The 57,421-nt window shown below is 63.0% G+C and carries 50 protein-coding genes and 4 tRNA genes; 17 read left to right on the forward strand and 37 right to left on the reverse strand.

Translation table 11 applies throughout. The features are described 5' to 3' along the window. From serS to V6M52_RS06595, 10 genes are all read right to left on the reverse strand, one after another. Positions 1–1,332 (reverse strand): serine--tRNA ligase, encoded by a 1,332-nt coding sequence (gene serS, locus V6M52_RS06550; RefSeq protein ID WP_332700475.1) that lies wholly within the window; start codon positions 1,330–1,332, stop codon positions 1–3. A gap of 205 nt (positions 1,333–1,537) precedes the next feature. Further along, positions 1,538–2,356, reverse strand: coding sequence for a twin-arginine translocase subunit TatC (gene tatC, locus V6M52_RS06555; RefSeq protein WP_332700476.1), 819 nt, complete (start codon positions 2,354–2,356; stop codon positions 1,538–1,540). A 3-nt stretch (positions 2,357–2,359) separates the two neighbouring features. Continuing rightward, positions 2,360–3,076 (reverse strand): Sec-independent protein translocase protein TatB, encoded by a 717-nt coding sequence (gene tatB, locus V6M52_RS06560; protein ID WP_332700477.1) that lies wholly within the window; start codon positions 3,074–3,076, stop codon positions 2,360–2,362. 44 nt (positions 3,077–3,120) lie between these two features. Beyond that, positions 3,121–3,330 carry a twin-arginine translocase TatA/TatE family subunit gene (tatA, locus tag V6M52_RS06565; RefSeq protein WP_332685943.1) on the reverse strand — a complete coding sequence of 70 codons (210 nt, stop codon included), beginning with the start codon at positions 3,328–3,330 and terminating at the stop codon, positions 3,121–3,123. A gap of 60 nt (positions 3,331–3,390) precedes the next feature. Beyond that, on the reverse strand, positions 3,391–4,488 hold the full coding sequence (locus V6M52_RS06570; protein ID WP_332700478.1) for an ABC transporter ATP-binding protein: 1,098 nt from the start codon (positions 4,486–4,488) through the stop codon (positions 3,391–3,393). Then, positions 4,488–5,141: an SMC-Scp complex subunit ScpB gene (gene scpB, locus V6M52_RS06575; protein WP_332685939.1), complete on the reverse strand. Its 654-nt coding sequence runs from the start codon at positions 5,139–5,141 to the stop codon at positions 4,488–4,490. Before scpB ends, V6M52_RS06570 begins: the two co-directional genes overlap by 1 nt. Beyond that, positions 5,138–5,926, reverse strand: coding sequence for a segregation and condensation protein A (locus tag V6M52_RS06580; RefSeq protein ID WP_332685945.1), 789 nt, complete (start codon positions 5,924–5,926; stop codon positions 5,138–5,140). The genes scpB and V6M52_RS06580 overlap by 4 nt, the downstream gene beginning before the upstream one ends. A gap of 119 nt (positions 5,927–6,045) precedes the next feature. After that, a complete protein-coding gene (locus V6M52_RS06585) occupies positions 6,046–8,286 on the reverse strand; it encodes an SPOR domain-containing protein (RefSeq protein WP_332700479.1) in 2,241 nt (746 codons plus the stop codon). 80 nt (positions 8,287–8,366) lie between these two features. Then, on the reverse strand, positions 8,367–10,112 hold the full coding sequence (argS, locus tag V6M52_RS06590; protein ID WP_332700480.1) for an arginine--tRNA ligase: 1,746 nt from the start codon (positions 10,110–10,112) through the stop codon (positions 8,367–8,369). Positions 10,113–10,142: 30 nt separating this feature from the next. Continuing rightward, positions 10,143–11,360 (reverse strand): deoxyguanosinetriphosphate triphosphohydrolase, encoded by a 1,218-nt coding sequence (locus tag V6M52_RS06595; RefSeq protein WP_332700481.1) that lies wholly within the window; start codon positions 11,358–11,360, stop codon positions 10,143–10,145. 63 nt (positions 11,361–11,423) lie between these two features. On the opposite strand from V6M52_RS06595, the gene erpA reads away from it, so the two are divergent. The 3 genes from erpA to xth are packed head-to-tail and all read left to right on the forward strand — an operon-like array spanning position 11,424 to position 13,749. After that, positions 11,424–11,774: an iron-sulfur cluster insertion protein ErpA gene (gene erpA / locus V6M52_RS06600; protein WP_332692987.1), complete on the forward strand. Its 351-nt coding sequence runs from the start codon at positions 11,424–11,426 to the stop codon at positions 11,772–11,774. 58 nt (positions 11,775–11,832) lie between these two features. Next, positions 11,833–12,945, forward strand: a complete 1,113-nt coding sequence (locus V6M52_RS06605; RefSeq protein WP_332700482.1) for a serine hydrolase domain-containing protein — start codon at positions 11,833–11,835, stop codon at positions 12,943–12,945. Positions 12,946–12,969: 24 nt separating this feature from the next. Continuing rightward, positions 12,970–13,749, forward strand: coding sequence for an exodeoxyribonuclease III (gene xth, locus V6M52_RS06610; RefSeq protein WP_332692993.1), 780 nt, complete (start codon positions 12,970–12,972; stop codon positions 13,747–13,749). Here xth and V6M52_RS06615 read toward each other — a convergent pair. Next, a complete protein-coding gene (locus tag V6M52_RS06615; protein WP_332692996.1) occupies positions 13,746–14,555 on the reverse strand; it encodes a tetratricopeptide repeat protein in 810 nt (269 codons plus the stop codon). The genes xth and V6M52_RS06615 overlap by 4 nt on opposite strands. A gap of 675 nt (positions 14,556–15,230) precedes the next feature. Between V6M52_RS06615 and V6M52_RS06620 the strand changes: the two genes are divergently transcribed. Continuing rightward, positions 15,231–17,081 (forward strand): ABC transporter ATP-binding protein, encoded by a 1,851-nt coding sequence (locus tag V6M52_RS06620; RefSeq protein WP_332700483.1) that lies wholly within the window; start codon positions 15,231–15,233, stop codon positions 17,079–17,081. A gap of 16 nt (positions 17,082–17,097) precedes the next feature. Here the strand turns inward: V6M52_RS06620 and V6M52_RS06625 are convergent, their stop codons facing one another. The 9 genes from V6M52_RS06625 to V6M52_RS06665 form a co-directional block, all read right to left on the reverse strand. Further along, positions 17,098–18,105 (reverse strand): CorA family divalent cation transporter, encoded by a 1,008-nt coding sequence (locus V6M52_RS06625; RefSeq protein WP_332693002.1) that lies wholly within the window; start codon positions 18,103–18,105, stop codon positions 17,098–17,100. Positions 18,106–18,130: 25 nt separating this feature from the next. Next, on the reverse strand, positions 18,131–20,890 hold the full coding sequence (locus V6M52_RS06630) for a valine--tRNA ligase (protein ID WP_332700484.1): 2,760 nt from the start codon (positions 20,888–20,890) through the stop codon (positions 18,131–18,133). A 555-nt stretch (positions 20,891–21,445) separates the two neighbouring features. Further along, positions 21,446–22,171, reverse strand: a complete 726-nt coding sequence (locus V6M52_RS06635; protein WP_332686073.1) for a PopZ family protein — start codon at positions 22,169–22,171, stop codon at positions 21,446–21,448. 194 nt (positions 22,172–22,365) lie between these two features. Further along, on the reverse strand, positions 22,366–23,745 hold the full coding sequence (locus V6M52_RS06640) for a TolC family outer membrane protein (RefSeq protein WP_332686071.1): 1,380 nt from the start codon (positions 23,743–23,745) through the stop codon (positions 22,366–22,368). 134 nt (positions 23,746–23,879) lie between these two features. Further along, positions 23,880–24,536 (reverse strand): protein-L-isoaspartate O-methyltransferase family protein, encoded by a 657-nt coding sequence (locus V6M52_RS06645; RefSeq protein ID WP_332700485.1) that lies wholly within the window; start codon positions 24,534–24,536, stop codon positions 23,880–23,882. A gap of 326 nt (positions 24,537–24,862) precedes the next feature. Then, positions 24,863–24,936, reverse strand: a tRNA-Cys gene (locus tag V6M52_RS06650). Positions 24,937–25,080: 144 nt separating this feature from the next. Beyond that, a complete protein-coding gene (locus V6M52_RS06655; RefSeq protein ID WP_332700486.1) occupies positions 25,081–27,150 on the reverse strand; it encodes an ATP-dependent helicase in 2,070 nt (689 codons plus the stop codon). An 85-nt stretch (positions 27,151–27,235) separates the two neighbouring features. Then, complete coding sequence (locus V6M52_RS06660; protein WP_332700487.1) at positions 27,236–27,853, reverse strand: hypothetical protein; 618 nt, start codon at positions 27,851–27,853, stop codon at positions 27,236–27,238. Between the two features lie 223 nt (positions 27,854–28,076). Further along, positions 28,077–28,532: a hypothetical protein gene (locus tag V6M52_RS06665; RefSeq protein WP_332700488.1), complete on the reverse strand. Its 456-nt coding sequence runs from the start codon at positions 28,530–28,532 to the stop codon at positions 28,077–28,079. A 227-nt stretch (positions 28,533–28,759) separates the two neighbouring features. Between V6M52_RS06665 and V6M52_RS06670 the strand changes: the two genes are divergently transcribed. The 6 genes from V6M52_RS06670 (at position 28,760) to V6M52_RS06695 (ending at position 33,947) form a co-directional block, all read left to right on the forward strand. After that, a complete protein-coding gene (locus tag V6M52_RS06670; RefSeq protein WP_332686061.1) occupies positions 28,760–29,971 on the forward strand; it encodes a benzoate/H(+) symporter BenE family transporter in 1,212 nt (403 codons plus the stop codon). Further along, complete coding sequence (mobA, locus tag V6M52_RS06675; protein WP_332700489.1) at positions 29,968–30,579, forward strand: molybdenum cofactor guanylyltransferase; 612 nt, start codon at positions 29,968–29,970, stop codon at positions 30,577–30,579. Before V6M52_RS06670 ends, mobA begins: the two co-directional genes overlap by 4 nt. A gap of 106 nt (positions 30,580–30,685) precedes the next feature. Next, a tRNA-Asn gene (locus V6M52_RS06680) sits at positions 30,686–30,761 on the forward strand. A 96-nt stretch (positions 30,762–30,857) separates the two neighbouring features. Continuing rightward, positions 30,858–32,072 carry an MFS transporter gene (locus V6M52_RS06685; protein ID WP_332700490.1) on the forward strand — a complete coding sequence of 405 codons (1,215 nt, stop codon included), beginning with the start codon at positions 30,858–30,860 and terminating at the stop codon, positions 32,070–32,072. Beyond that, positions 32,069–32,527 (forward strand): SRPBCC family protein, encoded by a 459-nt coding sequence (locus V6M52_RS06690; protein ID WP_332700491.1) that lies wholly within the window; start codon positions 32,069–32,071, stop codon positions 32,525–32,527. Before V6M52_RS06685 ends, V6M52_RS06690 begins: the two co-directional genes overlap by 4 nt. Before the next feature lie 370 nt (positions 32,528–32,897). Next, a complete protein-coding gene (locus tag V6M52_RS06695) occupies positions 32,898–33,947 on the forward strand; it encodes a cysteine synthase A (protein ID WP_332686053.1) in 1,050 nt (349 codons plus the stop codon). Between the two features lie 15 nt (positions 33,948–33,962). Here V6M52_RS06695 and V6M52_RS19955 read toward each other — a convergent pair whose 3' ends face one another. Then, complete coding sequence (locus tag V6M52_RS19955) at positions 33,963–34,664, reverse strand: glyoxalase superfamily protein (protein ID WP_442881823.1); 702 nt, start codon at positions 34,662–34,664, stop codon at positions 33,963–33,965. A 273-nt stretch (positions 34,665–34,937) separates the two neighbouring features. On the opposite strand from V6M52_RS19955, the gene cls reads away from it, so the two are divergent. Then, entirely contained in the window at positions 34,938–36,389 is a 1,452-nt protein-coding gene (cls, locus tag V6M52_RS06705; protein ID WP_332700492.1) for a cardiolipin synthase, read from the forward strand. Positions 36,390–36,408: 19 nt separating this feature from the next. Here cls and V6M52_RS06710 read toward each other — a convergent pair whose 3' ends face one another. The 5 genes from V6M52_RS06710 to V6M52_RS06730 all read right to left on the reverse strand — a co-directional run bounded on the left by V6M52_RS06710 (position 36,409) and on the right by V6M52_RS06730 (position 42,252). Continuing rightward, entirely contained in the window at positions 36,409–37,440 is a 1,032-nt protein-coding gene (locus tag V6M52_RS06710; RefSeq protein ID WP_332686049.1) for an amino acid ABC transporter substrate-binding protein, read from the reverse strand. A 126-nt stretch (positions 37,441–37,566) separates the two neighbouring features. After that, a complete protein-coding gene (locus tag V6M52_RS06715; RefSeq protein WP_332686047.1) occupies positions 37,567–38,367 on the reverse strand; it encodes an amino acid ABC transporter ATP-binding protein in 801 nt (266 codons plus the stop codon). A 4-nt stretch (positions 38,368–38,371) separates the two neighbouring features. Beyond that, on the reverse strand, positions 38,372–39,508 hold the full coding sequence (locus V6M52_RS06720; protein WP_442881824.1) for an amino acid ABC transporter permease: 1,137 nt from the start codon (positions 39,506–39,508) through the stop codon (positions 38,372–38,374). A 10-nt stretch (positions 39,509–39,518) separates the two neighbouring features. Beyond that, on the reverse strand, positions 39,519–41,051 hold the full coding sequence (locus V6M52_RS06725) for an amino acid ABC transporter permease (protein ID WP_332700493.1): 1,533 nt from the start codon (positions 41,049–41,051) through the stop codon (positions 39,519–39,521). A 184-nt stretch (positions 41,052–41,235) separates the two neighbouring features. Beyond that, entirely contained in the window at positions 41,236–42,252 is a 1,017-nt protein-coding gene (locus V6M52_RS06730) for an amino acid ABC transporter substrate-binding protein (protein ID WP_332686043.1), read from the reverse strand. A 224-nt stretch (positions 42,253–42,476) separates the two neighbouring features. Here V6M52_RS06730 and metC point away from each other — a divergent pair, with 224 nt between their 5' ends. Further along, complete coding sequence (metC, locus tag V6M52_RS06735; RefSeq protein WP_332686041.1) at positions 42,477–43,664, forward strand: cystathionine beta-lyase; 1,188 nt, start codon at positions 42,477–42,479, stop codon at positions 43,662–43,664. On the opposite strand, the gene V6M52_RS06740 is transcribed toward metC, so the two are convergent. Then, positions 43,646–44,383, reverse strand: coding sequence for a phosphatase PAP2 family protein (locus V6M52_RS06740; RefSeq protein WP_332700494.1), 738 nt, complete (start codon positions 44,381–44,383; stop codon positions 43,646–43,648). The two genes, metC and V6M52_RS06740, sit on opposite strands and share 19 nt — an antisense overlap. Before the next feature lie 103 nt (positions 44,384–44,486). Here V6M52_RS06740 and V6M52_RS06745 point away from each other — a divergent pair. The 3 genes from V6M52_RS06745 (at position 44,487) to V6M52_RS06755 (ending at position 45,901) form a co-directional block, all read left to right on the forward strand. Next, a tRNA-Pro gene (locus V6M52_RS06745) sits at positions 44,487–44,563 on the forward strand. Between the two features lie 37 nt (positions 44,564–44,600). After that, on the forward strand, positions 44,601–44,906 hold the full coding sequence (locus tag V6M52_RS06750; protein WP_332686037.1) for an ETC complex I subunit: 306 nt from the start codon (positions 44,601–44,603) through the stop codon (positions 44,904–44,906). Between the two features lie 128 nt (positions 44,907–45,034). Further along, positions 45,035–45,901, forward strand: coding sequence for a TraB/GumN family protein (locus tag V6M52_RS06755; protein ID WP_332700495.1), 867 nt, complete (start codon positions 45,035–45,037; stop codon positions 45,899–45,901). A gap of 31 nt (positions 45,902–45,932) precedes the next feature. Here V6M52_RS06755 and V6M52_RS06760 read toward each other — a convergent pair whose 3' ends face one another. From V6M52_RS06760 to V6M52_RS06800, 9 genes are all read right to left on the reverse strand, one after another. Further along, positions 45,933–47,084, reverse strand: a complete 1,152-nt coding sequence (locus V6M52_RS06760) for a Gfo/Idh/MocA family protein (protein ID WP_332700496.1) — start codon at positions 47,082–47,084, stop codon at positions 45,933–45,935. 17 nt (positions 47,085–47,101) lie between these two features. Next, positions 47,102–47,581 carry a GyrI-like domain-containing protein gene (locus V6M52_RS06765; RefSeq protein WP_332700497.1) on the reverse strand — a complete coding sequence of 160 codons (480 nt, stop codon included), beginning with the start codon at positions 47,579–47,581 and terminating at the stop codon, positions 47,102–47,104. Next, on the reverse strand, positions 47,581–48,636 hold the full coding sequence (locus V6M52_RS06770; RefSeq protein WP_332700498.1) for a sugar phosphate isomerase/epimerase family protein: 1,056 nt from the start codon (positions 48,634–48,636) through the stop codon (positions 47,581–47,583). The genes V6M52_RS06765 and V6M52_RS06770 overlap by 1 nt, the downstream gene beginning before the upstream one ends. Before the next feature lie 139 nt (positions 48,637–48,775). Then, positions 48,776–49,915, reverse strand: coding sequence for a Gfo/Idh/MocA family protein (locus V6M52_RS06775; protein WP_332686027.1), 1,140 nt, complete (start codon positions 49,913–49,915; stop codon positions 48,776–48,778). 1 nt (position 49,916) lies between these two features. Beyond that, positions 49,917–50,666 carry a sugar phosphate isomerase/epimerase family protein gene (locus V6M52_RS06780; protein ID WP_332700499.1) on the reverse strand — a complete coding sequence of 250 codons (750 nt, stop codon included), beginning with the start codon at positions 50,664–50,666 and terminating at the stop codon, positions 49,917–49,919. A 190-nt stretch (positions 50,667–50,856) separates the two neighbouring features. Then, on the reverse strand, positions 50,857–51,939 hold the full coding sequence (locus tag V6M52_RS06785) for an ABC transporter ATP-binding protein (RefSeq protein ID WP_332686023.1): 1,083 nt from the start codon (positions 51,937–51,939) through the stop codon (positions 50,857–50,859). 5 nt (positions 51,940–51,944) lie between these two features. After that, positions 51,945–52,877 carry a carbohydrate ABC transporter permease gene (locus V6M52_RS06790; protein WP_442881825.1) on the reverse strand — a complete coding sequence of 311 codons (933 nt, stop codon included), beginning with the start codon at positions 52,875–52,877 and terminating at the stop codon, positions 51,945–51,947. Further along, positions 52,874–53,812, reverse strand: a complete 939-nt coding sequence (locus V6M52_RS06795; RefSeq protein ID WP_442881826.1) for a carbohydrate ABC transporter permease — start codon at positions 53,810–53,812, stop codon at positions 52,874–52,876. The genes V6M52_RS06790 and V6M52_RS06795 overlap by 4 nt, the downstream gene beginning before the upstream one ends. Before the next feature lie 97 nt (positions 53,813–53,909). Continuing rightward, entirely contained in the window at positions 53,910–55,151 is a 1,242-nt protein-coding gene (locus V6M52_RS06800; RefSeq protein ID WP_332686021.1) for an ABC transporter substrate-binding protein, read from the reverse strand. 229 nt (positions 55,152–55,380) lie between these two features. Between V6M52_RS06800 and V6M52_RS06805 the strand changes: the two genes are divergently transcribed. Both V6M52_RS06805 and V6M52_RS06810 read left to right on the forward strand, forming a co-directional pair. Continuing rightward, complete coding sequence (locus tag V6M52_RS06805; protein ID WP_332700500.1) at positions 55,381–56,454, forward strand: LacI family DNA-binding transcriptional regulator; 1,074 nt, start codon at positions 55,381–55,383, stop codon at positions 56,452–56,454. A gap of 56 nt (positions 56,455–56,510) precedes the next feature. Next, positions 56,511–56,587: transfer RNA gene (locus V6M52_RS06810), tRNA-Arg, on the forward strand. Positions 56,588–56,662: 75 nt separating this feature from the next. Here V6M52_RS06810 and V6M52_RS06815 read toward each other — a convergent pair. Then, positions 56,663–57,409 carry a hypothetical protein gene (locus V6M52_RS06815; protein WP_332700501.1) on the reverse strand — a complete coding sequence of 249 codons (747 nt, stop codon included), beginning with the start codon at positions 57,407–57,409 and terminating at the stop codon, positions 56,663–56,665. Positions 57,410–57,421: the final 12 nt, after the last annotated feature.

The raw sequence follows: 57,421 nt of genomic DNA on the forward strand, positions 1-57,421 counted from the left end.
TCAACGGCCGCCGATGGACTTGAGGCCGCCCATATAGGGCTGGAGCACGTCGGGCACGAGGACGGAGCCGTCTTCCTGCTGGTAGTTTTCCATCACGGCGATCAGGCACCGGCCGACGGCCGTGCCGGAGCCATTGAGCGTGTGGACGAAACGCGGCGCCTGTTTCTCGCCGGATGGCCTATACCGCGCATCCATCCGTCGGGCCTGGAAATCGCCGCAGACCGAGACCGAGGAGATTTCGCGATAGGTGTCCTGGCCGGGCAGCCAGACTTCGAGGTCATAGGTCTTCTTGGCGCCGAAGCCGATATCGCCAGTGCAGAGGTTCATGACCCGGTAGTGGAGGCCAAGGCGCTGCAGCACGGTCTCGGCACAGGTCAGCATGCGCTCGTGTTCGTCCACCGAGGTCTCAGGCGTGTTGATCGACACCATCTCGACCTTGTTGAACTGGTGCTGGCGCAGCATGCCGCGGGTGTCGCGACCGGCAGAGCCAGCCTCGGAACGGAAGCAGGGCGTGAGAGCGGTGAGGCGGAGGGGGAGTTCTTCCTCCGCGAGGATGGATTCGCGGACAAAGTTGGTCAGCGGCACCTCGGCCGTCGGGATGAGAGCCAGCCGGCTCTCGCCGTGCGGGGTGAAGAACAGATCTTCCTCGAACTTCGGCAATTGGTTGGTGCCGAATAAGGCATCGTCCTTCACCAGCAGCGGGGGCTGGACTTCGGTGTAGCTATGCTCGGTCGTGTGCAGATCCAGCATGAACTGGCCAAGCGCACGTTCGAGCCGGGCCACCTGCCCTTTCAGCACGACGAAGCGGCTGCCGGAGAGTTTGGCGGCAATCTCGAAATCCATGTCGCCGCGCGCCGCAACGTCGATCTCGTAGTGCTCTTTTGGAGCAAACGAAAAGCTGGGCTTGGGGGCGCGGGCCTTGGCGGCGATGGCGGGCGAGCCGTTGGGGCCGAAATATTCGACATTGCCGCTTTCGTCGGTGCCGTCGGGCACGTCTTCGAAGACGAGGTTGGGAATGACCGAGAGGGCGTTGCGCAGTTCGAGCTCGATTGCGCGCTCGTCGGCTTCGCCCTGCGGAATGGATTCCTTTAGACGGGCAACTTCGGCCATCAGCTCAGCGGCCTTGGCATCGTCCTTCTGCGCCTTGGCCTGGCCGATCTGCTTGGACAGCGCGTTGCGCTTTTCCTGGGCGTCGTTCAGCCGGGCAATAATGTCGCGGCGCCGGTCATCGATAGCGAGCAGATCGGACGAGCGGACGGAGACGCCCTTGCGCCGCGAAACGGCAGCATCGAAGGCTTCGGCGTTGGCTCTGATCCACTTGATATCGAACATCGGTGCTACGGGTTGCTGCCCGCCTCTCTGGTTGGTTGTGCACGCTTGTCTAAGGTCGATGGCGGAACGCCGCAATCCCAAACCCACCGGGTCATTCCGGCGAAGGCCGGAATCCATCCTGAGGTATTCCCACGCCAACGGCACGCTGATCCATCTCAGGATGGACCTCGGCCTTCGCCGGGGTGACACCGTGGGCGGGGAAAACCTAGTCGGATGATGAGCGGGAGAGTTCGGCTTCCTGCGCCGCCAGGGCGGCTGCACGACGGCGCTCAACCATCCGTACGGACATGATCGAGAGTTCGTAGAGCAGGTACATGGGCACAGCAAGGCCGATCTGGGAGATCGGATCGGGCGGCGTGATGAAGGCCGCAAAGATCAGGATGCCGACAATGGCGTAGCGGCGGCCCTTCTTGAGCAGGTCGACATGCACGAGATCGATCTGGGCCAGCAGGGTCAGGATGACGGGCAGCTGGAAGCAGATGCCGAAGGCCAGGATCAGCAGCATGGCGAGGCCAAGATATTCGCTGACGCTGGTCAGCATCTCGATGTCTTCGGTCTGCATCCCGGCAAAAAAGCTCAGCGCCATGGGCAGAACGACGAAATAGACCAGGGCTGCGCCGGCAACAAAGAAAACCGGCGTCGCCACGAGATAGGGGATGAAGGCCTTGCGCTCGTGCTTGTAGAGGCCGGGCGCCACAAACATGTAGATCTGGCTGGCGATCATCGGGAAGCCGAGGAAGATGGCGCCGAACAGCGCCACGTTCAGATAGGTGAAGAACAGTTCCTGCGGCGCGGTGAAGATCAGGTTCGCGCCCGGCACCGAGTTCTTGTAGGGGATCAGCAGCCAATCATAGATCGTGCTGGCGAAGATGAAGCAGAAGGCCATGAGCACGACGATAGTGACCGCCGAATAGATCAGGCGCTTGCGCAGCTCGACCAGATGCTCGAGCAATGGCGCTTCGCTGCCGGCGAGTTCATCCTCGGGCGCTTTGCTCTTGTCTTCGATCTGCTTGGCGTCGGCCATGGTCTATGCGTTCCCGGCTTTCGCGGTGGTGGTCTTGCGCGGCTGGCGCGCACGCGGCGTCTTGGTTGCCGGCGAATCCGCCGGCTCGGTCGGCAGCGCGGGCACCGGCTTCTCGCTGACAACCTTGGGCGTACTTGGCTTGCGGGCGGGCCTGGCGACCGTCTGTGCCTCGGCGGGTGCCGGCACGGCCTCAATCGGCGCAAGCTCGGTCGTGACGACTGGACGGGTCGGAGCGGCCTTGGCCTTTACCGGCGCCTTCTTGACCGTAACCTTCGAGGCGGGCGCCGGCTTGGCGGCTTTCGATGCCGTGGGCGCTGGGCCCGCCGGCTTGAAGCCGGATTCGGCGGCGATCTGGTCGGCCGTCTTGGGCGGGATCATGCCGGCCTTCGCCTTGATCTCGTCGACCACGCTCTCTGCATTGGGATCGGTCGGCTTGATGACGCCACTCGGCTTGGGGCCGGTGGGCGTCATGGCGTTGAATTCCTTGCGGATCTCGTCGGTGGTCTTCTTGAGCGGCGCGGTGATCGAGCTGCGCAGGTTGCGCACCTCGTCCAGCCCGGTCGACTTGTTGATCTCGCGCTGGAAATCATTGCCCATGCGCCTGATCTGCCCGGCCACCTTGCCGATGCGGTTCATCACCACCGGCAAGTCCTTCGGCCCGATGACGATCAGCGCGACAACGCCGATCACCAGCATCTCTGTCCAGCCCAAGCCGAGCATAGTCCTATTCCTTCAAAGCAGCAGCACGGCCGGAAAAGGCGTCCTTAGACGTCCTTCTTCTCTGGCTCGCGGACTTCGGCATCAGCAGTGGTCGTGACGCGGTCCACCGGCTTGTCGTCGTCCTTCATGCCCTTCTGGAAGGCTTTGATACCCGAGGCGACTTCACCCATCATGCCGGAAATCTTGCCGCGACCAAACAGCAGGATCACGACGACGGCGACAACGAGAATGCCCCAAATTCCTGGCGCGTGCATTTTGATCTCCCTAATATTCTTCAGAACGCGTTACACGCGAAAGATAGGCCAGAAATAGGTTCAATCGCGTGCAAACACAAGAACGTGTTCCCGATTGAGCGTCACGAAGACATCTTGCCCCACGCTCAGACCCGCGTCGGACGGCTGACGCAGGCCGAGAGGCAGATCGAGCCCTTCGACGCTCACCTCGCAGATGTCGATGCCGATGGCGTCACGCTTGCCAACGATGCGGCCGGGCGTCCCTGGCCCCAGGATGGCCATGCGCGCGCCGCCCGCCGGGCGGATGGCAATTGTCACCGCCGTGCCGTCGGCAAGGCCGGGGGTGGCAACCAGGCCCAGTGGCGTTGGCGCGTGTCCGTTCGTGACCACGCTCTCGATTTCGCTCAGGGGCGAAAAGAAGCGCGCAGCGCTTAGATCGATCGGCTGACGGTAGATTTCCGCCGCCGTGCCGATCTGGGCGATGCGGCCATGCCGGAGCAAAGCCACGCGATCGCCGAGCACCATCGCCTCTTCAGGGTCGTGGGTGACGATGAGGCTGGTGACGTGGGTTTCGCGCAGCACGGCCAGCGTTTCTTCGCGTACGGTTTCGCGCAGGCGGGCATCAAGGCTGGAGAATGGCTCATCGAGGAGCAGCACGCCGGGACGCGGCGCGACGCTGCGGGCCAGGGCCAGGCGCTGCTGCTGCCCGCCCGAAAGCATATGCGGGTAATCTTCCTCGCGGTCGCCCAGGCCAACGCGGCGCAAGGCGGCGCGCGCCTGCCCAAGGGCAGCCTCGCGACCGAGCCTGCGCAGACCGAACAGCACATTTTGCAGCACGGTAAGGTGCGGAAACAGAGCAAAATCCTGGAACATCAAGCCGATGCCCCGACGGTCCGGCGGCGTATTGAGGCCGGGCGCGGAGACGGCGGTGCCGTTGATGCGTACGGCGCCGCCATGCACCGGCTGGATACCAGCGGCGACCCGAAGGGCAGTGGATTTGCCCGAGCCCGATTCCCCGAGCAGGCAGACGATCTCGCCGGGCTTGAGGGTCAGGCTGAAATGGTCGAGCACCACCCTGCCCCCAAGCTTGACCTCCACGGCATCGAATTCGAGCGTGGCGGCGAAGCTGACGCCGGCGGTGCCGCGCAAGCCCCAGCCAGCGCTGGATGTATCAGTCATCAGTCCTGATCCTCGTCGCTGCCGAGGTCGTCGGGTTCGAGCGGGTCTTCGTCGTCGCGCAGGGCGCCGTCGAAGGGCAGCGGAATCTGCATATTGGGCGGTAAACGGCCCGAAAGCAGGCCGGAGCCCTTGAGTTCGTCGAGGCCCGGCAGATCGCCGAGGCTTTCGAGCCCGAAGTGATCGAGGAAGGCCTCGGTGGTGCCATAGGTCACGGGGCGGCCCGGCGTGCGGCGGCGGCCGCGCATGCGGATCCAGCCGGCTTCCATCAGCAGATCGATGGTGCCCTTGCCGGTGGCGACGCCGCGCACTTCCTCGATCTCGGCGCGAGTGGAGGGCTGGTGATAGGCGATGATCGAGAGGGTTTCCAGGGCTGCCCGGGAGAGCGGACGGGTCTCCTGCTCCTCACGGCGCAGCAGGAAACCAAGGTCTTCAGCGGTACGAAACGCCCATTTGTCGCCGCGTTGCACCAGGTTGACGCCGCGGTCGGCGTAGCGCTGCTGCAGAGTGGCAAGCAATTCGACCACGCTAACCCCTTCGCCCAAATAGGATAGCATCTGGTTGGCCGAAAGCGGCTCAGATGACGCGAACAGGAGAGCCTCCAAAATACGCAGGTGGCGTTCGGCAACCTCACCGTGCTCGTCGGGATCAATCACTGCTGGTCGCCCTTGCGGCGCCGCATCAGGAGGGGGCCAAAGGTTTCGGTCTGGCGGATATCGATCTGGCCCTGACGGACCAGTTCGAGGCTCGAGGCAAAGCTCGAGGCGCGGATGGTAGCGCGTTCGCTCGGGCTGGCCAGATACTCGGCCAGATAGAGATCCATCGGTATCCAGTCGAAACTGTCGCCTATCAGGCGCTGGAGGATATCGCGGGCATCCTGCAGCGACCAGACGGTGCGCTGGATGGGCGAATAGTCGGTGGAAATGCCCCGTTCGCGCTGGGTGGAATAGGCCTTGAGCAGGTCGTAGAGCGTGGCTTCCCAATGGTTCCTGCGGTTAACTTCGATCGGCTCGGGCATGCCGCGGGCGTAGATCTGGAAGCCCAGCCGGGGCCGGTTCATCAACTGGCTGGCGGCACGGCGCATGGCCTCCAGCCGCTTGAGACGAAATTGCAGCATGGCCGCCAGCATCTCGCCGGACGGCTCGTCGTCGGATGGAGCCTGGGGCACCATGAGGCGGCTTTTGAGATAGGCCAGCCAGGCGGCCATCACCAGGTAGTCGGCGGCGACTTCAATGCGCTTCTCGCGCACCGTCTCGATGAAGGCCAGATATTGTTCGGCCAGGGCGAGGACGGAAATGGCGGCCAGATCGACCTTCTGCCGGCGGGCCAGATCGAGCAACAGGTCGAGCGGACCCTCATAGCCGTTGACATCGACATACATGACGTCTTCGGCCACGGGCTGCACGGGCGTGTCAAACCAGTCGGTCTGGGCAGTCGTCATGAAATCAGCGCCGCACTGCAGGAATGTCGCGCCATCCTTGGCCGCTGGGTCGCGACGCGTCAAGCGCCCAGCCGAGGGGAATGGCGATGTGCACCGGTCCCTTGCGGACCGATGCTGATTTACATGGTGAAGCAGTCGCCGCCGGCCGCTTTAACGTTGGTGCAGATGTTGTTGGCGTCCTGCAGGGAATTGGCAGGCACGCGGACGCGGTAATAGATACCCCGTTCGCCCAGATCGACGCGCTGGACTTCCAGATTGGCGCCGCCGAAGAGCGGACCGAAGCGGGTTACCATGGCCTGAGCGGACCGGCGGGCCTCTTCCTCGCTGCGCTGGGAGGCGAGCTGGACATAGGCCGGCGCGTTGTTGGGGAGAGCATCAACCTCAACCGCCTGGGGCACCGCAGTGGGCGTCTGAGGAGCGGCCGGCGTCTGGGCAGGTGCGGCGGGTGTGGCCAGACCACCAAGCGTGTTGTTGGCGGGTGGCGGCGGCAACACATTGCCGCCAGAAGCCGGCGGACTCACCACAGCATTCACCGGCGAGGTCGGCGCGGCGGCGGAAATGCCCGGACCGACCAGGCCGGCCGGCCTGGTCATCGGGATGATGGTGGTCTTGCCGGCCAGCGGATTGCCCGCGACGTCCACCGCCGGAACCGTGGCGCCGGGCGTTACCGGGCTCACCGCGACTGCTGGTTCGGGCGATGCGGCTGCTTCCGGGGCGGCCGGAGTCGTGACGGTGGCTTCTGGCTCGACGCTGGCGAGCAGTTCCGGGCTCGCGGTTTCTGCACCCGGCACGGCCGGTACATTGGGACGATCAACGGGCAGTATGGTACTGCCGGCGACGCTGTCGTCCCCGCTGACGATGGTGCCATCCGGACGGACGGTGACGGTCCGCACCTTGCGGTTGGCCAGGCCCTCTTCACTCAGATCGGTGACCGGGGGAATCTGGGTGACCTCGTTGACATCGGCCTGATCGCGCGACACGAGCTGTTCTTCGGCACCCGGGACCACGCCGTCGATCTCGTTGAACACGACTGACTGCGGCGCAGCGGCTGCTTCAGGCTGGACGGCTGGCGTTTCCTTGACCGGGCCGGCATCGGCGCTGAGGAGCGGCGCGGGACCGGACTCGCGCCCCAGGCCAAGCACCCAATAGAGGCCAAAGCCGGCAGCCAGCAGCAGCGTTACTGCCACCAATGGGCCGGCAAAGGCGCGGGTCATGCCAAGGGCACGGGGGGCCCGCCGACGGGGTGCGGCGGTCGTTTCGGTATCGGTTACTTCGGGCGCTTCCACCCAGCCGATCTGCACACCCGTGGCCTGGGCGGCGGCCAGAATGGCTTCGTCAGCGCCGGAGAAGGCGCGGGACGCAGGTTCTGCGGTATCCGAGGGCGTGGGAACGGTCGGCGTCGCAAGGCTGCGCAGCGCAGGACTTGGTGCCGGCCTGGCTTCTTCCGCGACGGTCGGTCCTGCCGGACGATCGAGTTCGACCCGCATCGCACTGCCAATAAGGCTCTCGATCTCGTCGATCGGATCGCGGCCCACGTCGTCGTCCTCGGAGTCCGTAGTGGGGGCCGGATGAGTGGATATAGTCGGCGGCGTCTGGCGCCAGCCGAAGGTCGACGCGACCTGCGCCGGTGTGGGGATCGGCACATTTGTGCTGGGCGCGACGGCTCGGTCAAGCGAGGAGGCCGGTTGTGAAGCCAGGCCGAAGACCGGGGCCACCTTGAAGCGATCCTGGTCAGCGCCTGTAGTGGGCTGCAGGTGGGGCGAGCGCAAGCCTGGACGCAACGGGCTTTCCGGCGCGCTGGTAGCGACGGAGGGGTCAGCCGCAGGCTGCGAGGCCGGCAGCACTTCTGCGGCTGTGGCGGGAATCGGAGACGGCTCGAGGGGCGTTTCGCTCACCGGTTGCGACTCAACCGACAACTCAGCGGCAATCAGGTCGGCAATGCTGTCGTGATCTGCCGGGACAACGGACGTGTCTGGCAGCACGTCCACGGGAGCTGGCGCCGCAGCGGCACCTGTTGACGGCGCCTCGGCGGATGTCGACCTCGAGGCATTCAGGTCAAAATCAAAATGAAAAGGCTCGGGCGCCTCGGGGACCGGAGCGGGTTGTGCGGGCTCCGAAGCGCGCTCGGCTGGCTCGGGAGGCACGTCGCTGGCAGCGGCGGCTGACGAGCGCTCGAAGTCAAAGCGGGGTGCCGGCGCGGCGGGGGCGTCGCCGCCCGGGATGCGAACGGGCACGACAGGACGTGGCGGCTGGGCCGGACGATCGCCCTGTGCGTCCTGCGCCATGAGCTTTGCCAATTCGGCGATCAGATCGTCAGAGGCGTCGGATTGTCCGGCCATCGGCTGCGGTTTCGCTGTCATAAAGCAGCGCCCTCTCGGTTACGACTACGGTGCCCAAGTAAGAGCATTGTACCGCGAGTCATCACAGTATTGCGCCCGAATTATGAAAGCTCCTCGGGTGCGGAGACGCCCAGAATTGCTAGTGCGTTGGCGATGACCTGGCGTACGGCATCCACCAGCGCGAGTCGCGCCAAAGTCAGCTTTGGGTCGTCAAAGTTAACAAATCGTAACTGCGGGTCATCCTTGCCCTTGGCCCAGAAGCCGTGGAGGGCCGCCGCGAGCTCGTGAACATAGAAGGCAATGCGGTGCGGTTCATGCGCAACGGCCGCCGCGGTGACGGTCCGCGGCCAGGCTGCCAGCACCCGGACCAGATCAAGTTCGGCTGCTGTAACGATGCGCTCGATCTCGGCATTGGCCAGTGCGGAAGGCGAAACATCGAGCGTCGGCAGGTCACGCGCCGCGGTCTTGAAGATCGAATGGGTGCGGGCATAGGCGTACTGGACGTAGAAGACCGGATTGTCCTTGGTCTGCTCCTTGACCAGGGCAAAGTCAAAATCCATCGCCGCGTCATTGCGCCGGTACATCAGCATGAAGCGCGTCGCGTCGGCACCCACTTCCTCGACGACATCGGCCAGCGTCACCAGATCGCCGGAGCGCTTGGACATCTTGAACGGCTCGCCGTTCTTGAGCAGGCGAACGAGCTGGCAGATCCGCACGTCCATATCCGCTGCGTTGAGCGAGACAGCCTTGGTAGCCGCCTGCAGGCGCTTGACGTAGCCCGAGTGGTCGGCGCCCAGCACGTTGATCATGTGCTTGAAGCCGCGCAGGAACTTGTTGCGGTGATAGGCGATATCAGCAGCGAAATAGGTGTAGGAGCCATCGGACTTGACCAGTGGCCGATCGATGTCGTCGCCGAAATCGGTGGCGCGGAACAGCGTCTGCTCGCGATCCTCCCATTCCTCGGGCGTCTTGCCTTTGGGGGCCTCCAGCCGGCCCTCATAGACCATGCCCTTTTCGCGCAGCCAGGCGAGGGTGGTTTCGATGTCGCCCCCTGCCCCATGCAGCGTGCGCTCGGAGAAGAACACCTGGTGGTGGATGTTGAGCCGCGCCAGATCCTGCTTGATCAGTTCCATCATGGCGGCCAGCGCCGCTTCGCGGGCGATGAGGACGGCCTCTTCCTCGGGCTTGTCCAGCAAGGTGCGACCGTATTCGGTCGCAAGCGCCTGGCCAACGGGGATGAGGTAATCACCCGGATAGAAGCCGGACGGAATTTCGATGGCCTCACCCAGGGCCTCACGATAACGCAGGAAAGCCGACCGGCCGAGCGTGATGGTCTGCCCGCCGGTGTCGTTGATGTAGTATTCCCGCGTTACCTCATAGCCGGAATAGGCCATGAGCGCCGCCAGCGTGTCGCCGAAGACGGCGCCGCGGGTGTGGCCGACATGCATTGGGCCGGTGGGGTTGGCCGAGACATACTCGATATTGACCCGCTCGCCCTGCCCCAGCGCGGAACGACCATAGTCGGCGCCCTGCTGGGCAATGGAGCGCAGCACCTGGTGCCAGATGGGGGCTTCGAGCCGGAAATTGATGAAGCCGGGGCCGGCAACGTCTACCGAATGCACATCCTCGTCGTGCCGGAAGTGCTCGACCAGGGCTGCGGCCACGTCGCGCGGGTTCTTGCCGAGGGGCTTGGCGACGATCATCGCGGCATTGGTGGAGAGGTCACCATGGGTCGCATCGCGCGGCGGCTCGACCACGATGCGGGCGAGTAGATCGGCGCCGACTTCGGGGTAGAGAACCTGCATCGCATTGGCGATGCGCGCGGAAAACAGTGCAAAGACGTCCATGATATACCTGAAGGCTAAGGTGCGCCGGGGTTAACGGAATTCCGGGCGAGCGTCAAACAGCCGGGCATATTCGTCGAGAGCGTAGGGATCGGTCATGCCGGCGATGAAGTCGGCGACGATGCGGGCGAGCTGGCGGTCGTCGCTCGCGGCCCTGGCATAGCCGCCCCAGCGGCCGGGAAGATCGCGCGTCGCCATGTAGCGCGCGAACAGGTCATGCACCACAGCTTCGCTGCGGCGCACCGGGGCCATGACCGTCTCGTGCCGATAGACGCGTTCGAACAGGAATGCCTTGAGCCCGCGTTCGCCTGCTGCCGCCGCCGAGGAGAAGCTCACCAGTGTCCTGCCGGCGTCGCGCACATCTTCTGCTGAGGTGGCGCCCGAGGCGGCGATATTGGCCGAGGTGGTGGCGATGACATCCTCGATGGTGCGAGTGATAAGCCGGCGCTGCACTTCATGCGCCTGCCGCTTGGGGGCGACGCCGGGATAGAGCGCAAGCACCTCACGCACGATGGGACCGGCCAGCGGGACGCCGACCATATCGTCCAGTGTGATGAGGCCGGCACGCAGGGCGTCGTCGATGTCGTGTGCGTTATAGGCTACGTCATCGGCAATGGCAGCGGTCTGGGCTTCCAGCGAGGCATGGCTGGCAAGGCGCAGGTCCGCGACGGCAGGAATATCGTTCAGGCCGGCGGGAAGGCCCTCGTCTGCGTACTTGCCGTAGGGCGTGCCATCAGGATTGGTCAGTGGACCATTGTGCTTGAGGATGCCTTCGAGCGTTTCCCAGGTGAGATTGAGCCCGTCATGCTCGGCATAGCGGTTTTCGAGACGCGTCACGACGCGCATGGCCTGGATGTTGTGATCGAAGCCCCCATAGGGCTCCATGCAGGCATGTAGCGCCCGCTCGCCGGCATGGCCAAAAGGGGTGTGGCCCAGATCATGGCTAAGGGCGACGGCCTCGGCCAGGTCTTCGTCGAGCCGCAAGGCGCGGGCCATGGAGCGGGCCATCTGGCTGACTTCGAGCGTATGGGTCAGCCGATTGCGGAAGTGATTGCCATCGTGATGCAGGAATACCTGCGTCTTGTGCTGCAGGCGGCGGAAGGCCGTGGAGTGGATAATCCGGTCACGGTCGCGCTGGAACTCGGAGCGCGTCGGGCTCGGCCCGGTGCCGTGAAGACGCCCCAGGGAGAGTTCGGGTTTGCTGGCGTAGGGAGCGGTTTCGCTCATCGGTGATGACAAGGCCCTTTTCATTCTCGGCAAGAGTTACTATTTTAGCCTGACCGTTATGACATTACGAACGGCACGGATTCCCAGATGACCGATACCGCCCTCGCTCCCACCGAAGTCGTTCTCACCGATCGCGCTGCCAAGCGCGTCTCCCGTATCCTGGCCAAGGAGCCGGATGGAACGGTGTTGCGCATCTCGGTCGCCGGCGGCGGCTGCTCCGGATTTCAGTATGAATACAATCTCGTACAGGAAAAACCTGCCAGCGACGACATCGTTCTCTCCAAGGGCGACGCCGTGGTGTTGATCGATTCGATGAGCCTGGAATTCATGGGCGGGGCCGAGATCGACTATGTCGACGACCTGATCGGGCAATCGTTCCAGATCCGCAACCCCAATGCGGTCGCGTCCTGCGGCTGCGGGACAAGCTTCGCCGTCTGACAAACGCCGGTTGCTGAATCGGTGCCGGATTTGCATAGTCCCGGCCGAGGGAGCAACTATGTCCAATTCTGTCGACCGCGTCATCGATGACGCCATAAGCAACAAATCCATCGTCGGTGCGGAGATAATCGCCAGTAGAGGTGGCGAAATCGTCTATCGGCGCGCGGCGGGTCATTTCGACCGCGAAGCCGGCATTGAGATGCCGCAGGACGCCATCTATCGGCTGGCCTCGGTTACCAAGCCCATCGTCGCGACAACGGCCCTGGCCATGGCGGACCAAGGGCTGCTTAAGCTCAGCGACCGGGTTGACCGCTACCTGCCCTATTTCCAACCCAGATTGCCCGATGGCAGCCTCGCCGGGATCACCCTGTCGCACCTGCTGAACCACACGGCAGGGCTGAGCTACGGCTATCCAGATGACACGACCATCACCACCGGAATGCAGGACACCAATCTTGGGCACGAGGAGAACCTGACCCGGATTGCGCGGCAGCCCCTGCTGTTTGCGCCGGGAACCGGGTGGAACTACTCGGTAGCCATCGACGTGCTGGGGGCCGCATTGGCGGCAATCCACGGCGGCACACTGGGCGAAGCGGCGGAGACTCACGTAACTGGTCCGCTGGGGATGCGCGACACCGGATTCGGCGTTTCCGATCCGGCACGGCTGGCGCCAGCCTATGCCGATGGCTCGCCTGAACCGGTCCGCATGGCGGACCACCAGACGATAGTCAACGAGCATGGCGAGACGACGATATTCTCGCCGGTGCGCGTCTGGAATCCCAAGGCTTTCCAATCCGGCGGCGCCGGCATGGTGGGCACCGCTGTCGATATCCTGACATTGCTTGAAGCGCTGCGTACCGGCGGTGGTGGCGTGGTTTCGGCCGATACAGTCGCCGCGGCCATGCGCAATCAGGTCGGCTCGTTGCCACGCGAAGATGCCGGACTGCGGTTTGGCTATCTCGGCGCCGTGGTGGATGACCCAGCTGCGGCCAACACGCCGGAAGCCCCGGGGACGGTCAATTGGGGTGGGGTATATGGCCATTCATGGCTGGTGGACCCGACCAACGAACTGGTAATGGTCTCGATGAGCAACACTGCGCAGGAAGGCTGCCTGGGGATGTTTCCGCGCAACGTGCGGAACGCCATCTATGCGGATTTCCGGCCCGGTTGAGCATCGGCATTTACGGAGGCGTTCATGCGCATCGCGACCTGGAACATTGCCGGCGTCAAAGCCCGAATCGAACCGCTGCTGAAATGGCTGAGCGAAGAAAAGCCGGATATCGTGGTGCTGCAGGAGATCAAGACGGTCGACGAGGGTTTCCCGCGGCTTGAGATCGAGGCGCTGGGCTATAATGTGGAAACGCATGGGCAGAAGAGCTGGAATGGCGTCGCGATCCTGTCGCTCCTACCCTTCGATGAAGTCACACGCGGCCTGCCCGGCGATGACAGCGATGAGCAGGCGCGGCTGATCGAGGCCGTGTTTTCGGTCGAGACGGGCGCCATTCGGGTGTGCGGCATCTACCTGCCCAATGGCAATCCGGTCGATAGTGAGAAATTCCCCTACAAGCTGGCGTGGATGCGGCGGCTGGAGACCTATGTCGCAGGCCGGCTGGCGCTGGAGGAGCCCTTTGTCCTGCTTGGCGACTTCAACATCATTCCGGCCCCCATCGATGCGCATGATCCGCAGGCGTGGTGGGGCGACGCGCTCTATCGTCCCGAAAGCCAGGAACGCTGGCGCACCCTGGTCAATCTGGGGCTGACGGATGCGCTGCGGGCGATCACATCGGAGCCGGCCTATACGTTCTGGGACTTCCAGGCGGGGGCCTGGCGGCGCAATGCCGGCATTCGCATCGATCATCTGCTGCTGTCGCCACAGGCGGCCGATCGGCTTGAAGATGTCACCGTGCACAAGGACGTGCGCGGCTGGGACAAGCCGAGCGACCATGTGCCAGTCGAGGGACGGTTTACCTTCTAGAAGGCAGCGAACTGGGGCGCGACGCTTTCGGCCAGGGCAAAGGCTTCCGTGCGCTGCTCGGGCGCAGCAACCGAGACCGCACGGTTGAGCAATTCACCTATCCAGGCGGCGTCACCAGTGGCAGCGCAGCGCTGCTGGGCGATGACCAGCCACATCAGACCCTCGACGGGCTGGGCCTCAATGCCCTCAACACCGTTAAACAGCAGGTCCCCGAGCTGGGCCTGGGCCGGGCAATGGCCCTTGCGGGCAGCGAGCGAAAACCAGCGGGCGCTCTGCAGCGGGTTCACGCCCATGTCGCTCTCGCTCATATAGAGCAGGCCAACACGGTATTGCGCGTCAGCATCGCCAAAATAGGTGGCGGCATGCAGCAAGAGGGCGTGTGAGCGATCGGCGTCGGCGGGAATGCCGGCATCGGGCAGACCCTCGCGGTAATAGTCGCCGACCTTGACGAAAGACTGCGCCACTATATCGGCCTCAACGCCCTTTGGGGCTGTGTCAGCATGCTGATTGGCGATCTGGGCGAAATAGCCGAAGGCCTTGACGGGGTCCCGGTCCACGCCCTCGCCGTTCTCATACATCGTCCCCAGTTGCCACATGGCCATTGGCTGGCCCGCTTCAGCAGCGTCTTCCAGCGCTGCGAGCAAGTCATCGCCCGACACACCACCACCTGCCCCGTCGAGCATGTTGGCCATGTTGAGCGCGGCATCTGCTGCCGTCTGGGCGTGCACAGGCAGAACCGACGCCATCAGGGCGAAGAGTGCTGCCGTTGTCACGGAAATCAGGGAGTGGTCCCTAATGGTCCGCATCGTACTCCTTTATGCCCGCAGGGCAGCGGGCCAACTTGCCTCTCGGACCCGGTTATCCGGGTTCCGTAACGGCGCGCCGATATGATCGGCAGCACCTGCGATTGCCTTGTCCGATCTGCTTGCCGCGAGTGCGAAAGCCGGACGTTAAGGAACCAGTAACCTCCGTTTGTGACCGCATTCAGCCGGGGCCATCACAAGATGGCGTTCCGGGAAATTTGCCAAGCCGAGCCGCATTCGCGGCCAGCCGACAGTCGAACGAATCCGTCGTCGTTTTCCTCCAGGCCCGGCCAAACCCGTGCGGCGCCTGCTCTTGGGAGCCTTAGCGCACCTGTCTGACCGACAGCTTCGGTATCCGAGGTGGAAAACAGCAAGCGCGCGGACCTTTGCCACGATGCCTGCAGGCCATCCGCCCCCGAATGCCTATGCCGTCTCGTTTAGGGTGAGATTGTGGCGACAAACATCGCCAAATCGTTGCCACGAAGCTCTCGCAAATCGATTCACGAACGCTGTTGCGGAATCGACACAAAAATGGCGGCAGGGAGCCCGGTTCGGCGCGCCGGCTTGTGCGGCATCGGCTCAGGCGCCTAGTATCACCAGACCGCGAACCGAGGAGCGCATCGATGAAAACCATGTCCATCGCGAAAGGTAACAAACTTCAACAGGACATGATCATTCATGCATTCTCGAAATCCGTGGCCGGAGCAGCGCAGCGACGCAGGCCGTAGTCACCTCTTTTCAAAACTCCTCGCAAGACTGCTGAGCGGCCGGAATGGCGATCCCGGTCGAACGCTTGCCCGTGCACGCAAGTTCATCGGCTATTACAGGCCCTATGTGCCGCTGCTGCTGGCGGACCTTGCCTGTGCCGTGCTGGTGGCGGCCAGTGCCATAGCCCTGCCCCTCTGCGCCAGCTACATCACCACAAGCCTGCCCGCTCTGGCCGAGGCTGACGACGCGCTCCTGCAAATCCTGAGCATTGGCGGGATCATGCTGGGCGTGTTCCTGGTGCAGTCGCTGGCGACCTATTTCGTCGACTATCAGGGGCACGTCATGGGCGCGCGCATCGAAGCAGATGTGCGTCAGGAGCTGTTCGAACACTGCCAGAAGCTCAGCTTCGGCTTTTATGACCGGCAGCGCGTCGGCCAGTTGATGAGCCGGATCAGCAATGACTCGCTGTGGCTGGGCGAATTGTTCCACCATGGTCCCGAAGACATTGCCATCAGCCTGCTTAAATTCGGCGGAGCCATGGCGGTGCTGACCATCATCGATCCGGCGCTGGCGGGGCTCATCGCCCTGCTGGTGCCGTTTGCCATCGCCTATGCTCGGCATTTCAACGGCAAGATGAATGTGGCGCTGCGCTCCAGCAAGGAGCGCATCGCGGCCGTCAACGAACGGGTGGAGGACGCGCTGGGCGGGGTCCGGGTCGTGCAGTCCTTTGCCAATGAGGCGGTGGAACTCCGTCGCTTCGAGGCCGAGAACCGGCGCTTTTTCGAGAGCCGTCGGGATGGCTATCGCAGCGAGGCCTTGCTGTGGGTGGGCATGGATGGCTTTGCGCAACTGGTGACGATCATGGTGATCGTGGCAGGTGCCATCCGCATCCTGACCGCCGACCTCACCGTGGCGGACATGCTCACCTTCCTGCTTTGTGTCGGCGTGCTGGTGGATCCGGTCCGGCGGCTGGATAACTTCATCCGCCTCTGGCAAGAAGGGGCGACGGGGTTCGTGCGGGCCATGGAGCTGCTGGAGGAGGAGCCCGACATTGCCGACCGGCCGGGCGCCGTGGATATCGGCAAGGTGGATGGTGCGATCAGCTTTCGTGACGTGAGCTTCGGTTATGGCGAGGGTCATGAGCCGGTATTCAACCGGCTGTCGTTCGACATTGCGCCGGGTGAGTTCGTGGCGCTGGTGGGACCATCGGGGGTGGGCAAGAGCACGCTTTGTGCGCTTATCCCGCGCTTTTACGACGTCACCTCAGGCGCAATTACGATCGATGGCAAGGACGTCCGCGGCGTGACGCTGGGGTCTTTGCGGCGCAGCGTGGGCGTGGTGCAGCAGGATGTGTATCTGTTCAGCGGTACCGTGGAAGAAAACCTGCGCTATGGGAGACCGGATGCCAGCCATGATGACCTCATTGCTGCAGCCAGGGCTGCCAATGCGCATGATTTTATCATGGCCCTGCCGGACGGGTACAAGTCGAATATCGGGCAACGCGGCGTGAAGCTGTCCGGCGGACAGAAGCAGCGGCTGACCATTGCCCGCGCCTTTCTCAAGGACCCGGCGGTGCTGATCTTCGACGAGGCGACCAGTGCCCTCGACAATGAGAGCGAGCGGTCCGTGCAGCAGGCACTGCTGAGCCTGGCCAAGGGCCGGACCACCATCGTCATCGCGCATCGGCTCTCAACCGTGCGCCATGCCGACCGCATCCTGGTGCTCACCGCCGACGGCATCGGCGAGGAAGGCACCCATGACGCGCTGATGGCGGCCGACGGGCTCTATGCCGGATTGCACAGAGTGTCGGCGAGCATCTAGAGCCCTGCGGCCGCCGCTAGAGCCAGCGGCGGCCGCGCATCCACCAGATGATGCCGAGTGAGAGCAGGAAGAGCGCGGCGCAGACCGTCCAGAAGGCATGCGGATCGTCAGCAAAGGGAATTCCGGCGACATTCATGCCCAGGGCCCCGGTCAGCAGGGTCAGCGGCATGAACACCACAGTCACCGCGGCCAGGATCAGCATGGTTCGGTTCATCTGCTCGGCCCGGGCGTCGATGATCTGCTCGTGGACCAGCACGGCTCGTTCGGACAGCGACTGCAACTCGTCGCCGAGGCGTGCCGAGCGGGCCGAAGCTTCGCGCAGGCGCAGGCGGTCGCGGGTGGTAAAATGAGAAAGATCTTCAATCTCGAGCGTATTGAGCACATCGCGCTGAGGCCAGACGAGGCGGCGGAAGCTGATAAGCGTCCGCCGCAGGTGGCTGAGCTTGCCCTGCACACGCGAGGTGTTCTGGACGATGAGCGATTCCTCAATCTCATCCAGCCGGTCGCCCAGGCGTTCGACCAGCGGCTCGAGCCGGTCCGCGGCGCGCAGGCCCAGCCGGGCTACCAGATCGGCAGGAGACATCGGCGCATGGTGGGAGCTTTCCCATTTGGCGAGGCCGAGAAAATCGAGAATGTTGAGTTCGGACGCGATGATGACGCGGCCCTTTTCGATCCAGAGCGCCAGCAATTGCCGGCCAATATCCTCGGGCTCTGCACCGGGACGGGCGACGCGCAGCACGATCATGGCCTTGTCATCGATCACGGTGCAGCGCGAGCGCGTGCTGGGGACGGTCAGCAGGTCGGCATTGAAGACGCCGAGTTCGGCCTTGAGCCAGACCTTGAACTCCGGCGACTTGGAATTGCCGCAGACCAGCTTGAAGCCGCGGGCCGGCACGGCGGGCTTTTCGCTGTCGGGCTCATGACGGACGACACCGCCCTTGCCGTCGAAAACAAGCACCGCGCCAACGCCGACCATGCCGTTTTGGATGGCACGGGCCGGCGGTTCGCGCGGGATGTCGTCCATTGGTGCGGCCTCATCCATCAGCAGACTAGCTCAAACGCTTGAGCGCTTCGAGGATGTGATGACGCCGTTCGATGGCAGCTTCACGACGGGCCTTCTGCTCCTCGATCACCTCTTCGGGCGCCTTGGCGACGAATTGCTCGTTGCCGAGCTTCTTGTCGATCTGGGAGACTTCTGCGTCGAGCTTGGTCACTTCCTTTTCGAGGCGGACCTTTTCAGCGGCGATGTCGATGACACCAGCCAGCGGCAGGGCCCAGGTGGCTTCGCCGACAACGAACTGGGCGGATTCGCCCGGGACGGTGGTTTGCGGTGAGATTTCCTCGAGGCGGGCAAGGCGCGTGATCAGCGAGGTGCCGGCGACGAGGCGGCGCAGGGTGGTGTCCCCTGCCCCGACCACCACGATCGGCAGCTTGGCGCCGGCCGGCACATTCATCTCGCTGCGGACGGAGCGGACATTGGTGATGACGTCGATGAGCCAGGTGAGCTCGGCATCGGCTTCCGGGTCTTCGAGGCCGCCGAGATCGGGCCATTCGGTCAGGATCAGCATGTTCTGGCGCGGGGCGCCGAACTTGCCGGTCTCGGCCCACAGCTCTTCGGTAACGAAGGGCATGAAGGGATGCAGGATTGTGAGGATTTGATCCAGCGCCCAGGCGGCGGTGGCACGGGTCTCGGCCTTGGCCGCTTCATCCTCGCCCATCAGCACGGGCTTGGCGAATTCGACATACCAGTCACAGAAGGTGCCCCAGACGAAGTCATAGGCGCTGTTGGCAGCTTCGTTGAACTTGTAATCCACAATGCCCTGGGTGACGGCGGCAGCGCCGCGCGCGGTGGCACCGACGATCCAGCGATTGAGCGGGAGCTTGTTGGCGCGAGGATCATAGCCCTCGACGCGACGGCACTCGTTCATTTCGAGGAAGCGGGCGGCATTCCAGATCTTGGTGACGAAGTTGCGGTAGCCCTCGACGCGCTGCAGCGACAGCTTGAGATCGCGCCCCTGTGCGGCCATGGCGGCGAGGGTGAAGCGGGTGGCGTCGGCGCCGTATTGATCGATGAGTTCGAGCGGGTCGATGACATTGCCCTTGGTCTTGCTCATCTTCTGGCCCTTCTCGTCGCGGACCAAAGCATGCATGTAGACCGTGTGGAACGGCTCTTCATGCAGGAATTCAAGACCCATCATCATCATCCTGGCAACCCAGAAGAAAATGATGTCGAAGCCGGTGACCAAAACGTCGGTCGGGTAGTAGCGGCGCAGCTCGGCGGTATCGTCCGGCCAGCCGAGCGTGGAGAAGGGCCAGAGGGCGGAGGAGAACCAGGTATCGAGGACGTCTTCGTCGCGCTTGATGGCGGTCGGCGCACCATAATGGGCGTCGGCCTGGGCCTGCGCTTCGGCTTCGCTGTAGGCGACGAAGGCATGGTTATCCGGGCCGTACCAGGCCGGAATCTGATGACCCCACCAGAGCTGGCGGGAAATGCACCACGGCTTGATGTTCTCAAGCCAGGCAAAATAGGTGTTTTCGTATTGCTGCGGCACGAACTTAGTGCGGCCTTCGCGCACGGCGGCGAGCGCCGGCTGGGCGAGCACGTCGGCCTTGACCCACCATTGGTCGGTGAGGAAGGGCTCGATGACGACGAGCTTGGACTTCTCATCATGGGGGACCATGATCTTCTTGTCTTCGATATGGTCGAGGCCACGGGTGGGTTCGGCTTCGGCAAGCGCGGTCAGGTCGGCGACGATGGCCTTGCGGGCAACGAAACGATCGAGGCCACGATATGCGGCCGGGATGAAGTCAGCCGAAATGATCGAGCCGCCCGTGGTGAAGACGTTGATCTGTTCGAGATTGTTGCGGACGCCGACCTCGAAGTCGTTGAAATCGTGCGCAGGGGTGACCTTGACCGCACCGGTGCCGAGCGCCGGATCGGCATATTCGTCGGCGACGATGGGAATGCGGCGACCGACCAGCGGCAGTTCGACGAACTTGCCGACCAGCGAGGCGTAGCGCTCGTCGGTGGGGTGAACGGCAACGCCGCTATCGCCGAGCATGGTCTCGGGGCGGGTGGTAGCGACGATGATGTAGTCGCGGGTTTCCCACTCGGTGGGCTTGCCCTCTTCGTCGTGCGCGATCGGGAACTGATAGGTGACGCCATCGGCCAGCGGATAGCGCAGGTGCCACATATGGCCCTTGACCTCGATATTCTCGACTTCGAGATCGGAAATGGCGGTTTCGAGGCCCGGATGCCAGTTGACCAGGCGCTTGGCGCGATAGATCAGTCCGCGCTGGTGCAGCTCGACGAAGACCTTGGTGACGGCGCGGACCATCTGGTCGTCGGCGACGCCGTTTTCGCCCATGGTGAAGCGTTCGCGGGAGAAATCAGCCGAAGCGCCGAGGCGCTTGAGCTGGTTCATAATGGTGCCGCCGCTTTCGGCCTTCCACTCCCAGATGCGCTCGACGAACTTCTCGCGGCCCATGTCGCGGCGACCGGGCTGCTGGCGTTCCATCAGCTGGCGCTCGACGATCATCTGGGTGGCAATGCCGGCATGGTCGGTGCCGGGCTGCCAGAGCACGTCCTTTTTCAGCATGCGGTTGAAGCGGACGAGGATGTCCTGGATCGTGTTGTTCAGCGCGTGGCCGATATGGAGCGAGCCGGTGACGTTGGGCGGCGGGATGACGATGGTGAAGGTCTCGGCGCCGGGCGCGGCACCGGCCCCGGCGGCAAAGGCGTTGGCCTTGAGCCAATCGGCATAGACGCGGTTTTCGACCGCGCCGGGCTCATAGGACTTTTCAAGCATTGGTCACTCGCAACAGCAGCGACCCGCCGAGGCGGAAATTCTCGTTTGAGAAAGACCTGGCGGGCCGGACAAACAGGTTGGGCAGACTTCAATCAAATGCCGGCTACGGGGTCAACTGGAAGTGCGCATGGCTGACCTCCGGCCGGCGGAAACCGGTCGGTTGGAATGGATGGACGGACCCCGAGGCGGCTTTCGCCTCTGGTAATTTATAAATGAGACGATAGTCGCCTCGGGGTGCCGGGATTTGTGGCGCGCAGACTCTGGCCGGGCCTCGCCCGACACTTCCGCTTGCCCGAGCAGGAGCACGACCCCCCTCCCCCCCGACTGTCGCCGCGCCATTGGCCGTGCACGCCGTCTCCGCGCAGCAATGGGAGCAGTATAGCTCGGCGCCAAAGCGCGGGGATACGTTGGTGTCAGGCGCGGATAGACCAGCGAGAGTGGAGCCTTAGCCCCTCCCCTCAAGGGGGAAGGAGACGACTGAGAAACCTCTGCCGCCAATGCAAAACGGCCCCCGGAGTGGATCCGAGGGCCGTTGAAAACTTAAGTCCGGAAGAACTATTCGCCGCGGGAGACGCGGGCGATTTCCTTTTCCACCATGCGCTCGACGACTGCCGGCAGGTTTTCGTCCAGCCATTCCTTGAGCATGGGGCGCAGCATATCGCGCATCAGCGACTCGATGGTGGCGCCGGCATTGCCGAGGCCGAGGCCATTGAGCTTGGTGATCGAGCTGCGCACGGCGGCCTGGGTGGCCGGTTCGAGCAACTGGTCCGCCATGTCGCTCGACAGTGTCGGGTCGGGCAGCGGCGCCGCCTGGGCGATGGGGGCACGGGCACGCGGGGCGGGAGCAGGTTCCGGCTCAGGCTCGGGCTGAAAGCGCGCCATGGCCATGGGCGGCGGATCGAAAGCGGGCAGATCGTCTTCCGGCTCGCTCACGTCGAAAGTGATGTCTTCGGGATCCACCAGCTGCGGCGCGGCAGCAACGGGTTCTTCATCGACAGCGGTATCGGCGAGAATGGAGTCGAAGCTGAAACCGCCGACATCGTCGTCACCCTCGACGATCTGGGCGGCGGAAAGGGCCAGCGGCTCGATATCGTCGAGCATGTCACTGAGGTCGCGATCCAGCGAGTCCGCCGGACGCGCGGGCGTCGCCTGCATGGGCGGGGGCGCGGCCTGAATGCTGGGCCGCCGCGGCACTCCGGCGGCATCGTCGTCGGCGATAATCTGCCGGATCGACGACAGGATCTCGTCCATCGAGGGTTCTTTGGGTGCCGGCTTGTTCATAGGTGCCTCTTACTCGTGCGCGCCCGAACCAGCCTGCAGCCTCCGCCAATTGCGACTGACCTGATTCGTTACCAACACCTTAGCGCCAGCGGCCGCAATTAGGAATCGCCAAGCAAGCCGCAAAGCCTTCTTCCACTAAAACTTGTGGCCGGGCATTGCCCGGCCACCAGAACTGGATTGCGTTGCTGGCAAAACTACTCGGCGACGGTGCGCAATTCCTGCCAGACGTCTTCGACGGCCTGATTGTAGCGCACGGCGGACTTGACCTCGACCCCCAGGCCCAGATCAGTCGCGGTGAGGCGCCCCATGGCCGAGAGCAGCGAGAAGGTGGCGATCACCTTGTTGGTCGAGGCATTGATCAGCCCCTCGCGGGCAGTGGTCAGCTCGGCCTGGGAATTGAGCACGTCGAGCGTGGTGCGGGTGCCGAGGTCGCGCTCCTGGATCACGCCATCGAGGACAGTGCGACCGGCCGAAACCGCCGAGTTGGCTGCGGAAATCTGTGCGTCGGCGCTTTGCATGCCGGCCCAGGCGGAAATCACCGCCTCGCGAATCTGGTCATAGGCGGACATGGCATCCACCTCCGACTTGATCTGTTCGATATTGGCCTTGCGCACACTGGCGCCCATGGCGCCGCCGGAATAGAGCGGCACGGAAATGGTGAAGCCCAGCTTGCCGCTGAGGCCCTGCGCACCACCGGGATTGCTGAAGGCGGTGCCTATGGAGCCACTGACCGACGCCGAGGGGCCGAAAGCAGCCTGGGCTGCATCGGTGCCGGCCTGGGCGGCGCGGATGGCGGCCTTGGAAAGCAGGATGGCCGGATGGCCGACTTCCGCCTCGGAAATGGCGGCCTGCAGGCTGCTGGGCACGAGACGCCCATAATTGTGCGAGCTGTCGAGGTTCTGCGGCGGCGCGCCGACATAGCGCTGGAAGGTTGCCTGGCTGATTTCGAGGCTGCTCACGGCAGCGCGATAGGTGGCCTGGCCCTGGGCAAGGCGCGCTTCAGCCTGAGCGACGTCGATGCGGGTGCCCTCGCCCACATCGAGCCGGTCCTGTGCCGATTGCAGCTGCGCCTGGAAGAAGTTCACGTTCTCCTGCCGCAGGGCTACCAGCTGGCGGCCGCTCAGCACCGACATATAGGCCTGGACGACGGCGAGCAGCACGTTCTGCTCGGTATTGCGAATCTGGTGCTCGGCAGCCTCGGCTCCGGCGCGCGCCGCTTCGATCTGCGCATCGGTCTTGTGGTTGTCGTAAATGGTCTGATCGTAGGAGAGGCCTGCCGTATAGAGCTGGCTATCGGCGAAGGCACCCGACGGATTGCCGGTCGTGGCCTGTCCGGCCGACCAGCTATAGGTTCCGCCGACGGCCGCGCCTATCCTGGGACGCATGCCGGCATTGGCCAGCGCGATATTTTCCGCCGAGGCCTTTGCCTCAAGCAAGGCGGCCTGCAGCTCCGGCGCGTGATCGTAGGCAATGGTCAAGGCCTGGGTGATGGACTGTGCCTGCGCGCCGCCCACCGTGGTAGCAGCCAGACCCAGAGCCAGTACGCTGGCGACCAAATTCACGCGAAAGTCCATTGCCTGACTCCAAACCCCGAAACCTTATGCACGGCAAATGGGGGACACAACCTGCCGCAGCAATCCCTATGGGACTTTAATGTTCGATTCGCACGGCCAAGTGCCCATCCTGCAACACAGGCCGCAACATACTATTAAAAGACAAATTCTTCATGACCTGCCTTGGCGTGAAGCGGCGGCAGGAAGGCATCGAACTCGGCACGCGCGGTGAATTTGCCACCTGCCTTGACGAAGACATGGGCCGTGCCGACCGCGTCGGTCTGCAAGAGCGCGACAAGGCGGCCGCCATCCTTCAATGCGGCGATAAAACTGTCGGGCACATTATCCAGCGTACCTTGCGCCAACATTACGTCGAAGCGTTCGGCACCGAACTGGACGATGTCACCCGAGACCACGCTCGCATTGGGTATATCAAGGGCCGCGAGGTTGATGGCCGCTGCCGCGGCAAGCGCTGCGTCCTGTTCGAGGCCGATGACCGAGGCGGCCAGACCGGCGATGATGGCGGTTGCGTAGCCCGTGCCGGCCCCGATATCGAGTACCGCGTCCTGAGCGGTGATCTCGGCGAGATGCAGCAGCCTGGCCAGCGTGGCGGGCGCGGGCATGAAGCGGCTGGCGCCGGGCTTACCGAACCAGTGGATGTCATCGACATAGGCCAGGGCGCGACGCGCTTCCGGCACGAAAATTTCGCGGGGCACCAGGCGCATACGGGACAGCAGGCGCGTTTCGGTGACGCCACCGGCGCGCAGCTGATTGTCGATCATCACCTGCCGCGCGCGATCGAAATCGACCATCAGTCCAAACCTGCCCTAGCCACGACCATATGCTGGACGTGAATATCCGCCGCGTGGCGGGCTGGCAAGCGGGCATGGCATGCGCCGGACAAAAAGGGGTGCATGGCACCCATGCGAACCCTGGCGATGTGCATCAGCCGGGGTCCTTCATTGGGAGTATTGGAGGTCGCAGGGGCAATCATTGACGCCGGCCAGTTCGCCTGGCTCCCGGAAGCAGGGTCACGCGGCAAGGGGGCGCCTTCGAAGCGATTGAAGGCGAGCGCCAGGCACAGGGGCAACTACCCGGCAGCCCTGCCCTCACCGCTAAAACTATGTAGGGGAAATGTTGGAGGCCACGTCCGGAATTGAACCGGAGTACGCGGATTTGCAATCCGCTGCGTAACCACTCCGCCACGTGGCCTCACGTCCGCTGTAACTATTGGACGGCAATCCCTTATGCAAGAGCCTGGCTAACGGACGGTGAATTTTTGAGCAGCTCGCTGCCCCGCGCGCGCAGAATTCTGAAATCTATGCGGGTAATCGCAAGGTCGATCGCTCCAGCCCGCTACTTGCTCCACATGCCGCGCATTTGCGCTGTGATATCCATGCGGGCGGGGGCTGGCGACAGACCCTCGATATAGGCCGGCGTCACCGGGGGCCACAAAATGTCCTCGAAGAGCGGCACCATGGTCCGCGGAATGAAGCGAGTGCGCTGGGCATAGAGATGGCGGTCGCCATGCCGAGCCTGCTGGGTGACGAAAAAGCGCTGTGGCACGATGAGATTGAGCTCGTCGCGCGCCCTTGTCATCGCCACATGGAGCAGGCGCCGCTCTTCCTCCAGCTCATGGGTCGTACCCGTGCCCAGATCGGATGGAATGCAGCCATCCACGACGTTTAGCACATGCACCGCCTTCCACTCTTGCCCCTTGGCCGAATGGATGGTTGAGAGGATGAGATAGTCCTCGTCGAGCAGCGGCATACCGGATTGGTCGCTGGTCGCATCGGGCGGGTCCAGCGTCAGCTCGGTGAGAAACCGTTCGCGGCTGGGATAGCCCGCCGCGATCTGTTCGAGCTGCAGGATGTCGGCGAGCCGCACCTGGGCGTCCTCATAGGCCTGCTCCATCAGCGGCTCATACCACAGACGCGCATAGCCCAGTTCCACCGGCCAGCCCGCCTCGCGCCGCGCCAGCCGCCGAACCAGGTCCACCAGCCCGCTCCAGCCTTCCCCCGCCCGCTGCGGCGCCGGGATTTCGCCTAGCGTCCAGACGGGATCGGGCCCCGTCGCCATGGCATCGAGGATCTTGCCCGCCGAAGCCGGACCGACGCCCGGCAGCAATTGCAGCACGCGGAACCCCGCCACCCGGTCGCGCGGATTTTCCACCCAGCGCAGGATAGCCAGCAGATCCTTGATATGGGCGGCATCGAGAAACTTGAGCCCGCCGAACTTGACGAAGGGGATGTTGCGTCGCGTCAGCTCGATTTCCAGGGGCCCGGAATGGCTGGACGTGCGGAACAGCACCGCCTGGTTCTTGAGGGTCGTGCCGCCCTCGCGCGCCTCGAGGACCTTGTGAACCACATAGCGGGCCTGGTCTGCCTCGTCCCGCACCGTGACCAGCAGGGGCCTCGCATCGGACTGCCGCTCGGTCCACAGGTTCTTGGTGAAGCGTTCGCTCGCCAGATCGATCACCGCATTGGCCGCGGCCAGAATGGGTTGGGTCGAGCGATAATTTCGGTCGAGCGTGACGATATCGGCCGGTGGGGTGAAGGCGGCGGGAAAATCGAGGATGTTGCGCACCGTCGCCGCGCGGAACGAATAGATCGACTGCGCATCGTCGCCGACAACGGTCAGGCCCTGCCCGCCCGGTCGCAGCGCCAGCAGCACCGACGATTGCAGCTTGTTGGTATCCTGGTATTCGTCGACCAGCACATGGTCGAACCGCGCCGAGACTGCGGCGGCCACGCCCGCATTGGCCATCATGCCGGCCCAGTAGAGCAGCAGGTCGTCGTAATCGAGCACGTTCTGGCTCTGCTTGGCCGCCACATAGGCGCCGAACAGGGTCCGCAACTGTTCCGGCCACATGGCGCACCATGGAAAGACGGTCTTGAGCACCTCTTCCAGCTCATCCTGCGCATTGACCACGCGCGAATAGATGGCCAGGCACGTCCCCTTGGTGGGAAACCGGCTTTTGGCCTCGCTGAGACCCAGCTCATGCCGCACCAGGTTCATCAGATCGGCCGAATCCTCGCGGTCATGGATGGTGAAAGCCGGATCAAGCCCGATCTGGGTCGCATGCTCGCGCAGCAGCCGCGCGCCGATGCCATGGAAGGTGCCGGCCCAACTCAGCGCATCAGTGACGGCGCCAGAGGACGTGCCCAGGGCCTTGCCGGCAATGCGCTCGACGCGCCGGCTCATCTCGCTGGCGGCGCGGCGCGAGAATGTCATCAGCAGGATGCGGCGCGGATCGGCCCCGTTGACGATCAGATGCGCCACGCGATGGGCCAGCGTATTGGTCTTGCCCGACCCGGCCCCGGCGATCACCAGCAATGGCCCGGGCGCGGTCAGTCCGGCGCCATGCTCAACGGCGCGGCGCTGTTCGGGATTGAGGCTGTCGAGATAATGGGAACTGGGCCGCACGAATCGATCCGCTGAAGAGATGGCGCAACGGAACACGTTTCCCGTTTTGTTCGCAACAACCTCACGCGCCTTCCCGAGACGGCCGTCAATACTTGTACCGCAAGCCGACAACCACGGCATTCGACCCATCAAGAGGCGCAATGGTGCCAAACCCGCCGGACCGGTGATGTAGGCGGGCAAGCATCTCCATATTCGGCAGGGCCGCATGGGCAAACGAGAGCTCGGGGCCCAAGTAATAAAGAAGTGCCGCGTTAATTCCGAGCGCATCTGCCCGCACGGTCTCGGAACCAATGGTATCGGTCACGACCGAGAAGCCGGCGGTCAGGGCCGGGGTGATGCTGACGTCGCCAAGTCTGAAGATGTCAAACCGAGCGACGCCCCCGGCCCAGACCTCTGCGGAGCTCCGAACGCCCAGGCGCAACCCGAAACCCGCTTCAACGCCAAGCTTCATCCCACCATGGTGGGCGTAAAGCATGCGCTGATAGCCAGCGCCGATGAAACCGTTGCTCTCGTACTGGTTATCCCAAAATTCAAGCGTTCCGCTGAACTGTTCGGAGCTGAACGGCCCGGCCATCACGAACAGATTTTCGTCGTTGTCGTCGGTGAGAAGATCCTGAGCTTTGGTGGATGAGGGAATAACGAAGAGGCATATCATCAGCGCAATGCGAGCGAGACTACCTTGTCGGCCATTCGTCTTTTGCATCTTCTCGTTTATCCATTTGCGGAGCGCCTCCGCCTGGCCGAATCCACCAGACATTGATTTGTGAAGCTAGCTGGACTGCCCAACATTAGGCTAATCACTTTTGCGGCCTGGCCAAGGTCCCACTCTTGGCGTCATTGCTCGACAGATCGGTGTTCGGCCTGGCGCCCAAAAAAAACGGCCACCCGATATCGGGTGGCCGCAACGCGGGTGCCGGGTAGGTTACCTACGGCGCCATCTGGAATTCATTGGGGCCGTTGAAGTTTGGCTTGGGATTGTTGTTGGGTGCATCCTTGATGTCGTTGGGACCCTGGAAGCCACCACCCTTGCCGCCACCACCGCCGTTGCCGACAACGCCATTGCCGCCGGAATGCTCTGAGCTGGCGCCAGCCGTCAAAGTGCCGATGACACGGATGACGTCGATCTGGTTCTCAATGCCCGGCCAGCTGCAATCTGCCCGCGTCGCGGTGAAGAATTCGCAGGCCACAGGGACGGATGGCGTCTGGCAGGCGACAGAATTGCCGTCCTGGCTGAAGGCGCCGCCGTGGTGTTCGCAGCGATATTCGAAGCCCTCAAGCGAGCTGGTCATCAGGCGGGTGGCCGCCTGGGCAGGAGCTGCTGCGGCCGCAAGGCCGATGATTGCTGCTGCGAGAGTGATAGTCAGGGAAAAGGTCTTGGTCATTTGTCGTTCCTCATTGAGGCATCTTGCGATGCGCTGTTTCGATGGGGCGACCTATTAGCCAAGCCAAGTTCACGCCGGCGTGAACCCGTCGTTTATTCGCCGTTCATGTGAGATGGGCGCTCGGGTTGCCAAGGGGCGTGCGGGTTGCATCGGTGTGGCGCGGCCGTTTTGGGCTTCACCGATGGCGCGGGCTTGCATAGGTTGCGGACGATGAGCGGGGAAATCTGGTGAGCGAATTGTCCATAGCCGGCGCGGGCCGGCGCGAATATCTGCAGCCTGTGATGGCGGGGGCGCTGGCCGCCATTGTTGGCTATGCCAGCACGTTCACGCTGGTGCTGGCGGCGCTGACGTCGGCCGGGGCGTCGCCTCAACAGGCCGGATCGGGGCTGATGTCGGTGTGCATCGCCATCGGCCTGCTCAATATCGTCGTCAGTGCCAGAGTGCGGGTGCCGGTCAGCTTTGCCTGGTCGACGCCCGGCGTGGCGTTTCTGCTGACGGTTGGCGAGCCGGTGGGCGGCTTTCCGGCGGTTGCCGGGGCATTCCTCGTGGCGGCGGCGCTCATCGTGCTCACGGGGCTGATCAAGCCGCTGGCGCGGCTGATCGGCGCCATTCCGGCGCCCATCGCCAACGCCATGCTGGCGGGCATGCTGCTGACGCTGTGCCTGGCGCCAATCAATGCGGTGGCGCAGATGCCGGCGCTGGCGCTGCCGGTAGTGCTGGCCTGGGCCGTGGGCATGCGCGTGGCGCGGCGCTATGCGGTGCCCATTGCCGTGGTGGTGACGGGCATCATGCTGGCCAGCACGACCAACCTGCCGCCGGGAGCGCTCGATGGCAGCTGGCCGAGCCTGGTGCCGGTGATGCCGGTCTTCACGCTGGACGCCATCGTGCGGATCGGGCTGCCGCTTTATATCGTCACCATGGCCTCGCAAAACCTGCCGGGGCTGGCGGTGATGAAGGCCAATGGATTCACGCTGCCGCCGGCGCCGCTGTTTGTGATGACCGGCATTTCCAGCGCGGCAACGGCGTTTTTTGGCGGACATACCAGCAATCTGGCGGCGATCACCGCGGCCATTTGCGCTGGCCCTGAGGCCCATCCCGACAGGGAAAGACGCTGGCCGGCGCCGGTTTCGGCCGGGGCGGTCTATTTGTTGCTGGCACCTGGCGCGAGCCTGGCGGCGGCGTTCATCGCGGCGTCGCCGCCCCTGCTAATCCAGGCGGTGGCGGGCCTGGCGCTGCTGTCGAGCCTGACGGCGGCGCTTTCGGGGGCTTTGGTATCTGAAGACACCCGCCTGCCCGCGACGCTGACCTTTGTGACCACGGCATCAGGCATTACCATTGCCGGGGTCGGCGCGCCGTTCTGGGGCCTGGTGGCGGGGATCGGGATGATGGCGCTGCTGCATTTCGGCCGCAAGCCTGAACCGGTGATGACTGGAAAATGACGGCGCCCCACGCCGTGATCATCGCGGGCGGCCGTGGCGAGCGGCTGGGCGGACTGCGCAAGGCGGATCTTCGGATCGGTGGCATGCGGCTGGTGGACCGTGTCGCGAATGGATTGGGCGACCTCGACTCCCCCCTAATGATATCGGTCGGCCCCAGCGACGACGGACGCGGAACGCGGGCTGGCTCCATCCGGGTGACGGACCTGGCCGCGCCGGTGGGCGGGCCAATGGCGGGGCTGGCGGCGGCGGTGGCATCGTTGCAGGCGCGCGGCATTACCGATGGGGTGCTGGTATCGGTGACGGTGGATACGCCATTCCTGCCGCGGGACTTTTGCGCCGTGATGGTTGCTGCACTCGGCGATGATGCGGCGGCGCTTGCGGCATGGGGCGATGACTTCTATCCGCCCAATGCGGCGTGGCGCATCGCCGCGCTGGCGACGCTGCCGGACCGGGTCCTGCAAGGGCGGGCGCCCAAAAGCCTCAAGGCGCTGCAGGAGGCGTTGGGCGCGCGCCAGGTGGACTGGAGCGGCGGCCACGCCAGCAACCCGTTTGTCAATCTCAACACGCCCGCGGACCTGGTGGCGTTGGGGCGAATTGCCCGGGGCTGAGGCGCCAGGGGACAACTTATTCACATGCCGGGCAATTAGGGCTTGGCAAAGCAAATCAAGTTCGGTACACGGACCTCGCCTTCGCTTTGAAGGCATACGAATGTGTTCCGCGATAGCTCAGTTGGTAGAGCATTCGACTGTTAATCGAATGGTCGCTGGTTCGAGTCCAGCTCGCGGAGCCAATTCTTCAAGCTCCAAAACCCAGATATCCCGCCATTGCCAGCGCCGCTCCGGCGCGGTACGGGTCCTAGATTTTCAGGCTCTTGGATTTCCCATAAATGGACGCCGTTGCAAGCAAGGCCAGACCGGCCGTGCATACTTCGCACAACATCATTTTCGCCGTCAGTGCGGCGCATCTTATCAATGACCTGATCCAGTTCCTGCTGCCGGCGCTCTATCCGCTGCTCAAGGTCAATTACGAACTCGACTATTTCCAGATTGGCCTCTTGACGCTGGCCCAGCAGATCACCGCCTGCCTGCTGCAGCCGATCATGGGGCTTTATGGCGATGTGAAGCCCAAGCCCTATCTGCTGGCCGTGTCGCTGGCGATCGTCGGCGTGGGCGTACTGATGCTGGCGACGGCGAGCAGCTTCCTGCTGCTGCTGGTGGCCTCGGCCGTGCTCGGCATTGGCTCGGCGCTGTTCCATCCCGAAGCGTCACGCGTATCGCGGCTGGCATCGGGCGGTCAGCTTGGTTTCGCGCAATCGACATTCCAGGTCGGCGGCAATGCGGGCACCGCCATTGGGCCACTGGCAGCGGCGCTGATCGTGCTGCCGCTGGGCCAGGCCAGTACGGTGTGGTTCGCCCTTGTCGCGGTGCTGGGGATCATGCTGCTGACCTATGTGGGGCGCTGGTATGCGGCCCATCAAAGGCTGGCCGCGACAAGGCCCGTCATGGCGGTGATCAAGCCTTCGATTTCCCGCCAGCGGCTGATCGTGGCCTTCGCGGTGATCGGGGCGCTGCTGCTGAGCAAGTATGTCTATATCGAGACGTTCAAGAGCTACTACACCTTCTTCCTGATCGAGAAATTCGGGCTGCCGGTGCAGGATGCGCAATTCTTCCTGTTTGCCTTTCTCGGCGCGATTGCGGTGGGGACGTTTTTTGGCGGGCCCATTGGCGACCGGTTCGGTCGGCTGGCGGTGATCTGGGGCTCGATCGTGGGCGCCCTGCCTTTTGCCCTGCTGATGCCCTATGCCGATCTCACCGGCACGATCGTGCTGAGTGTCGTGGTCGGCCTCATACTGTCGTCAGCTTTCTCGGCCATCGTGGTCTATGCGCAAGAACTGGTGCCGGGCAAAGTGGGCATGATATCGGGATTTGTCTTCGGCTTCGCCTTCGGCATCGGCGCCATCGGGGCGGCCGTATTGGGGGCGCTGGCCGACAGAATCGGCATGGTGCAGGTGTTCACCCTGTGCGCCTTCCTGCCCATGCTGGGTTTTCTCACCATCTTCCTGCCCAGGACGGCAGAGCTACATCGCAAGGAGCCGGCATGAGCAACGGCATGGAAATAGACGGCGAAAGCCAGATCACCCTGACCCGCACCATCGACGCCAATATCGATGACGTGTTTGCGGCCTGGACCGATCCGGCCCTGATCGAGCAATGGCAGGCCGACGAGGCCGAACTCGATGCGTTCGAGGGCGGGGAATACAAGTTCACCACGTTCGGCGACGACGAGGACCCCGAGGACCACACCGTCAGCGGGGAAATCCTGCAATTCGTGGAAAACGAGAAGCTGGTGATGTCCTGGGTGCATCGGGACAGCGACGAGGATGATGCAGAGGAATTGATCTTCGTGCTGGAGATCGTCTTCAAGGCGCTGGGCGCGGACCAGACCAGCGTGACCATTACCGAGCGCGGCCTGGCGCATGCCGATCCGGAATCACGCATCTTTTCCATCGAGGCCTGGAGCGCGGCGCTCGAACACCTCGCCGAGGTCATGGAATAGGACTGAACCATTTGCCGCTCCCAGGCGTATCGCCTGCGCAGACCCCGGCCTATGGCACAAGCGAGTATCGTCTGGCTGCGCAACAATCTGCGCAGCCCAAGCGCCGCGCCACGCGATCGAGAGCGCCGGCTTACGGATCGGCGAAACCTGTCCCTGCCCCATTGTCGACCTCAAGGCGTCGCGCATCCGCGCTGGAGGGCGGCAAGCGGGCTGTGAAACGGAATGATATTCTGCGCGACGGCAACCTGCGCATTGGCGTTGCGCCGCGCATGGCAGTAGCGAAAAGCCGTGCCTGCGGAGGCTGACCGGGCTTGTGGGTAGCGGGGCGGCCCCCTAACATAAGTCCTTCAAACACCTTACAGATCGATCCATGGCCAATCACCCAGACCTCATCGCCGCCATCGGCAACACGCCGCTGATCCGACTCAACCGCGTGTCCCAACTGACGGGCTGCGACATCTGGGGCAAGGCCGAGTTCCTCAATCCCGGCCAATCGGTGAAGGACCGGGCGGCGCTGTTCATCATCCACGATGCGGTGAAATCGGGCGCGCTGAAACCGGGCGGCACGGTGGTCGAAGGTACGGCGGGCAATACCGGCATCGGATTGACGCTGGTGGCCAATTCGCTGGGCTTCAAATCGGTGATCGTCATCCCCGAAACACAGAGCCAGGAGAAGAAGGATGCCCTGCGCCTCTATGGCGCCGAGGTGATCGAGGTGCCCGCCAAGCCCTACAAGAACCCCAACAATTACATCAAGATTTCCGGGCGGCTGGCGGAAAAGCTCAATCGGGAACTGCCCGGTGGCGCCATCTGGGCCAACCAGTTCGACAACATTGCCAACAAGCGCGCGCATGTCGAAACGACGGGGCCCGAAATCTGGCAGCAAACCAATGGCCGCATCGATGGCTTCATCTGTGCGGTGGGCTCGGGCGGAACGCTGGCCGGGGTTGCAGAAGCGCTACGCGCACGCAGCTCGGACGTCAGAATTGGCCTTGCCGACCCCGAGGGCGCGGCGCTCTACAATTACTATGCCCATGGGGAACTGAAGTCCTCGGGCAATTCGATCACCGAGGGGATCGGCCAGGGCCGGATCACGGCGAACCTGGAAGGGCTCACCATCGACAATCCCTACCAGATCTCCGATGCCGAGGCCCTGCCCTATATCTTCGACCTGCTCGAGCATGAGGGGCTGTGCCTCGGTGGCTCCAGCGCCATCAACATTGCCGGCGCGGTGCGCATGGCCCGGGACCTGGGTCCAGGCAAGACCATCGTCACGGTGCTCTGCGACTACGGCAACCGCTATGCCAGCAAGATCTTCAATCCGGCATTCCTGCAGGAAAAGGGTCTGCCGGTGCCGCTGTGGATGGAAGACCGTGCGCCCATCGACATTGCCAGCGTGCTGGAGACGGAGCCGGCCTAGGGCCGGCTCACTTGGTTAGCTGGATGAAAAGCCGAGATTAACCGGCGCGTCGTGCCGGTAGGTGCGTCGCGCGGGCGGCGCGTCGAGTGTCTCAACCCGTTCGACGGAAAAATTGCGCGCCCGCAACAGCCCGCGTCCCTGCAGCAGGAACCCGAAATGGATCGATGCGGCTTCTTCCGGCACGTCGAGCGTGATGGCGAAGCCCGTCCAATCCCGTGTGCCACTGAGAGGCACGTCCTTGATGTCGAGAAGGTTGTTGAAGCGCAGCCCGGTGCCGCGCTGACCGTCGACGCGTAGCCAGATGGTGCCTGCCCCGTCGATATGCTCGCAGGACAAATCGCAGGCCAGCCGTATTCCGCCGCCGCGATACGGCTCGGCCGAGATGCTTTGCGACATCGTGCCAAACTGACCCTGCGGGGCATGATCAGCCATGGGGGTGCTGGCGATGATCGCGCATCCAGCTTGCTCCGGGTCCAGCCCCATACGGAAAAAGCCGTCCCGCTGCACGCTGCCATCCACCCAGCCTTCTGGCATCGGCAAGGGCGCTGTCGCCAGTCCGACCGCGTCGATCCGCGCACTCAGGATATTCCAGTTGGCGACACCGAACTGGCGCGCGACCAGTTCGAGACACTCGCTGTGCCCCAAGTCGATGTCACGTTCGGCCAACCCCTGTCGCAGGAGTTTGGCCATGAGTTTTGCATCCATGAAACTGTGCATGGTTTGAACCTCTCACATGGGCAAGAACTTGAGAGTCAGCGCTCGCATTACTGACGGCTTGCCCGGTGATCGGGGTCAAACCAACAGGACTATCGCGCATTCACCGTTCCCTATCGGGCGCGAGCGGCTGGCTGCACGAGCCACGACGAAGCCTACCCCGAGTTTCGGAGTTGTCAACCGCCAGCATTGAGAACGAGCCGGCATAGCCAAGGCCGGGATTGTTCAAACATAGCGCGCTGATAGAGTGACGCCTCACGACTCTGGCGGGGCGCTTTGATAGGCATCGACGATATCCTGAGGGCAGTCATCGCCGACCTGCACCTGGTCGCCGCGCTTACGGCTGCGATCTACCTGCTCGCCTTCGTCTGCGCGGTGCGCGAGATCATGATTTCGCGGACGTCGCAGGGGTCGATCGCCTGGATATTGGCGCTGACGCTGCTGCCCTTCCCCACCGCATTGCTCTATCTCGTCGTCGGATGGAAGGCGTTCGACGACTATGCAACCGACCGCATCCGCAACGGCCGCGCCGCCCGCCCGCTGCGGGCAAAGGACCTGGCGCTGATCGACCGGGAGACCAGCGACAAATGGCCAGTGCAGGTCAAGGTTTCGGAAGTGCCGTTTCTGAGCGGCAATGATGTCGAGCTGCTGGTGGATGGCAAAGCCACGTTCAACTCGATCTTTGCCGGGATCGAGCAGGCCAGGGATTACCTGCTGGTGCAGTTCTATATCGTGCGCGACGACCGCCTGGGCCAGGAACTGGCGGAGCGGCTGATCGAGCGCGCCAGAGCCGGGGTCAAGGTTTATCTGCTGTACGACGATGTCGGCAGCACCGGCATGCCCAGGCGCTATCGCGCGCAGCTGCGCGAGGCGGGCATCCAGGTGGCCGGCTTCAACCAGCGCCACAAATTCATGCGGATCTATGGTCCGACCCGCATCAACTATCGCAACCATCGCAAGATCGTGGTGGTGGATGGCGAACACGCCTGGGTCGGCGGGCATAATGTGGGCGTGGAATATCTTGGCGAGGACCCGCGTTTCGGGCGCTGGCGCGATACGCATGTGCGGGTATCGGGGCCGGCGGCGCTGGGCTGCGCGTTGCTGTTCCGCGAGGACTGGCAATGGGCCACGGGCGAGGTGTTGCCGGCGGCGCCGCCGGAAAGCGTCGCCACGCCGGGCGACCAATCCGTGCTGGTGATGGGAAGCGGGCCGGCCGACAAGCTGGAAGAATGCGCCATTGCCTTCACCGACATAATCGGGCGGGCGCGCGAGCGGCTATGGATCGTCAGCCCCTATTTCGTGCCGGATACCGATATCCGCACTGCTTTGTTTGCGGCGCAACTGCGTGGGGTGGATGTGCGGGTGATGTTGCCCAATGAGCCCGACCACAAGCTGGTATGGCTGGCCAGCATCGCCCATGCCGATGCGATGATGGAGCATGGCGTGGCCGTCTATCGCTACCAGGACGGCTTCCTGCACCAGAAGGTGGTGCTGATGGATGACCAGATCGCAACGGTGGGCAGCGTCAATTTCGACAACCGCTCCTTTGCCATCAACTTCGAAATCACCCTGTGGTTCACCGACAAGCAGGCCATCGACGGCGTCGAGGCGATGCTGCTGGAAGACTTCAGGCGCTGCCGACAGGTGGATATCGAGGAGGTCAGGCGCCGGTCCCTGCCGATGCGTTTTCTGACGCAGGCCGCGCGGCTGCTCTCGCCGCTGCTCTGAGGCAGAGAGATAGCGCCGGTTAGCGGATCGGCGGGGCGTACATCAACCCACCATTGCCCCAAAGGGCATTCTGGCCACGCAGCAGAGCCGCGCCGGTCTCCGGGCCGAAATGGCGATCATAGAGTTCGCCATAATTGCCGACGGCGCGAATGACATCGGCCATGAAGGACGGCTCGAGGCCGAGCGGGGTGCCAAAGTCGCCATCGACGCCCAGAATGCGCCGCACCGCGGGCGTGCGCGCCGCGAGCAGGGAATCCACATTGAGGGCGGTGATGCCGACTTCCTCGGCGTTGATCAGCGCATAGAGGGTCCACTTGACGATATTGAACCACTGGCTGTCGCCTTGCCGGACGACCGGCCCCAGGGCTTCCTTGGAGATGCGCTCGGGCAGGATACGATGGGCGGCGGGATCCGCCATCTGGCGGCGGAGGCCCTGGAGCTGGCGGCCGGCGGCGGAGATCACCTGGCAGCGGCCCGCCTGATAGGCCACGATGAGATCGGCGATGTCCTCGTAGACAACTTCGGCATAGGCCGCCTGATTGGTGAAGAAGAATTCGTCGAGACGCTGCAGGTCACCGGTCGCGTCGGTGACGCAGATGTTGACGTTGTCCAGCTCATAGGCCGAGACCAGGCCCAGGGACTGCGGCACCAGGAAAGCCTGGCCATCGTAGAAACTGGCGGCCACGAAAGTGGCGCCGTAGGAGGTGTCGCGCCGCTGGGTCCAGGGGCCGTTGCGGGTGAGGACGTCGATATCGCCGGTCTGCAGGCCAGCAAAGCGCGCCTCGCCGCGGAGCGCGCGGAACTCAATCAGGTTGGGGTCGGCAAAGATGGCCGCGGCAATGGCGCGACAAAGATCGACATCGAAGCCGGACCAGCGCCCTTCGGCGTCCTGTTGCGCAAAGCCCGGCAGGGGATTGCTGGAGCCGCATATCAGAAAGCCGCGTTCGCGCACGGCATCCAGCGTCTGCGCGCCGGCCGGCGTGGCGGCAAGCGTCACCACGCAGGCAAGGCCTGCCAGCAGTGACAGCAATCGCTTGAAAACTCTGGTCAATCGGCGGCTTCCCTTGCCCTGGACCGACATATTGGCAGCCCAAGACCCGGGGTCAAGCCGGGCGGTGGATTGCGCTGTGCATTTCGCCAGCGCAATCCAGAATTTGGCAGAAACCTACCCGCGGCGTCAGTGCAGTATCTGGCTGAGGAAGAGCTTGGTGCGCTCGTGCTGCGGATTGGAGAAGAAGGCCTCGGGTTCGTTCTGTTCGATGATCTGGCCCTGATCCATGAAGATGACCCGATTGGCCACCTGGCGGGCGAAACCCATTTCGTGGGTGACGCAGATCATGGTCATGCCCTCTTCAGCCAGGCTGATCATCACTTCGAGCACTTCCTTGACCATTTCGGGGTCAAGCGCCGAGGTGGGTTCGTCGAACAGCATGATGCGCGGCTGCATGCAGAGCGAGCGCGCGATGGCCACGCGCTGCTGCTGGCCGCCAGAGAGCTGGCCGGGGAACTTGTTGGCCTGCTCGGGAATCTTGACGCGTTCGAGATAGTGCATGGCGGTGGCCTCGGCCTCGGCCTTGGGGGTGCCGCGCACCCAGATCGGCGCCAGCGTCAGGTTCTGCAGGATGGTCAGGTGGGGAAACAGGTTGAAGTGCTGGAACACCATGCCGACTTCACGGCGCACCTCGTCGATGCGCTTGAGATCGGCCGTCAGTTCGGTGCCGTTGACGATGATCTGCCCCTCCTGGTGTTCCTCCAGGCGGTTGATGCAGCGGATCAGCGTGGACTTGCCCGAGCCTGACGGTCCGGCGATGACGATGCGCTCGCCGCGCATGACCCGCAGGTCGATGTCCCGCAGCACGTGAAAGTCGCCATACCACTTGTGCATGCCCACCACATCGATGGCCACATCGGTGTCGGATACTTTCATGTGCGAGGTGTCGATCTCGCGGTCGACGGCTGCGCTTGATGTGTCGCTCATGGCGTTACCTCTTGTGACCCGTATCCAGGCGCCGTTCCATGTAGATGGAGTAGCGGGACATGGCAAAACAGAAAATCCAGAAGACGAAGCCGGCAAACAGATAGCCGGTTATCGCCTGGGTTGGGGACGACCACTCGATATCCGAGCTGGCCGCCTGAACAGTGTTGAGCAGGTCGAAAATGCCCACGATGGACACCAGCGAGGTGTCCTTGAACAGCGAGATGAAGCTGTTCACGATGCCGGGTATGACGTGCTTGAGCGCCTGGGGCAGGATGATGAAACCCATCGATTTCCAGTAGCTCAGCCCGAGCGAGGACGCCGCTTCGTACTGTCCGCGCGGCAGGGCCTGCAGCCCACCACGGACGGTCTCGGCCAGATAGGCCGAGGAAAACAGCGTCACACCCACCAGGGCGCGCAGCAGCTTATCGACCGTCGTGCCCTGCGGCATGAACAGCGGCAGCATGACCGAGGCCATGAACAGCACGGTGATCAGTGGCACGGCGCGCCACAACTCGATGAACATGATGCTGAGCGTCTTGATGATCGGCAGCGACGATTGCCGCCCCAGCGCCAGCAGAATGCCGATGGGGATGGAACAGATGATGCCGACCAGCGAGATGAGGAGGGTGACCATAAGGCCGCCCCACTGCTCTGTCGGAACCGACCGCATGCCGAACACGCCGCCATTGAGCAGGTAAAAGCAGATCACCGGATAGGCGATGAAGAAGAGCAGTGCATTGATGCGCTTGAATGGCACCTTGGGGGCAAGCAGCGGAAACAGCAGCACTGCGCCCAGGGCGAAGATGATGTTGGGTCGCCAATATTCGGTCGGCGGATAGAAGCCGTAGATGAAGAACGACATGCGGGCCGAGATATAGGCCCAGCACGCGCCGGCATTCTCGATGCGGCACTCTTCAACCGTGCCGCCCGGCGCCACAGCGTTGCCACCGATGCCGGTGGGCGCAATGAAGCCATAGATGGGCGGAATGGCCCAGATGAGGAACACGAAAGCCAGGATTGTCAGCAGGGCATCGCTGGGCGTGGCGAACAGGCTACGGCGGGCCCAGGCAATGGGCCCGCTGGTGTTGATGGGGGCGCCACGCGCGTCGACCATTTCCTGGCGAACGAAGGAGTATGTCATGCTCGTTCTCCTATCGCTCGACCAGCGCGACGCGCGCATTGTACCAGTTCATGAACGCCGAGGTCGTCAGGGACAGCGTCAGATAGACCGCCATGGTTATGGCGATGACCTCGATGGCCTTACCGGTCTGGTTCAAAGTGGTTCCCATGAAGACGTTGACGAGCTCGGGATAGCCGATAGCGGCACCGAGCGATGAGTTCTTCGTCAAATTGAGATACTGGCTGGTGAGCGGCGGGATAATCACCCGCATCGCCTGGGGGATGACCACGAGGCGCAGCCGGTCGCCCTCGCGCAGGCCAAGCGAGGAGGCTGCCTCGGTCTGGCCCTTGCTGACGGCCTGAATGCCGCTGCGGACATTCTCGGCAATGAACGCGGCCGTATAGATGGTGAGGCCGAAGACCAGCGCGACCAGTTCGGGCACGAGCTGCACGCCGCCGGAGAAGTTGAAGCGCTCGAGCAGCGGAACCTCGAAGTTCAGTGTCGCCCCGGTAATCCAATATACCAGGCCGGGCACGCCCACGACGATCAGAACGGCCAGGGCGAGCGGGAACTTGCCCTCGGTGGCCGGACGACCATCACCCCTGATCATGATCCACGCCACCGCGGCGGCGGTGAGCACGGCAGCAAGGGCGATGACCACGGGAGGCACGAAGGCAAACATGCCTTCAAGCAGGAAGGCCATGATCGCCCAGGTCACTACAAAGCCGATGAAAGCCCGGCCAAAGCGCGTGAACGGGGTCAGTGACACGCCTGCCAATACGACACCAGCGATGAGCGGGAAGCCGACAATGCCCGACAGGGCCGGGAAGGTGCCAAGCAACAGGCTGCCAGCGAGAAAGCCAAAGCCAAAGGTGATCAGCAGGTTCGCGAACAGGCTGCCCCAAACAACCGGCTGCGGATAATGGCCGGTAGCGGTCCGAACACTCATGGCCCAGCGCACGATGGCGATAGCGGCCACGACGCTCAGCACCAGGGCCACAATCACAAAGTTCATCTCATTGTCCGGCAGGGGCTTGGGGACGATGATGCCGCGCTGATTGATGAAGGTATTGAATGGCAATTCGTAGGACTGGCGGACTGCCGGCATCGCCTTGAGCACCGCGAAGTACCAGAAGAACAATTGCAGCAGCAGCGGGATGTTGCGGATGATTTCAACATAGACAGTCGCGATACGAGCGATCAGCCAGTTGGAGGACAGGCGCGCTACGCCGAGCACGAAGCCCAGGATCGTCGCGAAGAAGATGCCGATGACGGCCACCAGCAGCGTATTGAGCAGGCCGACCAGAAAGGCTTGCCAGTAGTATGACGATCGGTCGAACGGAATGAGCGTGAAGCTGATGCCGAAACCGGATGTCTGGAACAGAAAATCGAAACCTGTCGACTTGTTCTGCGCAGCCAGGTTCTGCGCCGTATTGAGAATGATCCAGGCGAAGAAAAGTATGACGGCAAGCGCTACCAGGACCTGGTAGATAATGCCGCGGATCACCGGGTCATTATAGAACGCCGTCCGCGGCGGTGCCGAGAGAGTGTCTTGGGCGGCCATTGCGAAGTCCCCTAACAGAGTGTCGCGCGTATTTGAGGGGCGGCACAAACCAGCATATACGAAACCAGGCCCCGGCCGAATGTCGGCGGGGCAGATCACATAGGTTTGTTAAAGGCGCCAACCTCTACTAGCGCACGCCACGACGAACCGGCGCCCCCCGAGGGAGCGCCGGAACTGCTTCGCCTTAGCGGATCGGCATCGAATACTGGATGCCACCGTCGGACCACAGCGCGTTCAGACCGCGCTCAAGACCGATTTCGGTATTCGGACCAACATGGCGGTCGAACGATTCGCCATAATTGCCGACATGCTTGATGATCCGGTATGCCCAGTCATTGGTCAGGCCGATCGGGGTGCCGAACTCGCCTTCAACGCCGAGCAGACGCTTGATGGACGGATTGTCCGAGCCGAGCATCTCATCGACATTTGCCTGGGTCACGCCCAGCTCTTCGGCTTCCAGCAGAGCATAGTAGGTCCAGCGATTGATGTAGAACCACTGATCGTCGCCCTGACGCACGGACGGCCCAAGGGGCTCCTTGGAGATGATCTCGGGCAGGATGATGTATTCATCCGGGTTGGCGAACTTGGAGCGTTCAGCAGCAAGCGCCGAGGCGTCCGTGGTGTACACGTCGCAACGACCGTCTTCGAAGGCCTTAACGACTTCGTCCTGATCGGTGAACACGACGGGGCTGTATTCGAGGCCATTCGTCTCGAAATAGTCAGCGGCGTTCAGTTCGGTGGTGGTGCCCGATTCGATACAGATGGCAGCACCGGAAAGGTCCTTGGCCGATGCGATGCCATCGGCCTCGCGAACCATGAAGCCCTGGCCGTCATAGTACATGACGCCAGCGAAGGTGATGCCCAGATCGGTATCGCGGCTCATGGTCCAGGTCGTAGTGCGCGACAGAATGTCGATTTCACCGGCGGAAAGCGCGGCGAAGCGTTCCTGGCTGGTCAGCGGGGTGAAGCGAACCTTGTCGGCGTCGTCGAAGATGGCAGCAGCGATCGCACGGCAGAAATCGACTTCCAGGCCGGACCAGACGTTATTCGCATCGGGAGCAGAGAAGCCCGGCACGCCGCCGGTCACGCCGCACTGGACGTAGTCCTTCGCCTTCACGTCGTCGAGAGTCGCTGCTTGGGCAGCCGTCGCGCCGAGGCCGAGCGTGGCCGCGACTGCGAACGTTACGAGCGTTTTTTGCATTGATTATTGCCTTTTGTTTTCCTGACCCTGTGTCCCGGAGCTCATCAGGCTCGCGCCAGCGTCCCCGGTGGCACCGCCGTCTTTGAATGACGGTGTGATGCTGCTAAGCATGCAAGCGTCTATTGACCGTTGCGTCAAGGGCTCATGGCCGCATGAGACAGCAAACCTGTCGCTTATTTAGACACACGTACCCAGTTGACCGGATTTTGGGCATAGAGCTTAGTATGATTGACAATAAAAGCGGCAGCGCGGGTGGTCTCTCGGTCGAGACGGTCCTCACGCATGGTGGCCGCGAGCCGGACGAGCAGTTCGGTTTTGTGAACACCCCGGTCTATCGGGGATCGACCGTCCTATTCAAAACCCTTGCCGACCTGGAAGCGCAACAGCAGCGTTACCTTTACGGACGCGCTGGAAATCCGACCACTGATGGCGTCGAGACGATCATAAACGAACTCGAGGGCGCGCATCGGACACGGCTGGTTCCTTCGGGCCTGGCAGCGATCACCATAGCCCTGATGAGTTGCCTCAAGGCCGGCGACGATGTCCTCATCACCGACAGCGCTTATGAACCAACGCGGGCTTTTGCCGATGGATTCCTGCAGCGCATGGGTGTGACGGCTCGCTATTATGATCCCAGGATTGGAGCGGGTCTGGCTGGATTGATGCAGCCCAATACCAAGGCGGTCCTGGCTGAAAGCCCCGGCTCGCTGACCTTCGAGATCCAGGACCTTCCGGCTCTCGCCAAGGCCGCCCATGATGGCGGGGCGCGGCTGATCGTTGATAATAGCTGGGCTAGCCCCCTCTACCTCCAGCCGCTGAAGCTGGGGGCCGATCTGGTGGTGCATGCAGCGACCAAGATGTTTGTCGGGCATTCCGACGCCTTTGCCGGCACAATTTCTGCCAACGCAGAGAGCTGGCCGGAGGTGGAGAAGGCGCGGCGCCTGCTGGGTTTCTTCACCTCGGGCGACGACGCATTCCTTGTGGCGCGCGGCCTGCGCACCTTAGCGATTCGCATGAAAGAGCATCAGCAGCGCGCGCTCGACATCGCCAGCTGGCTGGAACAGCAGAGCGAGGTGGTGCAGGTGCTGCATCCCGCCCTACCCAGCCACCCCGACCATGCTCTGTGGCATCGGGACTTCAAGGGCTCGGGGAGCCTGTTCAGCGTGTTGCTGGCCCCGGCGCCACGCGCATCGGTGGCGGCCTTTGTCGATGGGCTGAGCCTGTTCAGTATGGGCTATTCATGGGGCGGCTATGAGAGCCTGTGCCTGCCGTTGAAGCTGGGCAAGAATCGCACGGCGGTGCCGTGGACGGCGGAGGGCAATCTGTTCCGCCTGCATGTGGGGCTCGAAGGGGTCGATGACCTCAAGGCCGACCTCGCGGCTGCCATCGAGCGTTATTCGCGAGCGCGCTGAAAGAGAGCCGGGATGGCCGAAAATGGCCGGACGACCATTCTGCCGTCCGGCAAAGTCTCGAACAGCCAGCTTCGGCGCGCGAAGAAATTGCGCACCAGATAAGCTCCCAGCATGCCCACGAGCACACCGCCGAACACATCGGTTGGATAGTGCATGCCGATGGGCACGCGAGAAAAGCTCACGAGGACGCCGATGGCGAAAAATACGGCAAAGAGGCGCGGCCAGAGAAAGCCGATGACAAAGGCGAGCGCTATCGCCGTCGTGGTATGCCCCGACGGAAAGCTCTGAAAATTCCAGTCATTGAAGACGTTCTGGAATGAAAAGGCGCCGGACACCTCGAACTCGGTGGGTCGGCCGCGACCAACGAGGCGCTTGATCAGATTGGCCATAAGGCCCGGAACCCCTACCCCGAGGAAGACAAATCCCGAGAGCGCGGCAAGCTCGCGCGCGGCGAGGCGGGGCAGATCCTTGAGCGCCAGGGCTGCAAGCAGGGCGAGGATGAAGATGGCGAGCGAGGGGATCAGCACCCAATCGGACAGGCCATAGTCGGTGATGAAGAAGAAGGGCGCGCGCCACTGGTCCGGCCAGGCAATGGTGCTGCGCGAGGCCCATATGTCGATTTGCGCCAGCAGCGCGACGCCCAGGACAATGGCAAAGCAGAACAGGGGCCAGCGACGGCTATCGAGGCCCAGGGGCCAGGGTTTTGTCAAATCGATCATGGTTCGTTTCTGGGATGTCCGGGCCTGAGCGTCAATAGTGTGCCATACGCGCATCGGCGGCTTGCCCTTTGCAACCGAACAGGCTAACGGAATGCGGCGATCTCGGAGTGTAGCTCAGCCTGGTAGAGCACCGGTTTTGGGAACCGGGGGTCCAAAGTTCGAATCTTTGTACTCCGACCATCGCCTCTTGCGTTGAGCATCGTGTTGAGGACTTTGCATGACCGCCCGTATCTACCGCCCTGCCCCCAACGCCATGCAGTCGGGCAAGGGCAAATCCAGGCAATGGGTGCTGGTGCACGAGCTGTCCGCACCGCGCGATATCGACCCACTGATGGGCTATACGACCTCCACCGATACACGTCAGCAAGTCCGGCTGAGCTTCGAATCGCTGGAAGCGGCGGAGGCCTATGCGCAGAAGAACGGCATCGCCTATTCGGTGCAAGCAGCCCATGACGCCACGCCGAAGCGGCAGAGCTATCCCGACAATTTCCGGGCCGACCGCAAGACACCCTGGACCCATTAGGGCCGGTTCCGACAAGATTCCGCAAAGCGCCGCAAGTGATTGTGGCGCTTTTGATTTTTGGGGTACTGAGGAGGTATCCTGCCTGGCGCGACCTATCTTGCAGGGTGAGTGCAAAGAAGGAATCGCCAATGAAGCTGCCTGTGCGCTGCCTGCTCCCCGCCATAGCCGCCCTGGGCCTCACCCTGCCCGCGGCCGCCGCGCCCGCGATGTGGGAGATACGCGACGGCGACAGCGCTATCTGGCTGTTCGGCTCGTTCCACCTGCTGCCCGATGGCATGACATGGCGAACGGAGCGATTCGACAGCGTTCTGAAAGATGCCGACAAAATCGTCTTCGAAACCGATATTGGACCGATGGCCATGGCCGAGGTGGGGGCCGCAGCGTTTGCCCGCGGCGTCTATGTCGACGGAACGCTGCTGACCGACGTGATCGATGACGAACTGGAGGCCCGGTTGCGCGCGCATGCCGCGGCCATCGAGCTGCCGCTCGGCCCTGTGCTGGCGATGCGCCCCTGGATGGCGACCAATGTCATCACCGTGGCGGCGCTGGCGGCGGAGGGATTTAGCGAACAGGGCGTCGAATTCGCGCTGCAACCCGAACTCGCTGCCGAGCGGGTCGCGTTCCTCGAAACGGGAGACCAGCAGATCAACGTGCTGGCGAGCGCACCGGAAGACGAGCAGATTGCCATGCTGGCCTCGACGCTCGACCAGCTCGACCAATTGCCCAAGCTGATGGACAAGATGCTCTCAAGCTGGGCGGACGGCACGCCGGAGCGGCTCAGCAAGATGTTCCTGATGGAAATGGGCGGCTTTGAGGAGGCGTTTGTCGAGCGGCTGATCTATGCGCGCAACCGCAATTGGATCGCGCCGCTCGAAGGCATGCTGGCCGACAATCAGGAGAACCTTGTCGTCGTCGGGGCGGGCCATCTGATCGGGGAAGGCAGCGTGCTCGACCTGCTGGAAAAGGCGGGCTACGCGATCGAGCGGATCCAGTGAGCGGGGCGCCGTTGCGGCGCCCCTGCCCCGCCTAGACGTCGCTGAGCTTGGTCCACTTGCCGTCGTTCTTGCTCGACTGCACCGAGGCCACGATGAATTGCATGCCTTCGACACCATCGGCCAGGGTCGGCAGCAAGCCTTCATAGGCGGCGCCGTCGCCACGGATGATGGCCGCGAACTGGCTGTAAAGCGTTGCAAAGGCTTCCAGATACCCTTCGGGGTGGCCGGAGGGGATGCGGACATTCATGGTGGAAGCGGCATTGCCGGAGATGGCGCCGCCGCGGGTCAGCAATTGCTTGGGTTTGCCGAATTCGGTGAACCACATGTAGTTCGGATTGTCCTGGCGCCATTCGAGACCGCCCTTGTCGCCATAGACGCGGAGCTGCAGGCCGTTTTCGCAGCCGACAGCCACCTGGCTGGCCCAGAGCATGCCCTTGGCGCCGCCTTCGAAGCGCAGCATGATGTGGACGTTGTCGTCGAGCTGGCGACCGTCGACAAAGGCGGTCAGGTCGGCTGAAACCGCTTGTGTTTTCAAGCCGGTAACGAAGCGGGCGAGGTTATAGGCGTGGGTGCCGATATCGCCGATGGCGCCGCCGGCGCCGGAGCGGGCGGGGTCGGTGCGCCAGGAGGCCTGCTTGTTGTCGTCGCTGGTGGCTTCGGTCAGCCAATCCTGCGGATATTCGGCCTGGACGACGCGGATTTTGCCCAGCGCACCGGAGGCGACGAGCTCACGGGCCTGCCGGATCAGCGGGTAGCCGGTGTAGTTGTGGGTCAGCAGAAAGCGGGCGCCATTGGCCGGTTTGATGGCAGCAAGCTTGCGCGCATCTTCCAGCGTGCTGGTGATTGGCTTGTCGCAGATGACGTGAATGCCGGCTTCGAGGAACGCCTTGGCGGGGCCATAATGCATGTGGTTGGGCGTGACGATCGACACCGCCTGGATGCCATCGGGCCGAGCGGCCTCGGCGCGGGCCATTTCCTCGTAGGAGGTATAGATACGGTCCTCGGCCAGCCCGATATTGCGGCCGGACTCCCTGGCGACCTCGGGACGTGACGACAGCGCGCCGGCCACCAGGTCATAGTCGCCGTCGATGCGGGAGGCGACGCGGTGGACGTAGCCGATAAAGGCCCCCGTGCCGCCGCCGACCATGCCCAGGCGAATGCGCTTTGCGCCGTTCTCAGCCATTTCTCTTCCCTCTTGTTCTAAAATGTCTCCGGGGCAGCGATGGGATCGATGCCGATATAGAGATCATGTGGTGTGATTGTGCCATCAGCCTGATAGCCGAAATCGAGTTTGAATATGCCCGCCGGAATGCCGAGTTCCTCGGCATCGTCGTAGATGCTCTGGAAGGTGGCCGCGATGCCCTGGAGCGGCCCGTTGTGACGACGATGCCGGTAATTGTTGGCGGGAATGTGCAGCAGCTTGAGCCCCGCGGGCGCGGTCTTGCAGCCGGAAACGAGCTGACCGACAAATTCAAAGTAGACGCCGTCTTCCATGGCGAGGCTGACCCCGACATAGGCGCCGACGCTGCGCGCCGCATCGGCGATGGCGGCCTCTTCGGCAAAGAGGCGATGCCATGCCTGGGGCACAACCCGCGACAAGTCCTGCCAGCCCCCCGAGACCGGGAGGCCGACAAGCGTCATTGCGTCCAGCGATACGGTTTCGATCGCTGAACCAGGCATCAGCTCAGGCCCAGCATCTTCCGATTGGCAGCCTTGTCGGTACCGGCGGAGGCGAAATCATCGAAGGCCTTCTCGGTGACGTTGATGATGTGATTCCTGATGAACTCGGCGCCTTCGCGCGCCCCGTCTTCGGGGTGCTTGATGGCGCATTCCCATTCGAGCACGGCCCAGCCGGCAAAATCGTATTGCGCCATCTTGGAGAAGATGGAGGCGAAATCGACCTGGCCGTCGCCAAGCGAGCGGAAGCGCCCTGCCCGGTTGATCCAGCTCTGGTAGCCGCCATAGACGCCCTGACGGCCGGTCGGGTTGAACTCGGCATCCTTGACGTGGAACATCTTGATCCGCTCGTGGTAGATGTCGATGTAGTCGAGATAGTCGAGCTGCTGCAGCACGAAGTGGCTGGGATCGTAGAGCAGATTGGCCCGCGGGTGGTTGTTCACGCGCTCGAGGAACATCTCGTAGGTCACACCGTCATGCAGGTCTTCGCCCGGGTGGATTTCGTAGCAGACGTCGACGCCGTTCTCATCGAAGGCATTGAGGATCGGCGTCCAGCGGCGGGCCAGTTCGTCGAAAGCCTCTTCGACGAGGCCCGCTGGGCGCTGCGGGAAAGGATAGAGGAACGGCCAGGCCAGCGCGCCCGAGAAGGTCGCGTGCTCGGTGAGGCCAAGATTCCTTGAGGCCTTGGCTGCCCAGTGGAGCTGCTGCACGGCCCATTCCTGGCGAGCTTTCGGATTGCCATGGACGGAGGCCGGGGCGAAACCGTCAAGCATGGTGTCGTAGACCGGGTGTGCGGCGACGAGCTGGCCCTGCAGGTGCGTCGAGAGCTCGGTGATGGCCAGGCCATGCTTGGCAGCGGTGCCAGCCAGTTCGTCGGCATAGGTCTTGGAGGTCGCCGCCTTTTCCAAGTCGATCAGGCTGCCCACCCAGGTCGGGATCTGCACGCCCTTGTAGCCATAATTGGCGGCCCAGCCACAAATGGCGTCGAAGGAATTGAACGGCGCCGCGTCACCAGCGAATTGCGCCAGAAAAATTGCGGGCCCCTTGATGGTGCGCATGAAGTTTCTCCTCTAACGGCGCTTGGCGCCTTGGTCTTTGCCGTTTTTTGTAAAACAGGCGGCGGGGTTGGCCGCCGCCTGTATTATTTATCTTACTGTTGACTGGCAGATGATGCCTGTCAATGAGGTACGCACCTCACTACTTCAGCAAGGCCCGGGCATCAGCCGCGTTCAGCGCCAGCGGCCGTTCGCAGGTGGTCGACAGGGTCAAGACCTGACCGCTTTCGCCGGCCTTGAGCAGGCTGGTCATGACGTCGACGGCATGCAGAGCCACATCGAGACCGCAGCGCGCTTTGTAACCGCCCTCAATCGAGGCCATCATGTCGGCGAGGCCGGCCGTGCGGTAATTGGCGCGAGGATTGGTGCCACCGGCATCCTGGTTGATGACGCCGAAGGGGTGGTCCCATGGGGTGACCGGAGTCTTGGTACCCTCGATATTGGTGGTGACGAGATCGCCGCCGAAGAAGTTCGGATCGGGGACGTATATGGAACCGTCGGTGCCGTAGAGCTCGATATTGTGGTGACCGTGGCTCGCCACGTCCCAGCTGGCGCCGATGGTGACGATGGCGCCAGAATGGAACTCCATCACCCCATGGATCGTGGTGGGCGTGCCCACCTTGATCCTGGTGCCCTTGTAGGGGCCTTCGGCCGTTACTTCACGCTCCGTGCGAGCCATGTTGGTGAAGGCCGACACGCGCTTGACCGGCCCGAGCAGATGAATGAGATCGGTGACGTAATACGGTCCGATATCGAGGATGGGGCCGGCGCCGACCTGGAAGAAGAAATCCGGATTGGGATGCCAGTGCTCCATGCCGCGGCTCATGACGTGGGTGGTGCCGCTCATGATCTTGCCGAGCTTGCCGCTGTCGATGATCTCGCGCGCCTGCTGGTGGGCACCACCGAGGAAGGTGTCGGGGGCGGAGCCGACCTTGAGGCTGCGGTCATCGGCGGCCTTCTTGAGCGCCATGCCCTCTTCGAGGGTCAGCACGAAGGGCTTTTCCGAATAGGCATGCTTGCCGGCCGAGACAATGTCCATCGACACCGAATAATGGGTGGCCGGGATCGTGAGGTTCACGATGACGTCGAGTTCGCTGTTCTTGAGCAGCTCGTTGGGAGTCTGGGCGGCCACGCCGAACTCGTCGGCGCGCTTCTTGGCGGCCTCCGGAATGATGTCGGCGACGGCACGGACCTCGAGCCCCTTGAACAGGGGCGCGAGCTTGAGATAGGCACTCGAGATATTGCCGGCACCCATGATGCCGACGCCAAAGGTCTTGGCCATTTTAGACTCCGTAGCCCTTGAGGGTTGCCATCGACGTGCGGGCGAAGCGGATAGCGTCGCTCGGCTTGTCATGCTCGAGCACGAAGTACTTTGCCTGGCTCTTGGCCTTCACTTCGGCGATGTACTGTTTCCAGTCCAGGGTGCCAGTGCCCACATCGGCCCAGCCATCTTCGTCGGCCTTCTCACCGGGGGGAGCGATATCCTTGACGTGGACGGCCGTGATGCGGCTGCCCAGCTTGTCCAGCCAGGCCAGCGGGTCCTCGTTCGCCTTGATCACCCAGGCGAGGTCCATCTCCCACTGCGTATCCGGCGAAGCCTCAAGGATCAGTTCCATCGGCGTCTTGCCGTTGGCGTCCTTGCTGAACTCCCAGTGGTGATTGTGATATCCGAAGCCCTTGCCCGCCTTCGTGAAGGCGGCCGCGATCTTGCCCAGGCCTTCGGCGAATTCCTGCCAGTTGCCGGAGCCCTTGCGGAAATCATCGGAGGGCGGTGCCGGGCAGTAGATCGTCTGGATACCGACGGTGTCGGCAATCTTGAGCGCTGCGTCGGTATCGGTGAGCTGGCCATAGCCCATATGGGCCGTTGGCATGGTCAGGCCGGCACTCTTCAGGCTCTGTGCCAGGGCGGCAGGATCGGCAAACTGACCGCCCCAGCCTTCGACCTGAGCGTAACCCAGCGACTTGAGGGTCCTGAGAGTCTCGTCAAGCGAGGCCTCGTTGCGTGCGCTGTAGAGTTGATATGAGAAGTCCATTTTCGGCCTCTTGTAACGTTAGAAAGGGCTCTTCTGCCTGCGATTGGCGGGATACGAGCTAGAGATGTTCGATTGTGCTGTCGCGCATGCCGGACAGGCGCACCGTGTGAAAAGTAACATCGGCCGGCAAAAGTCTGGAGGACGGGGGGCGGGGCGCCCGAAGGCGCCACCGCGATACTGCCAGACGGACCTAGAGGCGGTTTGTGCTCTCGGCACTGAAGATCGAACCCCGACCGGGATCGAAACCGAGACGAACCTTTTGGCCGGGTTCGATCACAACGTCGCTGTCGCACCGGAACGTGACAGAATGACCGGCGATCTTGGTCCAGGCCAGCGTGTCCGAACCCATGGGCTCGACGATCTCGATTTCAGCGTCGGTCGTGAACGGCATGCCTGCCGCCTCATCGCCCAGCAGGATGTGTTCCGGCCGGACACCCAGCACCGCCTTGGTCGAAGCCGTCGCCGGAGTCGTGAACTCATAAGTCCCCACCGGGACCACCGTGCCATCTTCGGCGGTGAAGGTGGAGCCGTTGAGCGTGCCCTCGAACATGTTCATCTGGGGCGACCCGATGAAGCCGGCGACATAGAGATTGACCGGCCGGTTGTAGAGTGTGTGCGGATCGCTCAGCTGCTGAATCACGCCATTCTTCATGACGGCGATGCGGTCGGCCAGCGTCAAGGCTTCGATCTGGTCATGGGTGACATAGATCATGGTGTTCTTGAGGCGCTGGTGCAGCCGCTTGATTTCGACGCGCAGGTCCGAGCGGAGCTTGGCATCGAGGTTGGACAACGGCTCGTCGAACAGGAACACGTCCACGTCGCGAACGAGAGCGCGGCCGATCGCCACGCGCTGGCGCTGGCCACCGGACAGGTTGGCCGGCTTGCGATCCAGCAGCGGCTGGATCTGCAGGATTTCGGCGGCACGAGCGACGCGACGCTCGATCTCGTCCCTGGGCATGCCGGCGACGCGCAGGCCGAAGCTGAGGTTCCGCTCGACCGTCATCTGCGGATAGAGCGCATAGGACTGGAACACCATGCCGATGCCGCGGTCCTTGGGCTCGAGCCAAGTGACGTTCTTGCCGCCGATGAAGATCTGGCCGTCCGAGACGTCCAGCAGGCCGGCGACGCAGTTCAGCAGGGTCGACTTGCCGCAACCCGAGGGCCCGAGCAGGACGATAAACTCGCCCTGCGCGATTTCGAGGTTGAGGTGCTCGATGACCTTCACGCTGCCGAAGTTCAACGAAAGATCGCGGATGGAAACGCTATTTTGCATTCGAGTTATCCCTTCACCGCACCGGCAGCAACACCGCGGACGAACCACTTGCCGGACACGAAATAAACCGCCAGCGGCACGAGGCCGGTCAGAACGGTGGCGGCCATGTTCACGTTGTATTCGGGCGTGCCCTGGGCCGAGTTGACTATGTTGTTGAGCTGGACGGTCATCGGGTAGTTCTGCGTGCCGGCGAAGACGACGCCGAACAGGAAGTCGTTCCAGATGCCTGTGACCTGCAGAATGAGCGCCACCACAAAGATCGGCAGCGACATGGGCAGCATGATCTCGAAGAAGATGCGCCAGAAGCCTGCACCATCGACGCGCGCTGCCTTGAACAGTTCCTGTGGCAGCGAAGCGAAGTAGTTGCGGAACAGCAGGGTCAGGATCGGCATGCCGAAGACGGTATGGACGATGATGACGGCCTGCAGCGTGCCGAAGATCTTCATTTCACGGGCGATCATCACCATGGGGTAGAGAAACACCTGGTAGGGAATGAACGAGCCGAAGATCAGGATCGCGAAGAAGATTTCGGAGCCCTTGAAGCGCCAGTTGATCAGCGCATAGCCATTCACTGCCGCAATGAAGATCGAAACGATCGTGCTCGGAATGGTGATTTTCACCGAGTTCCAGAAGCCCGGCGAGAGACCCTCACAGGTCAGGCCCGTGCAGGCGCTGGTCCAGGCACGTATCCAGGCATCAAAATTCGGAGCGGTCGGCAGGGCGAAGATATTGCCGAAGCGGATTTCCGGCATGGACTTCAGCGATGTCGAGAACATCACGTAGAGCGGGAACAGGTAATAGAGCGAGAACATCACCAGGATGGAATAGATGATGATCTTGCGCGGGGTGAAGAAGGGCTTTGGCCGGGGGCCGCGCGCTTCAACGACAGTGCCGGTGGCGGCGGGTACCGCGCCAGTCATGATTGAGGTCTGGCTCATGTGCGACGCCCCTTTCCGCCGAATTCAAGATAGGCCCACGGGATCATGATGATGAGAACGGTCACCAGCATCATGGTGGCAGCGGCCAGGCCCTGGCCGATATTTCCACCCGAGAACATGTAGTTAAAAACGTATTTGGCCGGCACTTCCGAGGAGATGCCCGGTCCGCCATTGGTCAGCGCCACCACGAGATCATAGAGGCGGACGATGCCCGAGCCGATGATGACGACGGCGGTGACGAGCACGCCACGCATCATGGGAATGACGATGGACACATAGGTGCGCCAGGTGGGAATGCCGTCGATGCGCGCGGCTTTCCAGATTTCCTCGTCGACGCCGCGAAGCCCGGCGAGCATCAGCACCATGCAAAAGCCCGTGCCATGCCAGAGGCCGGCGATGAGCAGTGCAAAAAGCACCATGCGTGGATTGGCGATCCAATCGAAGGAGAAACCCTCCCAGCCCAGATTGCGAATTGTGGTCTGCAGGCCGAGGGTGGGGTTCATGATCCACTGCCAGACCAGGCCCGTCACGATGAAGGACAGGGCGAATGGGTAGAGCATGATGGTGCGGAAGGCGCTTTCGAAGCGGATCTTCTGGTCGACCAGCACCGCGAGGATGAAGCCGACGACCAGCGTGAAGACCAGCGACATCGCCCCGTAGGCGATGAGGTTGGTGACCGACACGTTCCAGCGGGACGTCGCAAACAGGCGCTCGTATTGCTCGATGCCGATGAACTTGCCGGTCGGCAAGAGCTTCGAATTGGTGAACGAATAATAGATCGTCCACATCGTGCAGCCGACGAAGACGACCAGCACGGTGACCATCATGGGCAACGCGGCGATCTTGGCGGGCAGATTGTGAAGAAAAGTTCTTTTCAGCAGGCCCGGCCGGTTGACCGTAGCGCCCGCCTCCAAGGGAAGGGCAGTGTCCGCCATCGATGTATCTCCAAATAGTAGGGTGGCCGACCTTGGGTCCAAGGCCGGCCACCGCTTTCATTCCCGGGAGCGTGCTCCCGATGGAATAGCCAGAGGCTTACTCAGCCGACTCGATGATCGAGGCATAGCGCTCGATGTAGTCGTCGACAGTGATGCTGTCGTCATCGAGGAACTCGATGTTGAGATCCTGCATCTGCTGCTGGGTATCGCTGGAGAGCGCGAAGTCACCCGATGGCAGCAGCCCGTTCTTCAGCAGGCCCAGGGCCTTCTGCATGCAGGGGTTGGCAGCAGCCAGATCGATATCGGTACGGATCGGCATGGAGCCCTTGACCATGTTGAACTTCAACTGGGCTTCAGGCGAGATCAGGATACGAGCAAGCTGGGTCTGAGCTTCAAGCACAGCAGGATCGGTACCTTCAGGCAGAACCGGGAAGTAGAACGAGTCGCCGCCGCCGGTCAGCTGGTCACCCAGGCCGAGAGCGGGCAGACATTCGTAGTTTTCACCGGGGACGCCGCCGGCCACCTGCAGGTCACCCTGCAGCCAGTCGCCGTGGATGTTGCCGGCCGCAGTGCCTTCCAGCAGCTGGGTACCAACGTCACCGAAGGACGGCACCATCATGTCCGGGGAGATAACCTGGCGCAGTGAGTCCATAGCTTCCGCAACCTTGCGGAATTCGGGCCCACGAACGGCTTCGACGTCCTTGTCGCGGTTGATGGCGAGAACCAGGTCGCTGCCGCCCAGGCCGGACATCAGCACGCCGGGAACGCCGGAGATCGGCCAACCGGTCGCAAGACCGAAGGGCAGGATGTCGGCTTCCTGGAGAGCCGGCCAAGAGGCGACATATTCGTCCCAGTTGGTCGGAACCGGCTGACCGATCTTCTCGTAGGCGGCGGTGGAGAGCCAGAGCCAGTCCCAGGAGTGGATGTTGATCGGCAGGCAGTAGAGGCCGCCTTCGAACTTGCATGGCTCAAGCAGGCTCGGATCGACGTAGAAGCCTTCGATATTGAGGTCGGCAACGACATCGGTCAGGTCGCGCATCAGGCCAGCCTGGATGAGCTCCTCGGCGTCACGGCCGGTGTTCATCTGGGTTGCGCCCATCGGGTCACCGCCGATAATGCGGCTGATGATAACCGGGTTTGCGCCAGTGCCCGAACCGGCAAGCGCGCTATCGACCCAGGTATTGCCAGTCTGCTCTTCGAAGACCTTGGCGAATTCGGCGATAGCGGCGGCTTCACCAGCCGACGTCCACCAGTGCGTGACTTCGAGTTCGGCAGCCATGGCCGCAGTCGAACCGAGCAGAGCAGTTGCCATGGCGGCAACTACCGTAAACTTCTTCATAGGTTGTCCTCCCAACGATCACTTGGAGCGAAACGCTCCCGCGAAGCATGCCAGCCGCAAGGCTACCTTCTTGTGAGGCATCCCGAGCTGGCTGCGTGTAATCGATTGCATTTTTCGGGTCCCGAAATCTCTGCAATCGATTGCATGAGTTTCATACACGTGTTGCGCACCTGTCAAGATCGATTTAGACAGATCGGGTTTCTGACAGCGAGAGGGGGCGCTGGCAGGCATGAGTTTGATGAAAAAGACGCCGACAATTCAAGACGTTGCGCGTTTCGCACGCGTCTCTACCGCCACCGTCAGCCGCGCCCTTTCAAGCCCTGAAAGGGTCAGCGAGAGCACCCGTGCGCGCGTTTCCGAGGCCGTGCTCGTCACCGGCTATACGCCCAACCAATCGGCACGCTCACTGCGGCAGCGAACGGCGCGAACCATCCTGGTCGCCCTGCCCGATATCGGCAATCCGTTCTTTTCGACCATTCTCGATTCCATCGAGCGCGAGGCCGCAATGCGGGGCTATGGCGTGCTGGTGGCCAACCGGTTCTCGGGCGCGGATTCGGGGCGACGCATGCGCGATTATTTCATGTCCAACCGGGTCGACGGCCTGTTGCTGTTCGACGGCTCCACGGACCTGGCGCAGTTGATGATGCTGACCGGCGAACCTGCCCCCTTCCCGCTCATCGTGGCCTGCGAGGAAATTCCGACGGCCCCGTTCCACACGGTCAAGACCGACAATAGCTACGCCGCCGAATGCGCGACGCGGCATCTCATCGAGCTGGGACACCGGCGAATTGGTCATATTCGCGGGCCGGTGGGCAATGTGCTGACGGCCGAGCGCGAAGCCGGCTTTGCCAAGGCCATGGCGGCTGCCGGCCTCGAAATCAGGGAGGACTGGATGTTCGCCGGTGCGTTCGACATGGATTCCGGGCACGCGGCCGGCCAGTGCTTCGTGCGGCTCGACGACCGTCCCACGGCCGTGTTTGCCGCCAATGACGAAAGCGCGATCGGCTTCCTGTCGGCCGTGCACGAGCATGGTCTCGACTGTCCGCGCGACGTCTCGATCGTCGGCTTCGACGACCTGGCCGTCGCCTCCCATGTCTGGCCACCGCTGACCACCATGCGACAACCCCGCGAAGCCCTGGGGCGCATCGCCGCCGGCGCGCTGATCGACGTGATCGAAGGCCAGAGGCGCAGCCGCGTGCCGATGCACATGGTGCTCAGCTCCGAACTGATCGTGCGCGGCAGCACCGCCTGCCCCCCTGCCCTGGGCCTCGCGCCGGTATCGCCGGTGGTCGCGGCGCAATAGCCACGACAAGGGCATTCCCTTTGCGCAGAAATGCGTTAAATGGGGCCATCTGCGCTGGTCCCGTAGCTCAGCTGGATAGAGCAGCAGCCTTCTAAGCTGTTGGTCGCAGGTTCGAGTCCTGCCGGGATCGCCAGTACAATCAATCAATAGGTTAATCGACGCATCTCTCTTAAAAAGCATTTCTGGCACCAGACGGGCCTCACTGCCATTATTGCCCAAGGCGTTCACGAGGCACCTTGAGAAGATGATCGTTGAGCGTCATAAACGCCGCCTCGATAGCCATACAGGCATCCGCGAGCCTTCCGTAGGCTGCGTCCTCGATCAGGTCCACAGCAATGATCCAGCGGCATAAATGCTCTGCCGACAGCACCGAAAAGCGGGTGAGGTCATAGGTGAGGCCGATCAGGCGCGTCTCGTCTAGGAAGGGTCCAATGTGCACCTCTCCCCCCGGAGCGATCAGGCCAACTGCTTCCGGATTAGGATGCGTTCCATAGCGGGAGTAGAAAGTATATGGCTTCTGTCGGGCATTCTCGCCAATACCGTCAATCTTGTTGAGCAGATCACGGACCTGACGGGGCCTGTATTCCTTCAGGCCAGCCTCCTGGCCAAGGGCGATCCATTTGGGCAGGTGCTCAGGCGCTCGGCTGAAGAGGTCGAGCAAAAAGGAGCACTCAACGATGTCCCTGATCATGATGCCGGCAGGTTGAAAGAAACCCTGCAGGATCAATTCGTCGGCCGATCCGAGGCTATTGAGCACCCGGATGCCAAGCACTTGCTGCGAGACAAGCTCGCTTTGCGCTTGACCATTGTTGCCGCGCGCAACAATGGTCACCCCAGCTGCGGCAACGAACAGGTTCACTGCCACGGTGCAGAGGCGCATACATTCCAATTGCCAAGGATCGCGACCTCTTAGCGCCAACATCTCCTGCTGGATCGCAGCGGCATTCACAAGCACGCCGGCATTCTC

This window comes from Devosia sp. (assembly GCF_036676215.1).
In the GTDB taxonomy this organism is placed as follows: Bacteria; Pseudomonadota; Alphaproteobacteria; order Rhizobiales; family Devosiaceae; genus Devosia.

Coding starts and splice junctions, on each gene's coding strand:
- mobA (WP_332700489.1), top strand. CDS start 29,968: ATGACGGCGCCCCACGCCGTGATCATCGCGGGCGGCCGTGGCGAGCGG.
- V6M52_RS06695 (WP_332686053.1), top strand. CDS start 32,898: ATGGCCAATCACCCAGACCTCATCGCCGCCATCGGCAACACGCCGCTG.
- V6M52_RS06730 (WP_332686043.1), bottom strand. CDS start 42,252: ATGCAAAAAACGCTCGTAACGTTCGCAGTCGCGGCCACGCTCGGCCTC.
- V6M52_RS06615 (WP_332692996.1), bottom strand. CDS start 14,555: ATGCGGACCATTAGGGACCACTCCCTGATTTCCGTGACAACGGCAGCA.
- V6M52_RS06685 (WP_332700490.1), top strand. CDS start 30,858: ATGGACGCCGTTGCAAGCAAGGCCAGACCGGCCGTGCATACTTCGCAC.
- V6M52_RS06570 (WP_332700478.1), bottom strand. CDS start 4,488: ATGACTGATACATCCAGCGCTGGCTGGGGCTTGCGCGGCACCGCCGGC.
- V6M52_RS06780 (WP_332700499.1), bottom strand. CDS start 50,666: ATGGACTTCTCATATCAACTCTACAGCGCACGCAACGAGGCCTCGCTT.
- argS (WP_332700480.1), bottom strand. CDS start 10,112: ATGGACGTCTTTGCACTGTTTTCCGCGCGCATCGCCAATGCGATGCAG.
- serS (WP_332700475.1), bottom strand. CDS start 1,332: ATGTTCGATATCAAGTGGATCAGAGCCAACGCCGAAGCCTTCGATGCT.
- V6M52_RS06720 (WP_442881824.1), bottom strand. CDS start 39,508: ATGACATACTCCTTCGTTCGCCAGGAAATGGTCGACGCGCGTGGCGCC.
- tatA (WP_332685943.1), bottom strand. CDS start 3,330: ATGCACGCGCCAGGAATTTGGGGCATTCTCGTTGTCGCCGTCGTCGTG.
- V6M52_RS06765 (WP_332700497.1), bottom strand. CDS start 47,581: ATGCCTGGTTCAGCGATCGAAACCGTATCGCTGGACGCAATGACGCTT.
- V6M52_RS06785 (WP_332686023.1), bottom strand. CDS start 51,939: ATGCAAAATAGCGTTTCCATCCGCGATCTTTCGTTGAACTTCGGCAGC.
- V6M52_RS06645 (WP_332700485.1), bottom strand. CDS start 24,536: ATGGTCGATTTCGATCGCGCGCGGCAGGTGATGATCGACAATCAGCTG.
- tatB (WP_332700477.1), bottom strand. CDS start 3,076: ATGCTCGGCTTGGGCTGGACAGAGATGCTGGTGATCGGCGTTGTCGCG.
- V6M52_RS06605 (WP_332700482.1), top strand. CDS start 11,833: ATGTCCAATTCTGTCGACCGCGTCATCGATGACGCCATAAGCAACAAA.
- xth (WP_332692993.1), top strand. CDS start 12,970: ATGCGCATCGCGACCTGGAACATTGCCGGCGTCAAAGCCCGAATCGAA.
- V6M52_RS06750 (WP_332686037.1), top strand. CDS start 44,601: ATGACCGCCCGTATCTACCGCCCTGCCCCCAACGCCATGCAGTCGGGC.
- V6M52_RS06775 (WP_332686027.1), bottom strand. CDS start 49,915: ATGGCCAAGACCTTTGGCGTCGGCATCATGGGTGCCGGCAATATCTCG.
- V6M52_RS06630 (WP_332700484.1), bottom strand. CDS start 20,890: ATGCTTGAAAAGTCCTATGAGCCCGGCGCGGTCGAAAACCGCGTCTAT.
- V6M52_RS06580 (WP_332685945.1), bottom strand. CDS start 5,926: ATGACGACTGCCCAGACCGACTGGTTTGACACGCCCGTGCAGCCCGTG.
- V6M52_RS06640 (WP_332686071.1), bottom strand. CDS start 23,745: ATGGACTTTCGCGTGAATTTGGTCGCCAGCGTACTGGCTCTGGGTCTG.
- V6M52_RS06795 (WP_442881826.1), bottom strand. CDS start 53,812: ATGGCGGACACTGCCCTTCCCTTGGAGGCGGGCGCTACGGTCAACCGG.
- V6M52_RS06760 (WP_332700496.1), bottom strand. CDS start 47,084: ATGGCTGAGAACGGCGCAAAGCGCATTCGCCTGGGCATGGTCGGCGGC.
- V6M52_RS06715 (WP_332686047.1), bottom strand. CDS start 38,367: ATGAGCGACACATCAAGCGCAGCCGTCGACCGCGAGATCGACACCTCG.
- V6M52_RS06620 (WP_332700483.1), top strand. CDS start 15,231: ATGCATTCTCGAAATCCGTGGCCGGAGCAGCGCAGCGACGCAGGCCGT.
- V6M52_RS06690 (WP_332700491.1), top strand. CDS start 32,069: ATGAGCAACGGCATGGAAATAGACGGCGAAAGCCAGATCACCCTGACC.
- V6M52_RS06770 (WP_332700498.1), bottom strand. CDS start 48,636: ATGCGCACCATCAAGGGGCCCGCAATTTTTCTGGCGCAATTCGCTGGT.
- V6M52_RS06755 (WP_332700495.1), top strand. CDS start 45,035: ATGAAGCTGCCTGTGCGCTGCCTGCTCCCCGCCATAGCCGCCCTGGGC.
- V6M52_RS06595 (WP_332700481.1), bottom strand. CDS start 11,360: ATGAAAAGGGCCTTGTCATCACCGATGAGCGAAACCGCTCCCTACGCC.
- V6M52_RS06585 (WP_332700479.1), bottom strand. CDS start 8,286: ATGACAGCGAAACCGCAGCCGATGGCCGGACAATCCGACGCCTCTGAC.
- V6M52_RS06660 (WP_332700487.1), bottom strand. CDS start 27,853: ATGCAAAAGACGAATGGCCGACAAGGTAGTCTCGCTCGCATTGCGCTG.
- V6M52_RS06665 (WP_332700488.1), bottom strand. CDS start 28,532: ATGACCAAGACCTTTTCCCTGACTATCACTCTCGCAGCAGCAATCATC.
- V6M52_RS19955 (WP_442881823.1), bottom strand. CDS start 34,664: ATGCACAGTTTCATGGATGCAAAACTCATGGCCAAACTCCTGCGACAG.
- tatC (WP_332700476.1), bottom strand. CDS start 2,356: ATGGCCGACGCCAAGCAGATCGAAGACAAGAGCAAAGCGCCCGAGGAT.
- V6M52_RS06625 (WP_332693002.1), bottom strand. CDS start 18,105: ATGGACGACATCCCGCGCGAACCGCCGGCCCGTGCCATCCAAAACGGC.
- V6M52_RS06635 (WP_332686073.1), bottom strand. CDS start 22,171: ATGAACAAGCCGGCACCCAAAGAACCCTCGATGGACGAGATCCTGTCG.
- V6M52_RS06725 (WP_332700493.1), bottom strand. CDS start 41,051: ATGGCCGCCCAAGACACTCTCTCGGCACCGCCGCGGACGGCGTTCTAT.
- V6M52_RS06790 (WP_442881825.1), bottom strand. CDS start 52,877: ATGAGCCAGACCTCAATCATGACTGGCGCGGTACCCGCCGCCACCGGC.
- V6M52_RS06800 (WP_332686021.1), bottom strand. CDS start 55,151: ATGAAGAAGTTTACGGTAGTTGCCGCCATGGCAACTGCTCTGCTCGGT.
- V6M52_RS06805 (WP_332700500.1), top strand. CDS start 55,381: ATGAGTTTGATGAAAAAGACGCCGACAATTCAAGACGTTGCGCGTTTC.
- V6M52_RS06740 (WP_332700494.1), bottom strand. CDS start 44,383: ATGATCGATTTGACAAAACCCTGGCCCCTGGGCCTCGATAGCCGTCGC.
- metC (WP_332686041.1), top strand. CDS start 42,477: ATGATTGACAATAAAAGCGGCAGCGCGGGTGGTCTCTCGGTCGAGACG.
- erpA (WP_332692987.1), top strand. CDS start 11,424: ATGACCGATACCGCCCTCGCTCCCACCGAAGTCGTTCTCACCGATCGC.